This is a genomic window from Paenibacillus sp. FSL H8-0537, assembly GCF_038051995.1.
Lineage (GTDB): Bacteria > Bacillota > Bacilli > Paenibacillales > Paenibacillaceae > Pristimantibacillus.
Genome location: NZ_CP150290.1, coordinates 15,001 through 72,546, shown reverse-complemented (window position 1 = coordinate 72,546; position 57,546 = coordinate 15,001). Strand labels below are relative to the sequence as shown.

Here is a 57,546-nt window from a genome sequence, read left to right as displayed (position 1 = left end):
CCTTCTGCGCCAGCTCTCTGGCGGAATGCTTAAGCCCAAACTGCTCCATTTGCTCCGGGGTCGGGCCGATGAATACGATACCGCGTTCGGCACAGGCACGGGCAAAGTCTGCATTTTCGCTCAAAAATCCATAGCCCGGATGAATCGCCTCCGCACCTGACGCTATCGCCGTCTGAAGAATGAGCTCCGCATTCAAGTAGCTTTCTTTGGCAGGCCCATCCCCGATCCACACCGCCTCATCGGCGTCATCGACATGCCTGCTGTCTTGATCCGCCTGCGTATAGACAGCGACAGATTGAACACCTAGCTTGCGCAGCGTGCGCTCGATTCTCACGGCAATTGCGCCGCGATTTGCGATCAGTACCTTTGCAAACATAGCAACCTCTCCTTCGCATTCATTTATTCGTTCCAGATTAGTGCCTGCACAGATGTTGGGTTATAGGCATTGCAAGGATTGTTCAACTGCGGACAGTTGCTGATGAGCACTGTCACCCTGCCATGCGATTGCATTTCTACGTAGTAGCCAGGCGCGGATACGCCGTCCGCAAACTGCAAGCCGCCCTCGGCTGTTACTGGCACATTCATGAAAAAGTTCACATTAGGCGCCAAATCGCGCTTTGTATAGCCAGCCTCCCGTTTCGCCAGCTGGAGCATGAACGTATCGCGGCAGTTGTGCATATGCAGTTTTTCATGGGCATATCTCACCGTGTTGCTCTGTGCAGAGCAGGAGCCGCCAATCGTATCATGGCGTCCGCATGTATCGGCAACGATCGTTACGAGCGGCTTGCCCGACTCTGCCCGCAGCACCGAGCCTGCCGTTAAATACACATTGGCTTGCCCTGCAATCGTTGCTATGGCGCTATAATGATCTTCCGGCTGATCCGCATCGTAAAATAGTGTATCCGCCGCCTGATTACCTTCGAGATCGACAATTCTGAGCACTTGTCCAGGCAGCAAATCATGCATCCAGCCATCGCCGGCCAAAATGGTTTTACTGTACACAGCTTCCGCCGCCTTACGCGAGCTTTCTACCAAGTTAAATGCTGCCATCACCATCCGCCTCCCCATAAAAGGTTGTATTCCCACGTATTTTCGAACGCACGGCGGTTTTCCGCACGATAATTTACACAATAGTCATGTTCTCGATCTACTGTCTCAGCCGCGAACACTTCTACCCCCACCGGAACCGAAGGATAAATCGTTCTAGCATCAAGCGGATTAGGCGTATTCGACAGCACCAGCAGCACATCCATTTCTGTTCGAAGCGTCACACTAGCACCTGCCAGGCAATGATTTTCGGCATAATGCATATCACCCTGCTCATCGCAGCTGATTTTAGAAAACCAGTTGATGACCGGCATCAAATCCCTGACACCCATGCCGCTTCGCACCAGCTCAACCGCCAAATTTTCCTGCCCGCTTCGCAGCCAGCCATTTCGAAGTGCCTGATAAGTCGTCGCGCCATAGCGCTCATCCGTCAGCTCGCGGCTTGTATAGCCGCCAAGCGGGTCATGCCAGCCAAGTCCATCCTCTACAATACTGACCATCGCACGTCCATTGTCGCTCATCAGCACATTCCCTTTCGTTAGATGTGAGGTATGCTGCGCCTTGAGTGTATCTGGCATATTGTAGCGTTCATTCAAATCTTGAGCGCTGAACAGCATGGCAGACACATTCGCCCCACCTTCAAGGGCGGTTAAACGAACAAGCTTCCCCCGTCCAATAACACCCGACCACTTGCCTCCGGCTTCAATCGTTTTGCTCCATTCTTCACTCATTCCCTCTTTCGCCTCCCCGTGTAAATATAAATAAAAAAAGCCCGGGAGATTTGATCTCCCAGGCTTTTATCCTTCCGTGTTATACAGCGATTCGCGCCAGCATTACTCGCATTCGACTGCATGCCGTCTCTCGGACCAGACTTAGCTATTAACAGATGAGGCGTACCCCATCAGCAGCTAACGGAACCCTAGACAGCGATTTGTTTCCAGTATATTTTGCAACGGAAACCTATATTCATTTGTCATATAACCTAACGTTAAATAGATTATATGACTATTGAATATCATTTGTCAACAATAATGTTAGATAACATAACATAATATAAAGGACACACCGATTTTAGACACCTTAGCATTCCTGCTCTAAGGCATCGAGTAAGCGTCTAACAACTCCTCTTGGTTCAACAAAATGGTTACCTTCTTGATATTCCTATCACTTGAAGCCAACCAATTTTGAACAGCTTCAAATTCAGCTTCAGATGATTGCAAATCAGCCGAGGCCACCCAAAACTGATTATTATCAATCCACTGGTAGTCGACGATAGGCCAAGTCGGCGTGTACATATACACTTCGCCCATCTCCGCACTCTCATAAGGAACGACCTTCATCTGCACCAAATCAACAGCAAACAAAACATGCCTAATAACCTGTCCGCCCTCATTGTAGCCAAATCTCAACAGCAGCTCCATCGTCATTGAACGGCAGCTGCTGTTTGGCTTTGTTTCTTACCTATAATCAGGCTCTTTATCTGCTTCTCTCTATTCCTTAGGCTCACCGGCATTTCCCAGAGGCTCGGCTGGCCGCGGCTTCGGCAGCCTGCCCGAACGACTAAGCGCTTCGCGCAGCAAAAACTCAATATGACCATTGACGCTGCGAAATTCCTCATTAGCCCACTGCTCCAGAGCGCGGTGAATGTCAGGATTCAGTCGGAGCGGAAAAGCTTTCTTTTCTTTTCCCATTATCGACAGCTCCCTACGTGTACAAAGACCCGGTATTAATGACCGGCGTGGCAGAACGATCCGATACGATCGCCACCATCAGATTGTTGACCATCGCCGCACGCCGCTCCACGTCCAGCTCAATTCCACTATCCTCCAATTGCTTCAATGCCGCATCCACCATACCAACCGCGCCTTCAACGATTTTCTGGCGAGCTGCCACAATCGCTGTTGCTTGCTGCCTTTGCAGCATTGCACTAGCAATTTCCGGGGCGTAAGCCAGATGCGTCAGCCGCGTCTCTATTACTTCAACTCCCGCAACAGCAAGCCTGCTTTGCAGCTCCTTGAGCAGCTCTTCTGCCACTTCCTCGGAATTGCCTCTCAGAGACATCGCGTTCTCATCCGTATGCGTATCATATGGGTGCTGTGCCGCCGTGTGGCGAACAGCCGTCTCGCTTTGAATTTCCACGAAACGCTCATAATTGTCGACATCGAAGCTCGCACGGGACGTGTCCGTTACTTTAAACACAACAACCGCCCCAATTTCAATCGGATTGCCGTCGGCATCATTGACCTTCAGCGTATGGCTGTTAAAGTTGCGCACTTTAAGCGATACCTTCTGCTTGTTCGTCAGCGGAAGCGTCATCCACAGCCCTGCTGTTCTTACCGTACCGATATATTTTCCAAAAAAGGTAATGACCTTCGCTTCATTCGGCTGCACAATCGTCAGCGAGGACGAAGCGATAATAAAAACAAGTATCAGCAATCCACCCGCAATAATCGAAAGGAAGTCCGGCTGTACGCCCGATGCGCCAAACACAATCAGAATGATTCCCCCAACAAGCGACAGTACGCCAACCAGCAATGCCAAAAATCCATTTACATGCCAAGCTTTGAACTCTTTCATCTGTCAGAACACCCCTTTAGTATTAATTTGATATATTTATGATATCACTTTTTACATTTATATGCAAACAAGCGCAAATGGCTGAAACCATCCTCTGGCGGCAAAGCTATCGTTTCGCGTTGAAATATAGAGAAAGGATGGGAAAATCATATACTTTCCTATATTTTAAAAAAAGCCCACAGGCCTCAAGGAATTCTTCCTCTCGGACTGCGAGCTTCGTATACAGCAGGCACTGATATTCTTTTTTTCAACTAGGAATCGCAATCTTCGTTTCAGGGGTTCACACCCTGCACAAAGAAATACTTGGCGGACACAGCAGCCGCTATTTCAACAGAATCAAGGCTTATGGCTAGGCAGCGGACTCAGGAGCAGCTAATGCGCTGCCAAAAGCCATCTTGAAGAGGTTATTAGGAAGATAGCGGATCTCCTGTCCGCTTACGTCCCGAAATAGGATCAAAAGCTAAAATAACGGAACCTCCGTCATCAAACCCTATACCCAAGGGAACAATCTGCGGTTCAAAAAGGCAAAAATGCGATCGCTGATCAAGCCCAGCAGCCCAATAACGAAAATACCTACAAAAATCTCCTCCGTATTCAAAAATCGCTGCGCCTTCATGATGGCATATCCAAGCCCGCTGTTGACAGCAACCAGCTCCGCCACAACTAGATACGTCCACGCCCAGCCGAGAATAAGCCGCATCGTATGCATTAATTGCGGTTGGATCGCCGGTATGAGCACCGTCTCGATTGCCTTCCAGCGCCCCGCCCCAAGCGTGAAGGAAGCTTGCAGCAAATCCTGCGACACCCTTCGCGTATTGTCAGCCACCATCAGCACGAGCTGGAAGAAACAGCCGATAAAAATAAGCAATACCTTGGCCCACTCGCCAATCCCCGCCCAAACCATAATAAGCGGAATAAAAGCAACCGCTGGCATGTAGCGGATAAATTCCATCGGAGGCTCTATTAGCGCTTCGCCGAATTTGAACGTTCCAGCCAATATTCCGATAGGAATGCCTAGCGCACATGCCAACAGGAAGCCTGACATAACGCGAAATAAGCTAACGCCAATATGATTCCAATAATCAGAGCTGCCGAGCAGCTCTATAAAGGTCGCAAGCACGACATGCGGCTTCGGCAAAAATACAGGGTTCACAGCCTCCGTATAGCTAAGCAGCGACCACAGCAGCAGAAGGAGCAGAAAAGAGCAGCTAGCCGTAATCATAAACGCCCGGGAGCCAATATCTTTAAAAATCTGTATCCGATGCGGCTTCCGCCGCCGAACTGCCTCCATCGTCATCACTTCCCTGCTGATGTATTTTTGACGAATTGCGCGTCGAACAGTCCGCTCACGTCATCAATGTCACCGACCATATCGAGTCCGCGCAAGAAACCCGCCGTCTGTCCCGCCGTATATTCAAGCGAGGTATATTCATCACGCTTCTCGAAGGCGTGAAGATTATCCGCTTGAGAGAACAGCTTGATGCCATCAAACCCCAACTTGAGATCCTCCGGAGTCGTCTCCGCCTTGGTCGCCAGCAGCTTCAGCACCTCTTCCTGATTCGCCTCATAATACGCAAGCGCATCGAACCAGGCATCCACAACCTTCTGCACTTCAGCGGAACGCTTCTGCACAACCTCTTCACGAAACACAAGCAAATCCGGTATAAGTCCCGGCGTATCTTTAGAGGAGAACAACACCTTGCCCTTTCCTTCCTTCACCGCAATTGTCTGGAACGGCTCCCATAGAACAGAAGCATCAGACTTTCCGGAAATAAAAGCTGGGCCCGCATCATTTACAGTCATATTGACGTAGTTCACATCTTCTTCCTTCATGCCATTTTGCGCCAAGGCAGTCAGCAGCAGCAAATGATCGACAGTACCAAGCTCCGTCGCAACTGTTTTCCCCTTCAAATCCTGTATGGACTGGATTTCCGGTTTGCTGACAATAGCATCGCCGCCGAAGGAGTTATCGTTGACCAGAACCGCTTTAAGCGGAATTCCCTTTGAAAAAGGAGCGAGCGTATCGCTCAGCGTCTGGCTGTTTGCATCTACCCTTCCCGTTGCCAAAGCTTGCAGCGAGTCGCTGTACACCGGGAAAAACTCCAGCTTTACGTTGACTCCGTGCTTTTCAAAAAAACCTTTTTCCTCAGCTACATACCACATATACCAACCCGGCCACGGACTCAGGGCAATTGTAATCGGCTCACCCGCTCCTCCTTCTCCCGCTTTGCCACCTGAACTACCACAACCCACAACAACAAACATCGACACGACAAGCAACCCCAAGAGCCAAACCTTCCACGACTGTCTCATTGTCCCACCCCTTGTCTTTAACGCTCCAACTCCTGAATAACCAGAGATTGGGCTAAGCGTAACAGCTGTCGCCATCCTCTGGCGGCAAAGCTACCGTTTCGCGGGTGAAATATAAGCATGTATAAGCGTGTAACTCATACATTTTTATATTTCTAAAAAAAACAAAAGCCCGGGAGATTGTGATCTCCCAGGCTTTTATCCTTCCGTGTTATACAGCGCTTGCCGCCATCCCTCAATGGATGCGCACTCGCCGTACGCCGTCTCTTGGACCAGACTTGATAAGACGCGAGGCACGCTTGCGACCTGTCAACGGAACCCTAGACAGCTTGTCGTTCCCGATGTGTACAGCCAGCATAGGAACTATATGATCTTTTGTTAGATAACCTTACATTTATCTGTATTATAGTAGGGCGCCCAACACCCTGTCAATACTCATGTCACATTAATTTACGTTATTCTCATCCAAAATGCTTTCTATTATGCAGCAGCTTTCACCGCTGTATCTGCAGGCACTTCCAGTGCACCATAAACTGTGAACCATTTTTGCATAGTCGGGAAATCGCTTGTATACGTCAGAGTCAGCATAAGCAGGATACGAGCATGAGCCGCATTCAAATTGTCTCCTGCTAAAATCCCCTCGCTGCCGCCGTAAATATTGCCCGATCCGGTTCTTGTCGTCGTTACGAAAATAACGCCTTTTTCAATCGCTTTCGTACGCTCTTCTCTCATTGCAGCGGAAATGCCGCCAGCTCCCGTACCCGCTGTAACAATCCCTTTTGCACCGCCGTCTACGAAGCCTTTAATAGCCTCACCGCCAGCACCTTGATACGAATAAGCAATTTCAACCTTCGAGAAGCCCGCCTTCGGCAGCTTGGACAGATCAAATGGCGTCGCCCACTCTGCGTCGGTTTTCAGCGCTCTTGTTGGCACACGGTAAATTTGAATGATCGATTCGTCAATATAGCCGAGTGGACCAAATCCAGGCGATTCGAACGTGTCGAGACGAAGTGCATTTGTTTTCGTCACTTCACGCACAGCATGAATTTCATCATTCAGCATAAGCACCGTGCCGAATTTCTTCGTCTTGCCGCTTGCCGCCAGCTTGATTGCATTGAACAAGTTCGCTGGAGCATCGCTTCCGATTACCGTCCACGGACGCATAGAACCCGTAATGACAACCGGCTTCGAGCTGCGGACCGTAAGGTCGAGGAAATAACCGATCTCTTCCATCGTATCCGTACCCGTCGTAACGACTACACCGTCGTATTTCTTCAACGCTGCATCCACTGTCATCGACAGGCTTGCCAGATCGTCCATCAGATAAGCCGATGAGCCTTTGTTGCCAAATTGCACAGTCTCAACGTCCGCCATCTTATCCAGATTCGGCAGGCTCTTCACCATATCTTTAATTAAAAGCGTACCCGCACGGTACGTTTGAAAGCTTGTCTCATCAGTCGATTGTCCAGCAATTGTACCGCCTGTACCAATAACCAAAATGTTAGGGAGCTTCGATTTTTGAAAGGAAGCAGGCACCTCTGGGAAAGTAATTGCCTGGACAGCAGCCTCAGCGGCTCCTACAGGAGAAATAAATGTTACGAGTGCGATAATGGCAGAAAGCGAAAAAACAGTCATCCTTTTAATAGACAGCATCATCTTGGTTCCCTCCACTTAACTATATTATAATCTCTATTGCGTTATATTATCTCACATATAAAAATAGAACAAGTGACTTTATACCTAGTTGTGTAACAATAACTAACATAGATTTAACAATGGTATAAAGTCTCTATAAAACAAATCTGCGTATCTGCAATCATTGACAAATTAATATTAGTCCTATACAGTACTAATATGAAAACAAAACAATCCAACCGCGAGGTCGCCTTGCATGCGGCCCAACAGCTATTTTTGAGCAAAGGTTATTTGGTTACGAGCATGGATGACATCGTAGCTGCCAGCAAAGTGTCCAAAACGAACATCTATTATTATTTCAAAAGCAAAGAAGAGCTGCTGTCCGCCATTATTGAACGGATGATCAACCAATATGCAAGCTTGTTCGAGCACATTGGCAGGCAAAATGATCTACCTGTACTTGAGCGTCTGGATAAGCTCGCCTGGCTATTGACCGAGCAGGATGCGCACTGCCTTGGCGGCTGCCCATTTCTGACCCTCTATACGCAGGCGCCGCTGGAGAACGGACCGTTCCGCGAGCAGTTCCGCCGCTTTTTCCAAAGCCAGCTTTCCTTTATCGAACAATTGCTGCACGAGGGAATATCGCGCAAAGAGCTCAAGCCCGACTTGCCGGTCGAACCAACCGCCGCACTTATGCTGTCTACGATTGAGGGAGCTTTATTTTTGCAGCATGCCAGCCAGAACCCAAATACAGTTACACATGCGTTTCATGCTTTAGCAGCCTTGCTAAAGTAATTTTTTTAATCATTTTAGTACTAATAAGTACTAATTTTTAGACGGTAATCCCCTTTTAACTTACAAAATGATTTATATAGAAGGAGCAAAATTATGACACATTTATTTGTTACAGGCGGCACAGGATTTATTGGACAACGATTCATACAGGCCCTTGCACAAACCAAGCAGCACGTAACCGTTCTCGTTCGTTCTTTAAGCAAATATGAGCAGCTTTTGGACAAGCTGAACCTTCGGCATAACGAGTTCATTAAGCCGGTATGCGGCGATTTGACACAGCCTTTATTGGGCTTGAGCAAAGAAGATTTGGCGAGGGTGAAAACAGCAGAGGTCATTATTCATGCGGGTGGCCCTATGGATATCAGACTGAGCGACGAACAGGCTAAGCTGGTGTTTTTACAAGCCTCGCAGCATATGGCTGAAATAGCCTCGCTTATTCATGCGGAGACGACGCTGCGCCATTTTATCCACTTGGTCGGCTTTAAAAGCCCGTTCCGCAATGAGGATCTATCGCAGAAAGAGCAGGCCCTTGCAACTTTAAACCATGAGCCGCCTTATGAGCAGGCCAAGTTCCTCGCCGACCTTCACCTGCGGGAGCAAAGCGTCGAACAAGGCTACCCCCTGTCCGTCGTCCACCCCGGCGTCGTCATCGGCGATTCCGCAACAGGAGAGACAGAGCAGCTCGGTGGTCTCGGCGTTCTCGTTGATGCTGCACGCAGAAAACTGATGGCCCTTGTCCCGGGAGGCGAAAAATATTGGCTGCCCCTGTTCCACCTTGATCACGCCGCCGCCTTTCTCGCCGCACTTGCCCAAGAAGAGCAACCTATCAGCCAAACGTATTATTTGTTGCAAGCGAAGGAAGACAACCCTAATATGATGCAGCTTATTACAACGATGGCCAAGGAGCTTCGCGTAGCCAAGCCCGTCGGCTCTCTACCGCTTGGCGTCTTATCCAAAGTGCTCGGAAGCCCACTGGGCGGCAAACTGGGCATTCCCCAGGAATCACTGAGCTTTGTCGTAGACGATTCTTATTCGCTCGAATCCGCCCGATATATTCAACAAAAATATGCGCTGGACTACACGGTGACGCCGTCTGCTTTGCGCCATACAATCGCTGACCTCGATTTTCGCCTCTCGCATTCAGTGACGGCGCATAAGGGCTACAATCAGGGCAAGCTAGGCAATATGACTGCATTGCACAATAACAACAAAAGCGGAAATCCGATTTTGTTCATACCTGGCACCTTTAGCGGAGCGGATTGCCTGATTCCTCTAGCCCATCATTTTCAGAATGCCAACGTCTGGCTCCCTGACCTTCCTGGGCTAGGCAGAAGCCCCTATCACCATAAGTCCAATGTAATTGATGGCCACTTGGAGAGCCTTATAGAAGCCATTGCAGCAATGGATGCTCCCGTTACCTTAATCGGGCATTCTTATGGAGCACTCCTTGCCGCCAAAGTCATGGAGCGTCTGCCAGAACGAATTCAAGCGCTTGGACTGCTGCAGCCCGTTTTTCATCCGGCACCATCCATGTATAAGCAGCGCTGGCTTACGGAAATGGCACTCTCACGCATGAGTGAGGCCGCACTAATCAGGTCGCTGATTAAGCAAAGCTGCTTCGAATCAGAGGCACAAATTCCAGCCGAATATACCCGTTATGTCCAAGATGAGCTGCGCTCACCGCGGGTAAGGAAAACACTTGCCGAGCTATTGCGCGAGTTGACGCATCCGCAAAGCTTTCAGCTAACGCCGGAACAGTGGGATGAGAAGAAGGTTCATATTTTATGGGGAGAACAGGAACGGAACTATCAGCTGCCTGATCGCTACCGCCACTTGCACATGGATAACCTTCCTTACGGGCATCATTTTCCGATCTCCCACCCAGAGCATACTGCCCAGTTGCTGAGGCAATGGCTCGGGAAATAAGCCGACCTACTAAGGTGATGAACAGTCCGGGTGTAATATTCCCTCTATATTTCCGATATAAAGGAAAACAGATTTTTTCAGGAAGGACTACTGATTCATGACCACACGTACGAAAGCGAATCCACTGTTTGTGTCTGCCTTGTTTATTTTAGGGCCTATTTTGGTGATTGCTTGTTTTGCTTGGCATTTAGCCACGGGCTTTATAGGTGTTGGCCTCAGTGATTTCGCCGATGCCCTCATTCATAAAGACTGGGATTCAAAAGCATTTATGATAATGAGCGAATATCGGCTTCCAAGTGCAGTAGCCCTGACATTAGCAGGAGCCGGCCTCGCCGCTTCCGCAGCTATTCTTCAAGGCCTCATGCGTAATCGCTTGGCTGCGCCCACGACTTTTGGTCTCACCGAAATGTCGAGTCTTGCTCTATTTTTAGCTTGGCCGTTTATTTTTAGTGAAGAGGCTTCCACTTCTATTCCCATCGTCACGGCTGCTCTCAGTATCGCCGGCTGTTTGACTGGCTGCATCATCATGTATGGGATGACGCGCTTTCTCAAAATCCCGCCATCCTCGATGCAGTTTATTTTTGCCGGAGCATTCCTTGGAACAGCTGCCCATTTCACTATTTTGCTTGTTCGCCTATACGCCAATGACCGTTACGATATTAGTGCAGTATTAACAGCAGTAAGCGGTGTATACATTACAGGAAAAAGCTCTTACGCCTTAGCTTCACTCATTATTGTCGCCTTGGTCGCTGCTGTAGGGCTATCCTTCTTTATTTCTAAGCATTTTTATGGAGTAAGAGCAGCTGGAGCTGTTGTATATGGCCTATCCGCCGCAGTCGTTATTCTTATGACCGGTCTTGCCGTTTGGCTTGTCGGCCCAGTAGCTTGTATAGGCCTGATAGCATCTGCCCTGCTGAGCAAATGGTGCGGCAATGATTACCGAATCATTATTCCGGGCTCAGCCATTATTGGAGCGATTGTATTATTACTCTTAAGCATTTTAAGCAAATCCTTATCGCCCCTTGGCGATATACCGATTGCCCACACTACCAATGCCGTTGCCATTCCATTATTCATTATTATATTGTGGAAGCATTATCGCAAAATGAAGACGTAGGACACAGACAGGATAGACATCGACAATCATCATAAGAATACAGAAAAAGGCTTACCTCTCTAAAAAGCAGCTTTCACCTTTAGAGAAGTAGGCTTTTCTCTTTTTTCTCTTTTATCCCTTATTATCTGATTTGAGGCGGGGCTGTCAAAATCGAGGTATGAGATGAATCGTGGTATTATACCGTCAAATATTTCTTGATCACGTCGTTGCTCAACTGCGCGAGCGTTCCTTCCCAAGCGATAGCGCCCTTTTCCAAAATATAAAAATAATCGCCTACGCTTTTTACAAAATCGAGGCTCTGCTCAACGAGCAGGATCGCCGTCTGGCCATCCGCCTTAATGGAACGAATGACCTCGCGGATATCATCCACGATGGAGGGCTGAATGCCCTCGCAAGGCTCATCGAGCAGCAGCAGAGAGGGCTGCGAAGCGAGCGCTCTGGCGAAAGCAAGCTGCTGCTGCTGTCCGCCGCTGAGATCGCCGCCGCGCCGCGCATACATTTCCGGCAGCACCGGAAATTTCGCAATGGCAGCGGGCGGGATCATATTCGCCTGTCCACGCCCTCGCCCCTCGCGCGGCGCAGCCTCCAAGCCGATCAAAATATTTTCGTATACCGTGAGCTGTCCGAAAATCTCTCTTCCCTGCGGCACGTATCCCATGCCGCTCTTCGCCCTTCTGCCCGGTGCGCGCTTCGTCAGATCCACGCCTTTATAAGCCACCGTACCCTGCCGCGCTTTCAGCAGCCCCATAATGCTTTTCATCAACGTCGTTTTCCCGACGCCGTTACGACCGAGTAGGCATACAACCTGACCCGGCTCCACCTTTAAGGATACATCGCGCAAAATAATGCTTTCCCCGTACCCGGCCTCAAGCTGTCGAACGGCTAGCATCCGCATCCCGCCTTTTCCCCAAATACACTTCGGCTACCCGATCATCCCGCTGCACATCCTCCATCGTGCCTTCCTTGAGCAGCTTGCCTTCATGCATGACCGTCACCTTGCTCGCAAAGCTGCGCACAAACTCCATATCATGCTCGACGACGACGACGGAGCGTTCCCGGGCAATTTCCTGAAGCAGCTCCCCCGTCTTATCCGTCTCCTTATCGGTCATCCCAGCCACCGGCTCATCGAGCAGCAAAATATCCGGCTCCTGCAGCAGCATCATGCCGATTTCCAGCCACTGCTTCTCGCCATGCGACAGCCCGCCTGCACGGCTATCCTCTTGATCGGACAGCCCGATCATCTCCAGCTGCCGTCTCATCCGCTTCTGTTCTTCTGCCTGCACCCTCGCAAACAGTGTAGCGAACACGCCGCGCCGCTGACGCAGTGCGATCTCCAGATTTTCCAGCACGGTCATGGAGGGGAAAATCGAAGGAGCCTGGAACTTGCGCCCGATGCCCAGCTCGGCAATTTGATGCTCTTTTTTTCGCGTAATATCGATATCGCCATTGAATGTGACCTGCCCCGTTGATGGACGGACTTTGCCGCAAATAACATCCAGCATCGTCGTTTTGCCCGCGCCGTTCGGACCGATCAGGAAGCGCAGCTCCCCTTTTTCCAAGTTGAGGCTCATGCCCTGAATCGCTTTAAAACCGTCAAATTCCACCGTCACGTCATTACATTGCAGGATACTCGATGGTTGGCTCATTTTTCGTCACCCTCCGTTTTTTGCCGAGCTTGATTTTGCCAAGCAGTCCCGTTAGGCCATTCGGCAGGAATACTACAACGATGACAAACATTGCGCCGAGAAAATACGTCCAGCCCTCGGGATAGGAGGTGCTGAATTCGCTTTTTGCCCAATTGAGCAATACAGCGCCCAGCGCCGCTCCAATTAATGTGCCGCGCCCGCCAATGGCCACCCACAGCACCATTTCAATGGAGGGCACGATGCCCATCATGGAAGGCGAAATAATGCCAACATGGAGCACAAACAGCATGCCCGCGATACCCGCAAACGCGGCAGATAAAGTGAAAATAGCCATTTGATACATCGCAGGGTTGTAACCGATGAAGCGCACGCGATTTTCTCCATCGCGAATGGCGCGGAGCACCTTGCCGAAGCGGCTGCCGACGACATAACGGCATGCTACAAAAACCGCAATCAACACCAGCACCGTAACAAAATATAAAATTCGCTTCGTATCAGGGGAGGCGAGCGAAGCGCCTAATATTTTGCCAAACCCCGTTACGCCGTTCGTCCCGCCTGTAAAAGCCTGCTGTCCGACGAGCAGCGTCGTCGTAATAATGACCAATGCCTGCGTCAAAATCGTGAAATATACACCGCGAATGCGATTGCGAAAGGTGAAAAAGCCGAGAAATAGCGCCAGCAGCGCGGGCATGACAATACCCATAGCTACCGCAAAGCCAAAGCTGCTGAATGGCTGCCAGAACAGCGGCAGCTCCTTGAGCCCGCTCCAGCCCATAAAATCCGGCAGCTTCCCGCCGCTTGCCTCCAGCTTCAAGTACATCGCCATCGCATAGGCACCGATCCCGAAGAAAATGCCATGGCCCAGACTAAGAATGCCCGTGTAGCCCCAAATTAAGTCCAGCCCCAGCGCCACAATAGCAAAAGCAAGAAATTTTGCCAGCAGGTTGAGGCGAAAATCACTTAAAAACATCGGCGCCGAGAACAACGCCACGGCCGCAGCTGCATAACCTGCCAAAATCCACAAACGCTGGGGTGATAACCTTCGCTGCTCTATTTTCACACCCATCACCCCTTTCTCTATTAATCAAGCGAGCGTGTGCGCATTGCCACAAACCCGGAAGGACGCCATTGCAGAAATGCCACGATACACAGGAACACCAGCACCTTGCCGAGCGAAGCATTCGTCCAATATTCAAACATTGTATTAAACACGCCGATGCCGAGCGCGCCAAGCACTGTACCAACCAGCTTGCCGACACCCCCAAGCACGACAACCATGAATGCATCAACAATATAATAGGTGCCCAGAGAAGGCCCAATCGGCCCTAACAGCGTTAGAGCACAGCCCGCAATTCCTGCAATGCCTGAGCCAATCGCAAAGGTCATTGCGTCTACGCGACGGGTCGATACGCCAAGGCATGCCGCCATATCGCGATTTTGCATAACGGCACGCATGCGCCTGCCTTCAAGGCTGCGGTAAATATAGAAGTACATGGCGATCAGACAGGCCGCGACCAAGCCGACGATGAACAGCCTTTTGTATGGAAGCACGAGATCGTTCAATATGCGCATGCCGCCATTCAGCCAAGATGGGCTGGTCACCGCCACATTGGGAGCGCCGAAAATGGACCGTGCCAGCTGCTGAAGCACAAGGCCAACGCCCCAGGTTGCAAGCAAGCTGTCAAGCGGCCTGCCATACAGATGGCGAATCAGACTGACTTCAAGCAGAAGTCCAAACAAAAATGCAATCAGGAAGCTCGCTGGAATCGATAGAACAAAGTACCAGTTGAACCAGGAGCCCGGCATATAGGCGTGAAACAGATTTTGCGTCAAATAGGTGGAATAAGCGCCAATCATAATCAGCTCGCCATGGGCCATATTAATGACCTTCATTAAGCCAAATGTAATCGCCAGCCCCAGTGCAATCAGCAGCAATATCGAGCTTACGCTAATGCCATTGAACAGCTGCAAAATAAATACGTCCATCCCGCTCTCCACCTCCTGCGATGGCTTGCGCCATCGCCATTATCCCGCTGCTGCAATAGGTAGGCATTTCATGCCCGCAAGCATTCCGAGAGCATGCGCCTAAGCTTTCTATTCGGATGGCTGAATGCTCGCTGCCCATTCATAGCTTTTCAAATAAGGGTCCGGCTTCACCGCTTCGCCAGAATTCCACAGCTCCTTGAACTGTCCATCCGCTTGAACCTCGCCAATCCTTACCGTTTTGTAAATATGCTGCGTCTCCCCGTCAATGCGTACCTTGCCTTCCGGCGCATCCCAGTCCAGCTCCTTCGCCGCTTCCTTTACTTTGGCAACATCAGTGGAGCCCGCCTTCTCTACGGCCGCCTTCCACAAATACACCGCTGTGTATCCAGCCTCAATAGGGTCAGCCGTCACCCGATCCTCCCCGTATTTCTTCTTATAATTGGCTACAAAAGCCGCATTGGCCGGCGTATCTGTCGTCTGATAGTAGTTCCATGCCGCCAAATGCCCTTCCAGCACATCAACCCCAATGCCGCGGATTTCCTCCTCCGCTACCGATACTGACAATGTCGTCAAATCCTGGGCAGAAATGCCTGCATCCTTCAACTGCTTGAAGAAAGCGACGTTGCTGTCGCCATTCAGCGTATTAAAAACGATGTCCGGCTTCGCTTCTTTGATTTTGCTAATAATGGTACTGTAATCCGTATGTCCAAGCGGCGTATATTCCTCGCCTACCAGCTCGCCGCCCTTAGCCTTGAGCTGCTCTTTAATAATCAGATTAGCCGTGCGCGGAAATACATAATCGGAGCCGAGCAGATACATTTTTTTGCCGCGATTTTCGAGCAGCCAGTCTACAGCCGGCACAATCTGCTGGTTCGTCGTCGCTCCCGTATAGAAAATGTTTGGCGATGCCTCCAGCCCCTCATATTGCACCGGATACCAGAGCAAGCCGTTCAATTCCTCGAATACCGGCTTCATTGCCTTACGGCTTGAGGAGGTCCATCCCCCGAACACCGTCGCCACCTTATCCTCGGAAATCAGCTTGCGGGCTTTCTCGGCAAAGGTCGGCCAATCCGATGCTCCATCTTCCACGACCGGAACAATTTGCTTGCCCAGCACGCCGCCTGCTGCATTAATTTCTTCAATGGCCATCAGCTCTGCATCTCTTACTGACACTTCACTAATCGCCATCGTACCGCTAAGCGAGTGAAGAATACCTACCTTAATGCCATCTGACGACGCAGACCCATCGCTTCCCCCCGCCGTTTCCGAAGGTGTTGTCGAGGCCGTCTCTTTATTTCCCCCGCATGCCGATACAATTAGGCTAATAAACAATACGATAATCCCCGCTTGAATGAAATTTCTGTTTTTCATTTCTCCACTCCCCTAAGTTAAGCATTATTTGTATAAGAGATAGCTAAAACCGAACGTTAAGAGAAATTATGTATAAATCGTTCGTCCAGAGGGAACGTTCGCAGGTTCATTATAGATTGGCATTTTATCTCATGTCAATATATCTAACACAACTTTTTCTTTTTCTGTTTTATTCGACAATAAATTTGTTTTTATGACATATTTATTCAGTTTAAATATGATTCCAATGCCTCATATGCGTTTTGACTCGCTTTCCTCTTCATGTTTAAGTTATTTTATCTAACATACAATTAGACTTCAAAATCGCTTTTACTAAGGATGATGCCTATTGTTCATTCGCAGCTCTTGTTCTCAAGCATAAAAAAACAGCTACACGCTTAGCGCATAGCTGCTATTCCTTGTTTATTGATTCCAACTCTTGTTGGCACATCTACATCTAGCTTTGTCATGCAATGGCCTAAAACGCCACTCCAACATTTTGAACCTGTCTTCACTTTGCAAGTGCGCCCGAGCCTGCTGCTACAGTACCTTGTACAGCCTTATGCTCCAGCTCATTCTGCAGCTCGGCTTTGAGCAGAAATTTCCGCCCCCGCCAGCGAAATAGAGCTAGCGCACCCCGAATGTACTCATCCAAAATCATGCAAGCATAAATGCCGAGCAGCCCCCAGCCAAGCTCGATGCCGACCCAGTAGGCGAGCGCCGTTGCAATGAGCCACATGGAGATTAGCGAGCTCCACATCGTAAACCTTGTGTCACCGACTGCATTTAGCGCATTCCCCATCGCCATATTGACCATTTTTCCTGGCTGCAAAATGAGGTTGAGGCCTAGCAGCGAGACGCCGAGCGCTATAATTTCGCGATTTTCCGTAAATAATCCGAGCAGCTGCTTGCCGAATAGGAAGATAAGCGTGGCATTGACCGTAACGATGGCAAGCCCGATCCACATGGCGCGATACGCTATGCCATACGCTTCTTTCATTCGGCCGGCTCCAAACAAATGAGCAATTTGAATTTGCACCGCCAAAGCAATGGAATACCCCAGCATGAAGCAAAACGATTCCAGTGTATTTAAATACGTCCGAGCCGCCAGCTCGGTCGTGCCGAGCATCGCCAAAAACGTATAAATAAGCAGCTGTGTAAATACCCAGCAGGACATATTGACGCCAAGCGGCCAACCGATTCGCAGCACATCACCAAACAGCTTGCGGCTGAAATTTGCAAGATCTCGAACCCGAATCGTACGTTCAAAAGCATGCATGAACATAACAAACAGCACCGTGACGGCAAGCAAACGACAGATGACCGTCGATATCGCTACCCCTTTCAACCCCCATTCCGGGAAGCCGAAGGCGCCAAAAATAAACGCATAGTTGAGAACGACATGTATAATGTTCATGCCAATGGCTGTATACATCGGTCCCTTCGTATTGCCGGTGTTCCGAATCGCCGTGCTAAGTGCTGCCATCAAGGAAATGAGCACCATGCCCCCGCCTACGATAGAAATATAAGTTTCAGCAAGCGGCATCAAATGCTCCGGCAGCTTAAGGAGCGAAGCGATTTGCCCCGGCATCGTATATAGTACGACGCTCAGCCCAATCCCGATAATGCCGCTCACACTGACCGCCATTATCGCAATCGTTCGGGCCTCCTCGTTTTTGCGTGATCCCAGCTTTTGGGCAATGAGTATGCCTGCCCCGCTGGCCACTGTAATAAACAGCGTCGTGAGCGCCTGAAACAGCTGATTGGAGAATCCTACAACGGCAACCGCCTGATCGGATATCCGGCTTACCATCAGCGTGTCTGCTGCGCCAAGCAAAAATTGTAAAAACAACTCAATAAAAATCGGCCATGCCAGCAGCCACAGCGATAATTTTTTGTTCGTTACTGCCATTTTCCTATCTCCCTCTGGAGCCAGCCTTACTCGCTCATCCGTTGCTCTTATGTCATTCGTCTTCTCAAATTATAGATGCTATACTGAGCATGATGTATCATTTTCAAAACCGAAACTATTAAAATACAAACTTCAAGACAAGGAGGAGGCACGGCCATATGACGATGATTCATTTGACGATTCCCCCGCTTCCCCATTACATTATAGGCGGTCTTTCCATCGCCCCGGCAGGACGAAAGCACCCGAGCAGAAAAAATATTGGCGTGTTCGACCTGCTCGTCGTGAATAAGGGCTGCCTTTATATCGGGGAAGAAGAGCGAGAATATGAGGTGCGTGGTGGTCATGCGCTCATTTTGCGGCCTGATGCCTACCATTACGCGACGAAGGCCTGCCAAGAAACCACGGCTTACTACTGGATACATTTTCAGACGACCGGAGCATGGAGTGTTTCAGAAAGGCTCGCCGATCAACAGCCTGGCGGCAGCAGCCTCGAGCGTATACAAAACAATAACTTTTACACGATGCCAACCTTTACAAAACAACTCCCGCAATTTGCGAGGCTGCTCCAGCCTACGCGTATGGACAGCCTGCTGCGGCAGCTCGTGCAGCTGAATACGAATGATCATATTTCCGGCGTCAAATGGAAGCAGCAGCTCGCTTTTCAAGAAATTATGGAGCAGCTGTCTGCCTCCTTGGAGGTAGCCGGACCTTCTCCCTCCGCGCATTGTGCCGAGCAAGCCGCCTCGTATTTGCGTGAGCACTACCGCGATAACATAACGGCGCAGGAGCTAAGCGAGGCGGTTAACTTCCATTCCGTCTACATTGCCAGATGCATGCAAAAAGAGTTCGGCTGCGCGCCCTTCGATTATTTAATGCGCTTCCGCTTGGAACAGGCGAAGCTGCTTCTGCTTCAAACCGACCTTGCAGTCGCCCGCATTGGCGAGGAGGTCGGCTTCAATCAGCCTGCCTATTTCACCTCCTGCTTCTCGCGCTATGAGGGGCTCTCGCCGCGCCAATACCGCCAGCGCTTCTCGCATGGCTAAACGCGCGCACCAAGCGTACACAGCAAAAATCCCCATGCCCAGCTAGTTAGCTGGACATGGGGATTTTGCTTATTCTATACACTCATCGCATGTGCGATAGGCGTTTATTACTTCGCTGCAGGCGATGCGGACGGTTCTACCGATGCGCTAGGTGAAGCCGATGCAGCCGGCTCTTGCGATGCCGCAGCATCATCAGTTGCTTTCGCATCGTCGCTTGCTGCTGGGGATTGCTCTGCACCTGGTGCAGGAGATTGCTCTGGCAGCGTAATTTTCACTTCTTGATTTTTCATATCTTCGCTCATGAAAGTGCTCATGTGGCTGTAAGCTACAGCACTCTCTACTGCTTCTTTCGTCGTATCATCAAGCTTGTCATACGTCAGCTCATCGCGTTTCTCAACCAGAATGACATGATAGCCGTATTCGGTTTCTACTGGATCGCCGATAACGCCGATTTTTTGCGTCATAGCAGCATTTTTGAAGTTTTCAACCCAGTCGCCTGGCTTTGCATTTGCATATTGGCCGCCAGACTCTTTCGATCCTGGATCATCTGAATAGACCTTAGCAAGAGCCGCCCAGTCGCCGCCTTCATCCAGCTTCGCTTTTACTTCTTTGGCGATTTTCAGCGCTTCTGCTTTCGTGCGCAGTTCCTTCGTTTCTTTCGTTTCCGGATCTGTCTCGGAAGTAGCAACTAGAATATGACGGAGCGTCACAGTCGAATATTTGGCAATATTCGTTTCGAACTCTTTCTTAAGCTCCTCGTCGGTCACTTTGGATTTCATGTGATCTACGACTACCAGCATCAGCTTCATGTAGGTTTTTACATCGCTGTTCGTGATTTTTTTCGCTTCCAGCTGCGTTTTCAGTTCGGCTTGCTGCTCCAGTGCCGCTTCAAAATCCGCAAACTGCTTGTCCGTATCTGTAGCAGCCTGCTTCACCGTTTCTTCGCTTGCTTGAGCCGCCAAAATTTTGTAAGCAATGTACTGCTGCAGCAATTGCTCCTGGAATTGTGGCAGAGCCGTTACGGACTCATAGCCTGGCTGCAAGAAATTAAATACCGCCAAATACTTGTTGAATTCAGCCTCTGTTACTTTGCCATCGCCTTTATAAGTAGCAACAGTCGCTCCTTCGCTTGTACCGCTGAACGCTGTACCGTTTCCTTCTTCTTTCTTCGAGCCGCAAGCCGCCAAAACCGACATGACCAGCACGGCCGCGACTACGAGCAGAGCCATTCTGCGCCATGTCGATTTGCGTGTGTTGTGCAACATTAATAAATCTCCTCTCAAATCATAAAGTTGATTGTATTGTAACAGATATGTGGGCCCTATTGCGAATTTACAGGAAATCAAGGAGCTGTATCCTGCAGCTCCTCCTTCACAATTCGTGCATCAGCGTAACGCTTCAAGAACTGCTCAAGCAGCAGCAGACGCTGATCCATATCCAGTCCTTTGCCTCGAAGGGTAACTACCGGATTGTCCTCCAGCGAGCTGCCTTGGTGGAAGCGATTTTCAAAATGCAGGCACAGCTTGTCGACCTGCTTTCTATCGATCCTCTTCTTCTCGGCGGCAGCATATCGAACGACGAGTTCATCATTGCGCTGGCTAATCTGCTCAATGCCATACATCGCGCCATACACCTTCAATTTTGCCACCGTCATCAGATTATCTACCGCCTGCGGCAGATTGCCGAAACGGTCGATGATTTCCTCGGTCAAATCCTCCGCCTCATCGAAGGAGCGAACGGATGCCACCTTCTTGTAAATCTCAATCTTCTGAATGCTGTCATAAATATAATCGGATGGCAGGTAAGCATCTACGCTGACATCAATGAGCGTACTGACGACTCTACTTTCCTGCACAGGAGCGCCATCGAGCTCCGCCTTGCGCTTGCCAATCTCATCGGCAAGCATTTGCGAGTACAAGTCAAAGCCGACCGACGCAATAAAACCATGCTGCTCTGCGCCCAGCAAGTTGCCGGCACCGCGAATCGCAAGGTCGCGCATCGCGATTTTGAACCCGGAGCCAAGCTCCGTAAACTCCTTAATGGATTGCAGACGTTTCTCTGCGACTTCCGTCAGCACCTTATCGCGCTGGTAGGTGAAATAGGCATATGCGATCCGATTGGAGCGGCCAACCCGTCCCCGCAGCTGATAAAGCTGCGACAGGCCCATTTTATCCGAATCATGGACAATGAGCGTATTGACGTTCGGAATATCAACGCCCGTCTCAATAATGCTCGTGCTGACCAGCACATCGGATTCGCCGTCGAGGAAGTCGAGTATCGTCTTCTCCAGCTCCTGCTCCGACATTTGCCCATGGCCGACCGCTACCTTCGCATCCGGCACCAGCTCTGAAATCAACTCCGCCATTTGGTAGATTCCCTGAACGCGATTGTACAAGTAATAGACTTGGCCGCCACGGGCTAATTCACGCTCAATCGACTCTCTGACAAGCGCAGTGTTGTATTCGACCACATACGTCTGTACTGGGAAACGATTTTCTGGCGGCGTCTCAATAACCGATAAATCGCGAACGCCCAGCATCGACATATGCAGGGTACGCGGAATCGGTGTTGCCGTAAGCGTCAGCACATCGACGTTATTTTTCAGCTTCTTGAGCTTCTCTTTATGCGATACACCAAACCGCTGCTCCTCATCGACAATCAGCAGGCCCAGATCCTTGAACACAATGTCCTGCGACAGCAGCCTGTGCGTGCCAATGACAACATCGACGGTACCGGCTTTGAGGCCCTTCATCGTATCGTTTTGCTCCTTGCGGGAGCGGAAACGACTCAGCACTTGAATATTGAACGGATACCCGGAGAAACGCTCGCGGAACGTCTCATAGTGCTGCTGCGCAAGAATGGTAGTCGGCACGAGAATCGCAACCTGCTTGCCCTCAATAGCCGCCTTAAATGCGGCCCGTACAGCAACCTCCGTCTTGCCGTAGCCCACATCGCCGCATAGCAAACGATCCATTGGCATCGGCTTCTCCATATCCCGTTTGATTTCCTCGATGGCACGCAGCTGATCCCGCGTCTCATCGTAAGGAAACATTTCCTCAAACTCGTTCTGGTAAGCGGTATCCTGTCCAAAGGCGAAGCCCGGCGCCGATTGGCGCTGCGCATACAGCTTGATCAAGTCATCGGCAATGTCCTTAACCGACGACTGCACCTTGCTTTTCGCCCTTGTCCACTCGCTGCCGCCCAGCTTATTGATCTTCGGCTCTTTTTCCTCATTGCCGACATATTTCTGAATCATATCGACTTGTTCAATCGGAACAGAGAGCTTATCTCCGCCTGCGTATACGATGTGCAAATAGTCCTTATGAATGCCCGCAATTTCCAGCGTTCCGATGCCGACATATTTGCCGATGCCATGGTTCTGATGCACGACATAGTCGCCAACCTTCAGCTCGGTATAGCTCTTGATCCGCTCGGCATTGTCTATCTTCTTGTCGATACGGCGCGCCTTGCGCTGCTTCTGGGAGAACATCTCTCCTTCTGTAATGACGACCAGATGCGAAGAGGGCAGCTCGAAACCAGATTGCAGGTTGCCTTCCAGCAGCGTAGGCGGCTCAATATTGTAATCGAACAGCACGCGGCGCATGCGCTCCATGCGTTCCGCATTTCCGGCCAGCATGAGCACGTTAGCCCCAATTTTGCGCCAGCGGTCCATCTCAGCCTTGAGCACATTCATTTGTCCGTGGAAGTTTTGCATCGCCCGGCTCGTCATATTGAGAATATTTTGCGGCTGCGAATGCGGAATTTGCCTTAAAAACAGGGATAAGAACAAGGTAGGAAACCGCTTACCATACAAAACTTCCTCCGACTTGCACGCAAGCTCAAAGCCTGGCAGCGATTTGCCGCTTTGCAGCAAATGGGTCGCCCATTCCGCCTCATCACGCTCCAGCTGCTTCGCCGTTTCGATCAAGCGGGTAGGCTCATCCATAATAAGCAGCGTATCTTCCGCCATATAATCCATAATGGTCTGGCGTTCCGGATACAGCAGGGAAATATATTTATAAATATCGGTGAAATACATATGCTCGCGCAGCTTCTCCAGTTCGCTGCCGATTTCCAAGCGAAGGCGCTCCTTCGCCGTACGATCGGACATTTTGCCAAGCTGCTGCTCCAGCAAGGCCGCCGCATGGCTAGCTGCTGATGCAAAGCGCTCTGCGCTCGCAACAATTTCCTGGCACGGCGGAACCGTATACGTCTGCATATTGCCTTGCGACCGCTGGTCAGCGGCGTCAAATGTCCGAATGGAATCGACATCATCTCCGAACCATTCAATCCGGTAAGCGGAAGCCTCAGTCAACGGGTAAAAATCGACGATTCCCCCGCGTACGCTCATTTCACCACGAGATTCAACGCGGTCTACGCGAATGTAGCCCAGCCCGGTCATTTTTCGCAGGAAGCTGTCAATCGGCAGAACATCGCCTACGCTAATCGTAATTTTCGCCTCTGCCATAACGCCGCGTACAGGCAAGTAGCGCCGCACACCGGAAAATGGCACGACAACAATCCCGCGGAAGCCTTCGGACAGCTTGATCAGCACGTCCATTCGCTGCGCCAGCGTCTCAGGACTAGAGATCGCCGATTCGGCAGCTACCAGCTCATTAGCGGGATAGAGCAGCACAGTATCCGAGGAGAAGCATTCCTGAAGATCCTCCGCAATTTTCTGCGCTGAAAACATATTATGTGTCACGACAAGCATCGGACGGTCTATCTCTTCTTTCACTGCGGCCATTAGCACTTGTCTGGATGAACCAGCAAGCCCTGATACCATTTGCTCGCGCATTCCTGAACGGATTCCGGCTATTATGGACTGCACATCCGGATCAGCCGCAAAAGCCTGTATTAACGCTTTCAATCGTCTCGGCACCCCATTTCTATAAACAGACCCCTTATAAACTCTTAAATTTCAAGCAAAACCGCCCACCTAAAAAGGTGAGCTCTACGCTTTGCATGTATGAATCGCTATCATCGAAAAGAAGCCTCAGCCAGCCGCCAAGGCCTTACATTACTTGTGAGCTCAAGGTGAAACGGCTGTCGCCGTCCTTGGTGGCGCGGCGTGTTTCATTCAATGCCCTTTACAAGCTGCTTTCAAATGACTTACCCTCTACTGCAACGGGCTCGCGATTAAGCTCAGCTCAGGATTCGCCTCTAGCGCTTCCCGGCAATAATCGCAAATCACCTTAACCGTCACGTCTCCGTGCTGGTCATACGTAATTATATCGCTGCGCTCTTCAAGGGTCAAGAAATCGAAACCGAGCTGCTGCTCGGTAATTTCGCCACCGCCTGCAATCGTCCCTATAGCCGTACGGCAGTGTTTGCAAATATAGTTTACAGCCATATGTATGCCTCCTGAAGAATGGTTATACCCTTCAGTATGCCCGGCTTTAGCCTATTTTACGCATGTTCTATAGCAGTATCGGGAAAAAGAGCCAGCACGGCATGAACAGCTTGGCCTTTTTCACCAAATTAGCGATTAAACTTCGCCATCGTCTCCTCGAACGACGCTTTCAGTGAAAACTCCGCTGCATCGCAAGCCTGATCAATCATCGTTTTCAACTGCTCCTGCTCGTTTTTCGGAAAATTGGACAACACGTAGTCGGCGATGTTGCCGCCGGGCTGCGGACGTGTAATCCCCATGCGAATCCGGTCAAACGTCTGCGTGCCTAAATGCGCAATAAGAGATTTAATACCATTATGTCCGCCGGGGCCACCTTGGAAACGAAGACGGATACGCCCAACCTCTGTATCGAGATCATCGTATACGACGAGCCCTTCGGTCACATCGGATTTAAAATAATCGATGAACGAACGCACCGACTCACCAGATAAATTCATATACGTCATCGGCTTGATCAGCACAACCTTCGTACCATTCACATTGCCCTCGCCAATCAGCGCTTTGCATTTACTTTGCGTCACTTGGATGCCCCATCGCCGTGCGAGCTCATCAATAACCATAAATCCAACGTTGTGCCTCGTGCCCTGATATTGCGATCCAGGGTTGCCGAGTCCCACAATCCATTTCATAGCGGTCTTTCACTCCTTGCTGTCTCGATCCTTATCGATTGTTATGTTCTCCATTTTACCTTATTTTCCTTCATTGCGGTCAATATATTGCAGCCCCCTTTCACAAAAAATGTTCCACGTGAAAAAAAGCCTGACCGCCAGCAGGGTCATCCCAGCAGGCCATCAGGCGGCTCATTTCACTATCGTCCCTGTAATCTTAAAGAAACAGACTGAAATTGTTTTTAGTTATCCATTCTATTCGTGTGATATATAAGTTTATAAAATTCACGCGGTCTGGTTCTTTACTTTTTTCACATACTCTATATTTATGAAACCTTGTATACATGGTTAGGTTTTAACGCTATAGGGTACCTGTTTAAAAAATCATCTAAAGTTAGCTCCTCATCAGGAAAGCTCTCCATAACTTTTTGCAAACTTATTCCTTCATACTTATTATTCCCATCATCTACAATGCAAAATATCAAGCTTCCTGATTGTTTTATTAATGTTAATAGCGCTAAGAGTTCTTTCTCATTATTTCTTCTTGCATCTGATGAATAAAAATCACATGCACACTGTCTGTTTATAGAATAATAAACATAATCCTTCATTCTCTCAGGAACGTAAGCTGTAATATCCTCTATATAAATGTTGTACTTCCTGTTGTATTCATGAAAAATATCACTATTGAGCTCATTATCCGTAGCTGCATACATGAAATAACACATAAAATTACCTCCTAAGATATCTGAATAGTCTGTGCAGCTCAAACCTACTTAGACTATTTAGATTTAGTTATAGAAGGAATGTCCTCCTACTCCTACCCCTACTCTAACAAATAATTTTGTTGCAGGTAATGAGGTTTTTTGAGAATTTGTTCGTTATTGGCACCAAGGTGAGCATTGTCATGCTCTGGATTTGAACCAAATGAAATTTGTGCTGCAATTTTTTGAGCAGCTGCACTGTTGACTGACCATACATCATTGCTTGCACCAAGCTATGATGTTGCCGCTGCAACCTATCTCACCACAACAACGTCCATTAAACATAGGGAAAATAATCCCATATCCAACCATACGAGCTACAAGAGAGGAAATGAGCATATGCGGTTATTTCGTACATTACTTATGTTTGCCATCATCACCAGCCTGATTACAGGCACGGTATCTGCCAGCGGTGCGGAAGACACTGGTTCGCAAAAGGAGACGAAACCGACGGCTGAAGCCCGCAATTATTTGTATTTGATTAAAAAGGACGGCAAATACGGCTACATTAATCAAAGCGGGAAAATCGTCATTGAGCCCGTATACGACGGCGGCTCGCGTTCCTTCTCCTTAAAGTCGAATGAACCCGTCCAAGTTACTGACAATAAACAGAAGACGATCATCTATTTTTCGGCTGAAGGAACAAAGCTTTTTGAATGCCCTCAGACGCGCTGCGTCGGCATTATGCAGAATGAGCGTGTCATATACAAGGAGCAAGTTAAGGGAGCAGATGGACAGCTGCACAAGAAGTATGGTTATTTGAATGCCAAGGGTGAAAAAATAACCGAGCCTATTTTTCATAAAGCCCGTGAATTTTCCGAAGGGCTCGCCATCGTAACCATAGGTAAAGGCAGCGGCTATATTAATACGGATGGCAAACTCGTTATTCCTTATCAATTCAGCAGTGCAACCAATTTTTCAGATGGTATGGCTTTAGTGGGCTACTTAAAAAAAAGCAAGGAAGGCGTGACAATCAAATACGGGTTTATTGATCAAACCGGAAAGCTCGTTATTCCTGCGCGCTTCAACTATGCCGATTCATTTACAGAGGGCGCTGCACGCGTGTCTTCTGGAGACACCTACGGCTTTATTAACAAGAGCGGCGAGTTTCTGTTCGAGCCTAATTACACCGCTGCTCAGCCTTTCTCAGAGGGCCTTGCCTACGTTGAACGCAACGGCAAATCCTTTTTCATTAATAAACAAGGAAAAAGAGCAACCATGAACGTAAGTTCCGGTGGCCCTTTCTCAAACGGACTAGCCCCTGTTCAAGCAGGCTCATCCTTTGGCTATATCAATCAGCAAGGTGCTTATGCGATCAAACCGACGGCTGCATATAGCTATGCCGAGCCGTTCCGGGGAGAGCTGGCTGTCGTCGAGCTCCGTGAAAATTCCAAAACGAAAACGCCTGCTATGCATGCTTATATCAATAAGACAGGCGTCATCGTTTGGAACAATATTGAAGACGAAAAATGGCGGAGCTAGCTTTCTTTTTCACCCGGATGACCGTTATGCACAAAATAGTCCTGGGCTTCCATCCACTGGCGCGCCACAAAATCACGGCCTCGGACACGCACGCCCTGCTCGTAGACTTCAATATAATAGCCTTGGCTGCCAGCCTTATGCGCATCCTCATCCGTCCATAAATACGCGACGGATGCCGCGTTGAACATGGTCGCGATCTCGCCTTGCCCATCAAACACCGTATGCGGCGCACCCAGTTCCCAGTGGGTGTGCCCGGTGAACAAAATCACCTGCGGCCAGCCGGCCAGCACCTCACGCAGCTCTTCGTCCTGATTCACGCCGTACCACTCCTGCTCCTCCAGCGATCCGGCAACGGTATTTTTCAGCGGCTGATGAAGAAATAGGAATACGGGACGCGAATCCCCGCGATGCTCCTCCAGCTTCTCTCCAAGCCATGCCAGCTGCGTGCTGGATAGCTCCGCATTTTTAGGAGTCTGTGTCTCCGACCCGAGAAAAATAAAATGGCTGCCCGCGATCCAGCGATCATAATAAACACTGTCCATTCCCGTAAAATGCTTGAAGCTTCCAAGCTCCTGCCCTTGCTCCCAATCCTTCCACGTATCATGGTTGCCAATCGTATAAAGCACAGGCGGAAGCTTGCCGTTCTGCTTCACACGCTCGACTATCGCTGAAAACTGTACATATTCCGCTTCTTCCCCATGATCCGTAATATCGCCAGCATGCATAATACCAGCGCTGCCCGAAGCTGCCGCCCGTTCCTGAATATCCATAAGCGCGCGCTCGAATTGCTGATTATGCACATGATTCGGGTCAACCGTTACATGCGTATCCGTAATGACTTGAAAAAACATCAGCGGCTCGCCGAGGTTAGGCGCCGTATCCTTTTCACACCACAAACTAACCTTCTTCATTATTAAAACTCCCTTTGCTGCATTGCTTCCTTAACCTTAGCTGCTTCGCTGCTCTAGCTCCATTAATTTCCTCTAACCGCCGCGCCATGCGCGCTAATGCTCATATTCAGTCCGACAACCCCGATGACGATGACTCCGACCCATAGCAGAGCCGAAAGCGGGATTCGCTCGCCGAACCAAATATAGCCGGCCCCTGTAATGAGCGTAATGCCTACACCTGACCATACCGCATACGCAACGCTTACATGCATATAACGCAGGGCAAAGTTCAGGCAGGTAAAGCTGCTTCCATAAAAAATAAACATAGCAATCGACGGCACCACGCGCGTAAAGCTCGCCGATAGTTTCATCGATATTGTTCCCGACAACTCCAGCACAATCGCCAGTGCCAGCCATAGATAGCCCACTATTTACTCACCCTTCAGTATGAGCTTCCTCCACAACAAGCTGCGAATAGGAAGCAATGATGACATCCGCCGAGGGAAGCACGCTCGCGGCCTGATTCGCTATACCGATACATAATGCCGCCCCTGCTGCCTGCCCCATTCTCATATCGCCATCGGTATCGCCAATAATAGCGATCGACGAAGGGACAACACCAAGCTCCTGGCAAGCCAGCTCCAGCATATCGGGAAACGGCTTGCTGCGCGGCACGAGATCCGCTCCTATAACGACGGAGAAATAGGGCAGCAGCCCCATCCACTCCAAATGCTCTCGCGCCGCTTCGGTATCATCAGCCGTGACGATGCCGAGCTTCAGCCCTGCCTTTTTGCACTGTTCAATAAAAGGGACAACGCCCGTAAGCGGGATGGCAGATTTTCGTCTTTTCAGCTCCAAATCAGCCTCTTCCTTGCTTTCCCTCACTAGCTGCATCGATTCTCCCCAAGACAAGCCGAGCTTATAGCCTTGCAAGGCTGCAATGGCATACAAGTCATTCATCGTCCCCATCGCAAGCGGACCGTTGCGGTCATACGCGCATACATTCCCAGCCGCATCAAGGCTGGTACCCCAGAGGGAGGGGAACATCCCTTTGGACAGCAGCAAGCCTTTAGCCGCAAGGCGCGCCGTATAACGACTCGCCAGCAGCTCGCTCCAATTCCCCCACATCGAGACAAAATCAATAATCGTTCCATCTTTATCAAAAAGAATGGCTTCAACGTCACAAGGCTTGCCGTCGTCAACCTTAAGGCTAGCAACTGTATGCTGCTTCCCTTGCGCTTTTTCCTGATTTCGCTGCTGTTCCTGACTTCGCTGTTGTTCCTGCTCTATGCCATCTTCCCTTCCAGCTAGACGAGCTACACGATCCATCATCGCTTATTTGCCCTTCAACGCTTTATCCAGCTCACGCTGCGCGGTTTCCTTAGCCTGCTTCAGCGCCTTCTCTGCCGAAATATTCTCGATTTGCACCTGATCAGCCGCAACAGTCAGCGCATCGCTGATTTTGCCGCCTGTCGGGTCAAGGAATGGCTTCGAGCCGTGCGACGCTTGCTGCAAAGGGACTTTAATTTGTGGATTTGTTTCGCTGAATGCCTTGAAAGCTGGATCATCTTGTGCAGATAAACGTACCGCAATGTAACCTGTGTTCATCGACCACGATGCCGTATTTTCGCTTCCCGTGAAGAACGACAGCCATTTAAAGGCCGCTTCCTTCTGCTCATCCTTCGCTTTTGCAGGAACGCCCGCCATAATTGCCCGAGCGACTGGCTTGCCTTCGCCTACGCCTTCCCAGCCCGGCTGCTGCATAGCGCCAACGATGCTGAAATCCAGATCGCCTTGGTCACCGCTTGAACCCGTATAGCCTGCCGCTTGGCCTTTCATTACATCATCAATCGTTTTATACCAGTACTCCCAGCCTTGTCCACCGGAGTGAATCGCCATCGTTTTATCTTCATGCAGCCATTTGCGGAATAAATCCCATGTCTCAATCCATTCCGGCGAATCGAATACAACCGTCTTTCCGTCATCGCTCAAAATTTTGCCGCCCTTGCTGAGCGTCGCATCAATCATATTGTCTGCGCCCCACATCGGTTCCCAGCCATAGAAGGTCGTTTTGCCGCCTTCCTTCACCGCCATTTTCTCAGCCGCTGCCGCAAGGTCCTCCCACGTTTTGATATCCTCCGGCTTGATGCCCGCTTTCTCGAAAGTGTCCAAGCGATAATACATGAGCTGAGTCGTACCATACATCGGCATAAAATACTGCTTGCCTGCTACTTGTCCTTGCTCTAGAAACGTTTGGATAAAATCCTCTTTCTTAAAATCTGGCGCAGCGGCGATATAGTCATCCAGCGGCTCAAAATACCCTTTAGCCGCCCAATCCACATTGGAGGCCAGCACCGCAGCGGGAGGCTGTCCAGCCGCAATAGCTGCCTGAAGCTTTTGCTCCGTTTCATTGTAATCCGCTTGAACTACACCTTTGACGATGACCTCGCTTTGCGATTCATTGAATTTCTTAATAATGGCTTCTACATTTTCGCCCAGCTTGCCGCCAAGGCCATACCAAAACTCAATTTGCACCGGCGCTTTCGGCGCCTCCGAGGCTGCTGCCGATTGCTGAGGCGTACTGCTGCTGCCCGCTCCACCCGTCTGCGTGCCTGCCGTCTGTCCACATGCGCTAAGCGTCACCATTGCAAGTGTGAGCGACATCGTGCTCACCCATTTCATTTTTTTCAACATGGTCCATTCCTCCACTTTTTATTATTTTAATTGCTTAAAGCTACCCCTTAATGCCAGAAGATAAGTTAACACTCTGCATAATCGTCCGCTGGGCGAACAGAAACAGCAGCAAGAGCGGAATAATCGTGAAAGAGCTTGCCGCCATAATGAGCGGCCATTTCAGCCCGTAAGCACCCCCTTCCACGAAAAAGCTGCGCAGTCCCGCCGACACGAGCTGGAGATCGGGATTTTTCGTAATAAGCATCGGCCAAAAATAATTGTTGTACTGCGAGATGAACGTAATGAGCGCAAGCACTACGAACGAGGCACGGGTCAGCGGCACCATAATCGTCCATAAAATTCGGCTGTGCGAAGCCCCATCGATTTGCCCGGCCTCCACCATCTCATGCGACACTTGCAGAAAGGCCTGTCTGATGAGAAAGATCGAGAAGACGCTGACCGCGTTTGATATAATCAGGCCCGCATATGAATCCAGCAAATAGAGCTTGGATAAAATCATATAGCTGGGCAAATACACCGCTGTGCTTGGAATCATGTAACCGAGCATAATAATGCTGGTCAAAAAACCTTTTAACCGAAATCTCATATGGGTCAAAGCGTAAGCCATCATCGCTGAATTAATAATTTGCAAAAGGACAATGGCGCCCGCAACCATTACGCTGTTGGCAATGTATTGACCGAAGGGTGCTGCAAGCCACGCCTCCACATAATTGCTCCATAACGGCACCTCCGGCCATAATGTCGGTGGAAACTGCCAAATCTCATCGTTTGTCTTCAGCGCGCTTGTCATCATCCAATAGAATGGAAATGCCATTGCGAGCGCAATAGCCAGCAAGCTAATATGCCGCAGCGCCAGCCCTGCTTGGTAAACAGCCTTCATAACTCCAAATTCCTCCCTATTAGCTAGTTGTAATGCACCATTTTGCGGCTGACCGTGAAGGATAGAACGGACAATAGAACGCAAATGACGATCATAACGATAGAAATCGACGACGCTTCGCCAACCTGGAATGATTCGAAGGCCGATTGGTAATACAGATACAGCAGCGTCCGAGTCGAGCCTGATGGACCGCCCTGCGTCAATACATTAATGGAATCGTAAGCCTGCAGCGCCTCGATCGTCTGCACAACGAACAGGAAGAACGTTGTTGGCGAGATAAGCGGCAGCGTTACGTGCAGAAATTTTTGAACAGCCCCTGCTCCATCCAGCCCTGCCGCCTCCAGCATATCCGTCGGTACACTTCGCAGCGCTACAATGTAGAAGATCATCGCCCATCCAACCGATTTCCAGATGCCTACCAGCAGCACCCCGACCAATGCCCATTTGGGGTCTTGCAGCCAGCCAATTGCCGGAAGCCCAATCGCCCCTAGAATCGTATTGCCAAGCCCCACCTTAGGCTCTAATATCCATGACCAGACGATTGACACGGCCACCGTTGGCGTTACCCAGGGCGCAAATACCAGCGTCCGATACAGAGCGGAGCCCTTAAGCGAGCGCCCCAGCAGCAGCGCCAGCCCCAGCCCGCCTGCCATAATAGGCAGCACACTGCCGAGACAGAATAGAAGCGTCACCCTCAGCGACTGGTAGAAGGCGGGATTTTGCAGCAAATATACATAATTGTCCAAGCCGACGAACAGCTTATCCGGACTCATAAAGTCCCATTCCACAAAGCTCAAATAAAAGACATACACCAGCGGCGCCAGCCAGAAGACCGTAATCGGAATCATTGCCGGCAGCGTAAACAGCACTGCTTTTAACTCGTTCAACCATCCTGTCCGTTTCAACACCTAAACTCTCCATTCAATAAAAATTTAATTAATGACCCATTTAGCCGTTTTACCGAAATAAAAATCTATGAATTCAATATTTATTGTATACTCATTATGTCGTAGAACTATTAACGCATCGTCATCACCAGCTTAATTTCTTGTAAAGATACAAATATAAAGCTGGATTTTTAAGAGTTCGCTATAATATGGACAAGAGGCAGACGGGAGAAATGGAGGATGGTTATGCCAGACCATACGGAGGAGCAGGAAACGCAGCGGCTGGCCTTGCGCCAAACGATGATTGACGCAATCGCGCAAACGATGAATTTATACGGGGCGAACTATTCGTTCGGACAATTATATGGCATTATGTTTTTCGAGGATAAGCCGATGACGCTCGATGAGATGAAGGCGCATATGAATATGAGCAAAAGCAACATGAGCTACGCTGTGCGCTCGTTAATGTCATCGCAAATGATTATGAAGCTGCCAGAGAAGCGGGAGCGGCAGGATCTGTATCAGGCGGAGACCGATTTTTTCAAAACGTTCCAAAACTTTTTCACCTCAAAGCTTCAGCACGAAGTGGATGTCATGACAGAAGCGGCCGAATCGACTATTCCGCTGCTCAGCGAGCTGATTCTGGACATGAAGACGAGCGAGGAGGAGCGTATGCGCTGCCTGGAGGATTTGCAGAAGCTGCGGCATGCTGTGCAATATTACGCTTGGCTCCAGCAATTCGTGGACCAGCTCAAGGCGGGAGCCTTTTTTGAAAAAGGTAACTGAGCATGCCCTACGTCTCAATGTTGGCGTCGCGAGGCGCTGCCATCCATTGCATTGACGCTTGAGGGCAACTACCTTAACGGACAAACAAAAAGCGGCCCCATGCAAATGCATGGAGCCGCTAGCCGCTTTTATCGTGTGGCAACGTTTCTTCAATACCTATATAATAATGATCCAGCAGAAGCTGCCGGTCGCGCTTGTCCTACCCGTTACGAGCTAGGAGCTGCGAGCCTGCAGGCTACGAGCTGCTGCCAACCTCTTTCGCATCCTCGGAGCGTACCTCGTGAGCAAACGACTCGGCTGCCGATTCCGCTGCTTCCTCTTCGGAAATTTCCTTCTGAGGAGCCAGCACGGTCACAACGACCTGCTCGGGATCGGACTTCACTTCTACACCGCTCGGCACCTCGATATCGCTGACGAGCAGGTTGCTGCCCATCTCCAAATCCGCCACGTTCAGCTCAATGGAATCCGGAATGCTGCCCGGCAAGCACTGCACCTCAAGCTCATGGAGCATCACCTGCAAAATGCCGCCTTCCTTCACCCCGTTCGCTTCACCCAGGAAGTCGATACGAACCTGCGTCTTCACTTCTTCATTCATGTTAATTTGATGAAAATCCACATGCAGCACTTGGCGCGATACCGGATCACGCTGTACATCCGTTATCATAACCGGCTTTTTGCCATGGGATGGAATATTCAGTTCCAGTACGGCCTTTGGATGCGAACGGAGCAAAGCCAGCAATTCTTTCTCTTCAAGCAAAACAGATGTAGATTGGGACAGCTGTTTGCCATATACGACGGCTGGCACTTTGCCCCGCTGTCTCAGGGAGCGCAGCTCACCGTTTGTAAGAGCAGTTCTTGTTTCGGCATTCATCGAGTTAGACATCATGGAAACCTCCTAGAAAAGTGATATTCCATATAGCTTTACCCTATTTAGCCAAAAAATAAACAAACCTGAACGGTGCTTCCTTTTTTAGGGCAGCTTTTGAGGCAGCTTTCGCGTCGCCGTGATATACAATCAACCCTTCTTGCTCTTATCCTTCTTCGCTTTCGCACGATTACGAATCTTCTCGGCGTAGCCTTCCTTGTTCTCCTGACGGGCACGCGCAACCGCTAGATCGCCTGCTGGCACATCCTTTGTAATCGTCGAGCCAGCAACGACAAAAGCGCCGTCGCCAATCTTCACAGGAGCAATTAAATTAACGTTGCTGCCGACAAACGCGCCATCGCCGATTTCCGTCACCGACTTATTGAAGCCGTCGTAATTGACCGTTATCGCGCCGCAGCCGATGTTCACGTCTTTACCGACTACTGCATCGCCCACATAGCTCAAATGCGATACCTTGCTGCCGTCGCCAAGCGTAGCATTTTTCAGCTCGACAAAATCGCCGATTTTGCAGTCTTCGCCCAGCTTGGAGCCGGGACGCAAATTCGCGTATGGCCCAACCGAGCTTTTATTGCCGACTTCTGATTCGGCGATAACCGAATATTTAACGCTAACGCCGTCTCCGATGACCGAATCCTGAATATCCGCATTTGGCCCAATGATGCAATCCTCGCCAATAACCGTAGAACCGCGCAGCACTGTGCCTGAGTATATAACCGTGTCGGCACCAATTTGCACATCTGCTTCTATATAAGTTGATGCTGTATCAATAATCGTAACGCCTTCAATTAAATGCTTGCGGTTAATGCGCGCCCGCATCAAGCCTTCCGCTTCAGCAAGCGCTACACGGTCATTAATGCCGATCGCTTCCGCCGTATCCTCTGTGCAATAGCCTTGAACGGACTCGCCCGCCTGGCGGAATATGCCAATGACATCGGTCAAATAAAACTCGCCTTGGGCATTATTGCTTGTTACCTTGGCTAGCGCCTCGAACAGCTTGCGGTTATCAAACACATACGTACCCGTATTAATTTCCTTCGTCGCTGCTTCCTCTGGCGTGCAATCCTTCTGCTCGACGATTCTCTCAACCTCGCCGCTCTCGCCGCGAATGATCCGGCCATAGCCTGTCGGATCAACGAAAGAAGCCGTCAGCACCGTTGCCGCCGCTCCGCTCGACTGCTGCAAAGCCAGCATCGCCTGAATCGTCTCTGCACGCACCAGCGGCGTATCGCCGCAAATAACGATCGTTTTGCCGTCTTCTGCGCCAATCAGCGCTTCAGCTTGACGCACCGCATGGCCCGTACCTAGCTGCTGTTCCTGCAGCACATATTCCGCCTGCTCGCCCAAATAAGCTTTAACCGTCTCTGCGCCATGGCCAACGATGACAACCGTCCGCTCGCTAGCCGCCTGTTTTACCGTATCCAGCACATGGCCTACCATCGGTTTGCCACATACGTGATGAAGCACTTTATATCGTTTGGATTTCATCCGCTTGCCTTGACCTGCTGCAAGCACAATCGCCATTACTTTCAATTGCTATTCCTCCCAAGTTAAAAGTCTAGTGAGCACAAGCGCCTGCAACATGAAAACCGCTTTTCTCTACCAGGCTCTGAATCTTTGTTGTCCTATTATATATATGGCCTGCCGCATCCATCTATCTACAAGAATATATCCCATCTTGGGCAAAAAGAAAAGGGAGCCCCCTTGGCCCCCTTATCTCCTCATGCAGATACTGATTTTTGCCCTTTAACGAAGCTGCTATTAAGCACCCTCTTCAATGGCCACTTCTTCTTCCGTTGCAGCGCGCTCGTACTCAGCGAGTACGGCAGCTTGAATTTTCTCCCGAGTGGTCGAAGAAATCGGATGAGCGATATCTCGGAATTCTCCATCGGGGGTACGCTTGCTCGGCATTGCAACAAACATTCCATTGTTTCCGTCGATTACACGGATATCGTGAACGACGAATTCGTTGTCAATCGTGATGGAAGCAATAGCCTTCATGCGACCTTCCGAATTGACACGGCGGAGTCTTACATCAGTAATTTGCACTTGTGTTCACCACCTTTGCCTATCTGGGACTTGGTGTAATATTCCACATTTTTGTGCCAATTCCTTCTCCTATTTTGGAAAAAACATGCATATTTTTAAAAAAATTTTCTATTTGAATTTTATCTGACGCTATTCGACAGGAATCGCTGCAATCACTTCAATTTCGACAAGGACATCCTTCGGAAGCCTTGCTACTTCTACTGCGGAACGTGCTGGTTTGTGGTCGCCAAAGTAAGAAGCATACACTTCATTCATCGCCACAAACTGGTTCATGTCCTTCATAAAGACAGTTGCCTTCACTACATTTTGCAGTGTTGCTCCTGCTTCGGCAAGCACAGCCTCCAGGTTGCGGAATACTTGGTTCGCCTGCACCGTAATATCGCCCGTCACAAGCTCGCCAGCTGCGTTAAGCGGAATTTGCCCCGATGTAAAAAGAAGTCCTCCAAGCTGAATCGCTTGTGAATAAGGTCCGATAGCGGCAGGCGCCTTATCTGTTGCAATAACCTTCGGTTCTAAATGCTGTGACATCATTTATTCCAACCCTTCTTTAGTAATAATCGTTATTCTGTGCGAAAATAATTGCCTGGTATGACTGTCGTCTGCTTGGTCTTCAAATCTACGGCCGTCAGCTTCGCTAACGACACATAATCTTCAAGCAGTCGTTCTTCGAGCTCCACCTCGCCCGATTCTACAAAGACGCCAACGCCGGCAACGGTCGCCTTGAATTCAAAGAGCAGATCCATCATCCCTTGAATGGTGCCGCCTGCTTTCATGAAGTCATCAATAATAAGCACGCGGGACTGCTCCTTAAGTGCCCGCCTAGCAAGCGACATCGTCTGAATGCGTTTATTAGAGCCAGAGACGTAATTGATGCTAACCGCAGAGCCTTCCGTCACCTTATTATCTCGGCGTACGATAACGACGGGCAGATTCAGGCAGGCAGCCGTTGCGTAAGCGAGCGGGATGCCCTTCGTCTCTACCGTCATAATGACATCAATTTTCCTCGCGGCAAAAGCGGTCGCAAACATGCGGCCGATATCAGCCAGCAGCTCAGGCTGGCCAAGCATATCCGTCATATACAAATAACCGCCAGGGAGCACCCGTTCAGGCTGCTCCAGCTGACGGCAAATATTATTCATAATGTCGCGTGCATCAGAGGCATGCATCTTCGGTGCGAACTTTACGCCGCCTGCGGCGCCCGCAAGGGTGTTAAGCTCGCCAATGCCCTCTTCTTCAAATACTTCTTTAATGATCGCCAGATCCTCGCTAATCGATGATTTGGCTGACTGATAGCGGTCCGCAAAAGCTGTTAGCGAGATTAACGTATGTGGGCGACTTAGCAGGTATTGCGTCATCTCTACCAGTCTTGCGCTGCGTTTTAACTTTTTCAAGGAATTCTCCCCCTGCTAAAATCCGAATATTATAATGTTAATATAACATTTTTATACGGATTTAATCAAGGAAAACGTCACTTTTATGTTAGCATTCTTACCACGTAAACTTCCTTGCAAAAACCGCGCAGCCCATTATAAATACGCGGAAGCTTACCTTCTTTCGATACTAGCCCGAATACCGTCGGCCCGCTGCCTGACATTAACACGCCATCCGCTCCGAGACGAATCATGCTTTCCTTGAGCTGGCGCACCTCCGGATATAGATCAAGCGTTACCGATTCCAGCACATTGCCAAGTCCCCCACACACATCGGCGAAGGAACCGCGCTGAATAGCTGACACCATGTCGGCAGCAGACGGATGCTGGTCAATGCCCGCTACTCGAAACTTGCCATACACGTCTGCAGTGGAAACATTGATTGGGGGCTTCGCAAGGACGACCCAGCACTGCGGCGGACTTTCGATCGGCTCCAGACGCTCGCCGCGTCCGGTAGCGATGGCAGTCCCGCCGGTTACGCAGAACGGAACGTCGGAGCCAAGCTCCGCTCCAAGCGTGCACAGCTCTTGCTCAGGGATGTTCAGCTGCCACAGCCTGTTCAGCCCTCTAAGGGCTGCTGCCGCGTCGCTGCTGCCGCCAGCAAGGCCAGCGGCAACCGGAATCTTTTTGTCCAAATGAATATATACACCTTTACGCACATCATAGCGGTCTTTAATAAGCCGCGCTGCCTGAAACGCCAGGTTCTTCTCATCTAAAGGTATGTAGCCGGCCTGGCTCGATATGATAATCGTGTCGCGCGGCAGCTCCTGCATTTCGAGACGGTCTGCAAGGTCTACCATCGTCATGATCATCTCGACCTCGTGGAAGCCATCTTCACGCTTGCGAAGCACATCGAGCAACAAATTGATTTTAGCCGGAGCTTTTTCATAAATTTTCATCCTAAGCTCTCCCGTTCCTATCATTAACTTATCCAATATTATAGCAAACGGGCAGAAGAAAAGCTAAGAGTCCTGCCGCTCATATACAGAGCGGCGACTCTTAGCCGATTATTGCCGTTTTTGCGTTGCATTCCAGGTGCCCAGTTAAGGGCGATTGATTCCATTTGCCGCGGCTTGCTCCGCCATCTGGATCGCCCGCTTGACCATATTGCCAGCATCTTTGGCGCGAATGCCGCCCCAGCCTTCTTTTTGCACCGTATCATAAAAACCTAGATCCTTTGCCAGCTCATACTTCAATTCCTCGGACATTACACTGCGTCTTCTACGGCTCATGCGTGAGGTCCTCCCATGCTGCTGAATTGGTTATGCCCCCTTAGTATGCGACAACCCAGCCGCCCTATACGCTTGACCACCAACCGACCGCTTCCAGCTTGGAAAATGAAAAAAAACGCGAAGAACTGTCGTCTCCGCGTTTAGTATAGCCTACCGGCATCTATAGATCTGATGTTATGTCTGGGTAATTCGGACTTGACCTTCATCATTGCATACGGTCACTTCCACCGACTCCGTCAGTATATCCGCATAACTGTAGGAAACACGCTTGAATGACTGCGATTCCTGATCCAGTTTAACAATGAAAACAGAAGGGTAGGTTTCTTCCAACACACCGGTGCGCTCAACGGTCTTACGACGACCGCCATTTGCTCGCAGACGAATCTTGGAGCCCACATGAGCTTCCAAATTGCGTTTTATATCCAGTAGGGCATTTTTTGCCATTGTCCACTACCACCTCTTTCCTTGTCCATTATAACAAAATGGAGAGGGGTTGTCAAACAAAGCAAAATATTATATCAGTCAACTTATTTAATTGTCAACGGTGTTTTCATCCATTTTTATCATTCCATGAATAATTTATCGAAAAATTATAAAATCAATGGAGCCGAGAACGGTTGCGAGTCTCAACTGCACTCGGCCATTTGTTAAGAAATGCTTTGCAAGGATGACTCTGCTGCCTTAATTTTAGGCTTTGGCAAGCCAATGCGGTACCTTCCCAGCGTCTCAATGCCGCCTACGCCATCAATACCGCTGATCGTGCCATGAATGACATCTGCCAGGTTAATGGTATCGCGTATGGACGTATAGCTTGCTTTGATTGCAATGTATACCGGGTCTAACGCATGAATCAAAATTCTCCCGGGCGAGCTTGCGAAGTTCGAGCCGGCTTGCAGCAGCGCTTCAAAATGCGACTGGCACGCTCCTGCAATGACGACAAGGCCGTCGCGATTCTTCTCGTAATCCCGCGCTACGCGGACCGCGTTATAGAAGCTCTGCGAGTTTTTATAGCTGCTCAGGCTGTGTAGATCTGCTTCCAGCCTTGTTTTCAGCACGCCGTCATGCCCCGTAATGACCACAATGTCCGGCTTCACTTGAGGCAGCAGCCGATAAAGCAAATCAGCCATTTGTGACTCATGCGCATGCACGCCATGCGCCGGTACGTTCATCGTCTGGTACAGCTGCATGCTTTTACGCAAATAATTGCCGTCACCGTCCAAATGCAGCACTTTGCCGGGCACCTCGAAGAAAGGCTGGCTTTGTGGCATCGCATGCCGAATATCCGCCTTCACCTGAACGGCCATTTGCTCATGCTGCTGACGTATGCGGCTGAGCGAGTCATTTACTTTCACTCGGACCAGCTGCGTAGCTTTTTCTTTCTTTGGATCGCGAACAACCGATAAATCAGGAATCGGTGCATCCGCAAGCAATCGGTAATCCGTGCCTTTCAACAGGGCATGATCCGTTCGAACAGCTTCTACGCGGAATAGCACGTCACCGCCATACGATTTGCGGACGACCAGCTCCCCTTGCTCCATAGGTAAATCACCTCTTCGTCTATCCTATGGGCAAATGGCGTGTAGTGTGCGGAAAAATCAAACGGGCGCCCCGGAGCTATTGCCCGGCGGCGCCCATCTTTATTTAGCCTCTCCAGCCCACTTCCAAAAATGCGCGGCTGATCTTGGCGAATTCCTCCAGCGACAGTGTTTCACCCCGCCGCGCAGGATCGATCGCAAGCCCCTGCAGGAGCGTTGTCAGCGCCTCCCGCTGTTCTTTGCCCACAAGCGCCGTCAAATTGTTGTAGAGCGTCTTGCGGCGCTGTGCGAAGCTGGCCTGCACAATGCGGAAGAAATGTGCCTCATCGGGCACATCAACAGCCGGCTTGTCCCGCAGCGCAAGCTTAATAACCGCCGAGTCTACGTTCGGCTGAGGTATGAACACCGTATGAGGAACTGTACAGACGAGCTTAGGCTCGCAATAATACTGTACAGCCACGCTCAGGCTGCCATATTCCTTTCCGCCCGGCTTCGCTGCCATCCGCTGTGCGACTTCCTTCTGGATCATGACGACGATATTTTCCAGCGGCAGGCGCTCCTCCAGCAGCTTCATCAGAATCGGTGTCGTCACGTAATAAGGCAGGTTCGCCACGACGCTAACGCCCGTTACGCCGCTGAAACGCTCTTCGAACAGCTGCTTCAGGTCTAGCTTGAGCACATCGCCGTGCACAATGCCCACATTCGCCTCGTTTTCGAAAATATCATGCAAAATCGGAATGAGCCGATTGTCGATTTCAACAGCGGTTACGGTACCCGCAACTGCCGCAAGGCGCTGCGTCAACGCTCCAATACCAGGGCCGATCTCAAGTGCCCCTTTTGTCTCGTCAAGCTCAGCTGCACTGACTATATTGTTTAATATATTTTGGTCAATGAGAAAGTTTTGTCCTAAGCTCTTTTTAAAGGAAAACCCGTACTTTGCTATTATTTCCTTCGTCCGTTTAGGCGTGGCTACCTCTGCGGTCTTAACCGCGCTTTTATTCAACCCTTGTTGCTCCGTCATACGCCCTCATCACCCCTGTTCCTGTTGTTCCATGGCTTGCAGCGCCTTCTCAAACTCCTCGCGCGTAATGCAAAAGCTTGTGCAGCGCTTATAGAACTGCTTCCCGTTAGCGTAGCCGATGCCCAGCAGCTTGCCCATAACCAGCCGCCGCTTCGCCGCTTCCTCATGCACGATTAAGCCAGCCGCCATCAAATCATCCCAAGTAATGGCCCCCACGCTTGCAGCCGTTTCTGTCCGCAGCTCCGAGAGCGCCTGCCTGATTGCATCAGGAGCCGCATTCTCAATGCCGATATCCCCTTTATAGGAGGCCAGCTCCTGCGGTAAAAAAGCATGCTTGCAGCCCGGCACGCGCTGAGCGACGATTTTGCGAATACGCTCTCCTGCATGGTCCGGATCTGTAAATATAATAACGCCACGGCGCTCCTGTGCCAGCGCAATGCGCCGCAGCACATCCTCGCCAATGGCCGATCCATTCGTCTCTATCGTATCGGCTTCAACGGCCCGCTTAATCGCCACCGTATCCTCTTTGCCTTCTACTACAATCATTTCCTTGATCACATCGAACAATCCTTTCGCAAAGGGAAACTTATACATGCATATATTTCAAAAGAATGGGCGATTGCTGCAACAACAACCCGCTCATTCGCGTCTGTTTTATTATACCCCCAATTAGCTATTCAAGCGAATCTTACGCAAACAAAAAGAAGAGGCAAGGCCTCTTCCGTAACCTGTCATATTTAGCTTATGATTGCGATAAACTAGAGCACAATCCATAAAGAACTGATGCTAATTAGCTAAGAGATGGCTTATTAGGACCAATCACATAGACGGTAAAACCTTTTTTCTTCCCGAATTGATTAGCTTGCTTTTCACTGTCAAAATACACATCGATCTTACTGCCCTTGATCGCACTTCCGGTATCTTCAGCGCGGCGGAAACCAATACCTTCGATGTACACCCACCAACCGAGTGGAATGACATCCGGGTCCACGGCAATCGTCCGTCCTTCCGATACTTTAGCACCTGAAGCCGTAATACCGTAATCCGGGTGGCCTTCGCTCTTGCCCGTCGAAGCTAAGCCAGCTGAATAAGCCGTCAAGGTGACGTTGCTAAGCACCTTTTTGGATGTGAGCGTGGTGCCGTCTACCGTTACATTGTTGCTGGTTGTCGCTGTGGACAGCACAGTAACCTTAGGCTCCGGCTTTTTCGTACCGATTGCAACGACCTGATTAACCGCAGCCGATTCGACTACCTTGTCTACCACTTTCTTGGAGACTAGCACGCCATCTTCGAACTGCTTCTCAATTTTGATCGTTACGACGCCTTCTTTGCCCGTCTGCACAACCTTCTCCTTGCCTACTTCCAGGTTCGGATCTTCCTTCTTCACAATGGTGAACGGTGTTGTGCTGGACGACTTGCCAAGCTTCGTATCGACGCGAATGACCGTTACGGTCATATCCGCGCTGACGCCCGAGCCAAGCGAAGGTAATACTTTATCATCATCTTCAACAGGAATATTTAATTTCTTTATCGCTGCCTGCACGGTTTTCTCTGTCGTGTACACCGTTGATGTCTTGCCATCAGCTTTTACAAGTAGCGGTACCGCATGCTTAATTTCAAAGCGGTCCCCTTCCTTTACTGCCGTATTCAGAGGTACAGATACCTCGTCATGCGGGCCAATTGTAATAGCTTGTTCATCCAGTAGGCGTTGCAGGACCCATTGCTTCGTTGAAACAACAGTTTCTTGTCCATTCACTACTACGGATACGCTTTTGTCAGCCGATCCGTACAACAACACCAAAAACATGAAAGTCATAGCGATTGAGATCGTAGTACTCAAAAGAATCAAACGCAAGTTTTCACGCTTCCATCGCAATGCGAAAGACATGCTGGATGATCGTTTCCCATGGGTCTCACTTGCTTGAATAATGCCCACTTCATCGGTCCTCCTTCATAGCCCCGCCGTCGAATTACGCATGATACCATTGACGCGACTATAGTATATTGGCGTGCTTATAGCACGCTCCAGTATATTTCCTCTGCAACCTCCTAGATTTACCCTATGACGACGGTTTACCCAATATTCAAAAATAAAAAGAAAGCCCGTCGACAGAGGATCTGTATCGTGGCTTCCCGGGAACGTCGAATAGACTATTCAGGAATGGTGGATGCACGAGGTTGATCACTCTCTATAAACGCTTACGAGGTTAGCTGTCGGGTTCGGGCAAGAGAGCTGCCCTATCGTCGGAAGAATGCTCATGGCAATCCCCGCCAAATTCACCCCTAGAAGAAATTCAAGTGCGCGTGCAATGTGATCCGCAATTTCCTCACAGCATCGTGCCTGGTTCCCCCGCTCTCCAAAGTTCGAAGATTAAGCGCAAACTGGAAATCCAATACAAAAATTTAAAGCTCTGAAATGAATCATACCTTCATCGGAGCCTAATTGTAAAGATCAGATAAAAACCGATTTAAGCGAAATTTTAGGATATTTACGGAAAAGAGAGTCTATTTCAGCATGAAAAATTAGTTTTATCGCCGGAAAGGTCACTTATTCTCGCTTTTATAGCCGTTTTTACTCAATTCCAAAACATTTTTTACCGTTTTCGGTCGTCAAATTGGCGATTTCGGCCACTGATTTTCCTAATATTTCTGCTGCCGCTTCCGCAACGAGCGACACATAAGACGTCTCATTTCGTTTCCCACGGAATGGATGTGGGGTCAAATATGGAGCATCCGTTTCGATCAAAATTCGGTCACTCGGAACCATCGCAAGCACCTCTTTTGGCACCCTTGCATTTTTGAATGTAAGCGGTCCACCGAACGAAATATAGAAGTTCATATCTAGGCATTTTTGAGCCGTTTCTGGACTCCCGGAAAAACAATGCATAATGCCTCCGACTTCAGATGCATTTTCCTCCTTCAGTAGCTTGACAACATCCTCATGAGCATCGCGATTATGAATAATAATTGGTTTTTTCAGCTTTTTGGCTAATCGAATTTGCTCGCGAAATACACGGTGTTGTACGTCCTTAGGGGACGTATCCCAATGGTAATCCAGTCCGATTTCGCCAATGGCTACCACTTTGGGATTAGAACACAGATCCTCAATCCAATTAAGATCCTCTGGCAGCATATCTATGCTGTCAACGGGATGCCAGCCGACCGCGGCGTATATAAAATCATATTTTTCTGCAAGTGCAAGCGTAGTTGGAATCGTTTCCCTATTAAAACCAATATTGACCATTAAATCCACCCCTGCTGCACGCGCTCTTTCGATAACGGCTTCGCGGTCTTCGTCAAAATGCGGGGAGTCCAAATGCGTGTGTGTGTCGAATAAAGAAATCATAGCTCAGCAAACTCCTTCTATATTATAGTTTAAGGTGAAGCGGTCGAAAGCCGTCCGAGAAATATAGAGAAAGTATGGCAAAATCATATACTTTCCTATATTTTAAATAACTTTCGTACTTTATCGCTTAATTGATCAGCGGAAGCGCGCAGCTTCTCTTCCGGATAATACAAATGGGACTGGCCCTGATGAAGCCCAGTGATGGAACGAATGATGTCGGATTTCGTGGAAATTTCACTGACAGCCTCATACCCGTCCATTAACAAAATCGGTGTCTTTTCCTCTTTTCCGCCTTTTTTCGTATCAGGCTGATACACATCATATGGTTGATCAAATGGAAAATCAATTTCCATATGGTAATCCGGATTCAATCCGATCGCTGCAAATTGTTGTCTTACTTCATTAAAGAGGCTAATATCCGGTTTATCCAGCATAATGTATTTATATAGGCGACGCGTCAGAAAACGATCACATAGCTCTGCGAGCAGCTCATCGCCTTCGTCGCCCCATTCTGTAAAGGCCGTCTGCAAATAGGCCTCATCCAGCTTCAAATATTGTTTAACTGCAATTGTCCCGTCAAGCAGCCGTTTCAGCGGCTCCGGCATCCAGCCAAAAGCATAGCCACCCTCATAAAGCTCCTTCGCTCTACGAAATATTTGTCTAAGGATGATTTCCGAGCTTCTCGTCACCGGATGAAAATAAATTTGCCAATACATTTGATAGCGGGACATCAAATAATGCTCTACGGCGTGCATGCCGCTTTCTTTAACAACGATCTTTCCATCTATAGGACGGAGCACGCGCAAAATCCGCTCCAGGTCAAAGTTGCCGTAATTAACGCCTGTAAAATAGGCATCCCTCAATAAATAGTCCATACGGTCCGCATCAAGCTGGCTGGAAATCAACCCGCTGACAATTGGATTTGGATAAGTCTTATTAATAACAGCAGTTACATGTTCAGGAAAGTCGTCTGCTACATTTCGTAGTACACGATTGACCTCGGTATCCTCGAGCAGAATGCTGCAGGTCCACTGCTCGTGATGGGTATCGAATACTTGCTCCAACGAATGGGAAAATGGCCCGTGACCAACGTCATGCAGCAGAGCAGCGCAAAGCGCCAACAGCCGCTCCTCCTGCGGCCAGCCGGGAAAACCATTGCGCTCGAATTGTGAAATAATTTTTCTAGTGATTTCATACACGCCAAGGGAATGGGAGAATCGGCTGTGTTCAGCGCCATGAAAAGTGAGATAAGAGGTTCCAAGCTGCCGTATACGCCGTAATCTTTGAAACTCCTTCGTGTTGATTAAATCCCATATTGTCTGATCCTGAACATAAATATATTTATGAACGGGGTCCTTAAACACCTTTTCCTCCGATAGCTGTCGGTTCATTCAACAAATCAACTCCTTTTGTTCTCTGGTTCGACATAAAAAAGTAAAAAATATGTCGAAGAATGTCGCAAAACAGTTTCCAAAATGTCGAAGCTGTTGTATTCTATAGTAAGAGTAATATGACCTTACTATATAGTCAAATTCCCTTAGTAGCTGCATTTTTCTTCAATAATTTCAGTTGACTATTATGGGAAACGTTGGTATTATAGTAGACATAAAAAGAGAAACTATGTCGAAAAGTGACGAATACACTTTTTGATGAGAGGGGAAACAAATTATTATGATGAAGTCCACAGGTATTGTCCGTAAGGTTGATGAATTAGGTCGCGTTGTTATTCCTATCGAGCTTCGCCGTACGCTTGGTATCGGAGAGAAAGATGCACTAGAGATTTATGTAGACGGCGAGCGCATTATGTTGAAGAAATACGAGCCAGCTTGTATCTTCTGTGGTAACGCTGAGAACGTATCTTACTTCAAAGGAAAAATTGTTTGTCACATTTGTTTATCAGAAATGCCTTCACCTGTGACAAAATAAAAAAAATAGGTTATAATAACCTTATTCAACTAGTTAATTCTAACCTTTTAATACTCCTTATTGCCTTCCTGCGCTAGAACCCGGCCAGGAAGGTCTTTTTTTCTCTATTTTTTGTTTTTCTAGCGGTTTACTTCATTATAAACATCACGTTTTGATAGACCACGATCTGTAGCCGCCTTTTTAATCGCATCCTTACGTCCAAGCTCTGCTTCATAATGCTGCACATGCTCTTCCATGCTCAGCTCCGCCCACCAAGCGGCAGCAAGTTCCCCCGTATTCTCATCCGAGTTACTTCCTTCTATTATAAGACAGTACTCCCCTAAAGGCGGATTTTCCTCAATCCAAGCGATACATTCCGTTACTGTCCCACGCACCATTTCTTCAAAACGTTTCGTCAGCTCCCGCACCATCGCGATGCGGCGATCTCCCAGATGCTCCAGTATGGCCTCCAGTGTCTTTCGTAAGCGATGCGGCGACTCATACAGCATCAAGGTGCCTTCCTGTGCATGAAGCTGAAGCAGCCACTTCGCAAGCGACCGTTTCTCGCGCGGCGGAAATCCCGCAAACATAAAACGCTCCGTTGGCAAGCCGGATACAATTAAAGCCGACAAGGCCGCATTTGCACCAGGAATCGGAACGACAAAAATACCCTGCTCCACCGCCTCGGCTACTAAATCCGCACCGGGATCGGAGACAGCAGGCAGCCCCGCGTCGCTTACAAGAGCAATGGATTGGCCCTCTTGCAGTAATCTTATAAGCTCAGTGCCACTCGCTTGCTTATTATGTTCATGATAGCTGACAAGGCGTGTCGCAATTTCAAAATGGGAAAGAAGCTTACGTGTCTGTCTCGTATCCTCGGCAGCTATAAGATCAACTTCTTTCAACGTGCGAATCGCGCGAAAGGTCATATCCTCTAAGTTTCCGATTGGTGTTCCGACTAAATATAACGTCCCGGCACCATTTTGCTGTGGCCCGCTAAAGCTTTTTTGTACAAACATTGTTGAGCCCTCCTTCTAGCATTCCACTAGGCTAAGTATCATATACCATAATCGGCGGCAGCAGCCTCAGCTCTGGTCTTCCATCACGCATAGCCTCAATAAGCACCATATTCGCTTCGCCATTTTTATTCGGATGAATGAACTGTACCCGCTTCGGCTCCAGCTTATACTTGCGCATCGTCTCAATAATTTCTACAAAGCGTGATGGGCGGTGAACCATAGCGACCTTTCCAGCTGGACGCACAAGTCTTGAGCATGCTTCAACAATATCCTGCAAGGTGCCATGCACCTCGTGCCTGGCAATCGCATAATGCTCATTTTCATTAGAGTCGCCTGCTTCAGCCGACATATAAGGTGGGTTTACCGTCACCGCATCATAAGTTCCATAAATCGCTTTATTCGCTGCAAAATGTCGCAAATCAGCTTCTACAATATTAATTTGCTGCTCCAGCCCATTCAGGCTAACGCTCCGCCTAGCCATATCTGCAAGTCTAGGCTGAATTTCCACCGCATCAATTTGCGCTTTCGTCCGCCCTGTCAGTAACAATGGAATGACTCCATTCCCTGTACAAAGGTCAATAATCTTTCCTTTCTTCGGAATGCTTGCGAAGTTGGAAAGCAGTACTGCATCAGTTGAAAAGCTGAATACTTCCCTGCTCTGGATAATTCGCAGTCCGGTATCCATCATTAAATCGTCCAATCGTTCATTGGCTTCCAGCTTGATTTGATCTTCCACGACTTTCCCACTGCTCCCTTGACATAAAGATACCGTCCTCTTAGCAAGGACGGCATAGTGTTGACCGATTGCATTATTTATTTAAGAAGGATAAGCAGAAGAGACAATCTCCTTCTGTCCGCAAATGCCCATAATAGACATTGCAGATATGAAAGCCTTCATGGTAAAGTCTGGCCAAATTATCATGCCCTTCTCCTACGGAATATGCAGCTGCATCTTCCGCAGAGGTGAACAGATCGGCTGCTTCTGCCTGCTGCTCTACCTTTGTGCTCGTCCCCATCGTCTTGCCCGCAGCTGATTTTGAAGCTCCTGCTGCCTTGACTGGCAAAGGCTCCTCCACTTGTGGCGGAACAGTTTCCCGTTTCAAAATTTTGCGCAGCTGATGGTTTTCCATGCTTAACCGCTTATTCTCTTCAAGCAGTTCCTTCACTCGCAGCTTCAGATCCCCAACTTGGCGATGAAACTCGCCCATTTGGCTATCAAGCTGATCCATTTGAACAAAAATCTCTTTTTTCTCCAAGTTCCCACCCCAGAGCTTCAAGCATCGTCTTGCACCTTAGCTGTAAGCATTGCGCTTGGTCGTTTGGACATGCTATGAATTGTTCTTAATGCTGTCATTTCAAAATGACATCGTCTAACGGAAGTTCCTTCGGTTTCCCCGAAACTTCAAACAAGTGCACGTACACGGTTTTGGAACCAACATTGATTCCCGTTACCTTGCCTTCACCAAGCGAAGTGATAACGATTTTACCGATGGCTGGAAGCTCTTCTCTCGAGCTTTCATAATTGTCATGCTCGTATTTCAAGCAGCACATCAAGCGGCCGCATAAACCAGAGATCTTTGTCGGATTGAGCGACAAATTCTGATCCTTCGCCATCTTGATTGAGACTGGCTCGAAATCGCCCAGCCATGAGGAGCAGCATAATATCCGCCCACATGGTCCAATGCCGCCAAGCATCTTCGCCTCGTCGCGAACCCCGATTTGCCGCAGCTCGATCCGGGTACGAAATACGCTAGCCAAGTCTTTCACAAGCTCGCGAAAATCCACCCTGCCCTCAGCTGTAAAATAAAAAATGATCTTGTTGCGATCGAACGTAAATTCGACATCAACCAGCTTCATCTTCAGCTGATGGTCTTTTATTTTGTCTGAACAGGTTGAGAATGCAGCTTGAGCAGCAGAACGATTCTCTTCTACCACCTTCGCATCCACGTCGCTGGCGATTCGTATAACGCGCTTTAACGGAAGGACAACATCCGATTCACCGACTTGCTTTTGTCCAACCACTACTTTGCCATACTCGATCCCCCTGGCCGTCTCAACAATGACATGCTGGTCCTTGTCAACGGGATGCAGGGCTGGATCAAAGTAATAAATCTTACCCGCTTTCTTAAAGCGGACACCCACGACATTATACAAGGATTTAGCCCTCCTGTAAGTTTACCATTAATTGCTCTAATGCGAGTTGAGCAGATACATTCGACCGAATACGCTTGCTTGCTTCGAGTGTGTGCTCCATGCAAGTGACCCAGCCTTCAACTGGCCGGCTGAATGCATGCTTGCTTATCCATTCCAACTGATCTATATATACAATATCTTCTTGCCTTCCGGCCTGAAATTTAATCATGTCCTTAAACCATAATACAAACAGAGATAACAGCAGCTGTGGATCTTCACCAATATCCTTCTTAATGAACTGCTGCTGGACGGTAATCATTGCCGCGGTGAATCGGGTCAGACTGTCCTTCCCTAATTGTATCACTACGTTTCGGATTTCTGCAAACTGATTCTGCTGGATGATTTCCCTAGCACCGTCCAATCCTGAGCTCAGCTGTACAGCTGCGCGGGCAAGAATGGAGGGCAGTCCTTCATTTGTTAACGTTTGAAGCATCTCGGCGGAAGACATTGGGAGGAACGGCACCCACTGTGTGCGCGAACGAATGGTCGGCAGAACAGCTTGTCCATTATCGGTTATTAATATCGCTACAACAGGGGATAGCGGCTCCTCCAAAAATTTCAGTAGGCTGTTTGCCGCTTGAAGCGTCATCGTCTCTACTCGCTCAATCATGTATACTTTTCGTTTCGCCCCGCTGCCCCGCAGTCCAAGCTCCCGCTGCAGCTCACGAATTTGATCAATCTTAATCGACTGACCTTCCGGAGCGATCCGAATCATATCCTGCTGATTGTTATTATCGAACTTGCGGCATTCCAAGCAGTGGCCACAGGCATCATCTCCACCGCTTGTACAGAATAATGCTTTAGCGAAAGCTTCCACCATCGCCAGTCTGCCACTGCCCTTCGGTCCATAAAATAAATAAGCATGCGATACTTTACCGCTTTGCAGCGCATGCTGTAAAATACGCTTCGCTTTCCATTGACCGGTTAGCTGCTCCATGCTCATAAGCTCAAATATTCCTTCCTCGATCGTAGCCTTCCCGACCTAAAACAATAAATTAATCAGCATGCCACGCACTTCACCAATTCGGGCTAGCAATTCAATACGCCCTTCTTCGGTCTCCAGCAGCTCCTCAGCCATGTTAACGAGCTCTGCATCAATCTCGTCAAGCAGCTTATAGCGCTTCGTGCGGCCTCGGCGGTCAAAGCCTCTCAGCTCTTTAAGCCCGATACCGCGCCTAACGGTGTCCTCCAGAAATTTCTTTACCATCTGGCGGTACAGCTTTAATTCGCGCACCGTCATCACTCTGGATAAATGATCGCCCTGCCTATGAATGTCCTGCAGCTTCTGCTGCAACTGCTCTTGTGTCCGCTGTGCTTCCTGCTGAACCATAACATCGCCGAAGCTCTTCATCTGCGGCTGCTTGGAAGCTAGGTCGTTATTCGCGCGATTTGCCCCAAGCGGACGAAAGCCTTGATCAATTTTCATCCGTTATCACGTCCAATCAGAAATGTTCAAAGCGTTCAACCGGAACGACGAATACAGCAGCACCACCAACTTGTACTTCTACCGGGAAAGGAATATAAGAATCCGTTGAGCCGCCGATTGGCGATACAGGCGTAACTAGTTGATCGCGCACTTTGCAGTTGGTTTTAATCACTTGAAACACTTCATGTACGCGCTCGTCTTCAATACCAATCATAAATGTTGTATTGCCAGCGCGCAGGAAACCGCCAGTACTTGCCAGCTTCGTTGCCCGAAATCCTTCTGTCACAAGCGCATTCGACAAGCGGTTGCTATCCTTATCCTGAATAATCGCAATGACTAATTTCATCCTGATTCCTCCCATTATTTGTTGTCGTTTAAACGTAAACTGTTAACTCTGCTTTATCCAAAAAATGCTAGATCCGGCTCTCTATTGCGGTCAAAACATCGTTGAGCACAATATCCGGCTCCTGATTCGCATCGACTCGGACTATTCGTTCAGGAAACTTCTTCAGCAATATAAAATAACCTTCCCTTACTCGCTCATGAAAAGCGATTTCCTCCAAATCAAGCCGATTAATCTCACGCTCATCCGATTGTCCAATACGGGCAAGACCTACATCTGGCGTCACATCCATGTAAATCGTGAGCTGCGGCATCGCACCTTCAATTGCAAACTGGTTAATCGACCATACCTCTTCCATGCCAAGTCCGCGCGCATGTCCCTGATAGGCTAGGCTGCTGTCCACGAAACGGTCGCAAATAACAAGCTTGCCTGCTGTAAGTGCTGGCATGACCTTCTCTACAAGATGCTGTCGCCTTGAAGCCGCATACAAGAGTGCTTCTGTCCTAGCATCCATTGCGGTATGATTCCGATCCAGTATGACCGATCGGATCTTCTCCGCAATAGGAATGCCTCCCGGCTCACGAGTGGTCAACACTGCTATGCCCTGCTGCTGCATCTTATGCGCAAGCTGTTCAATCAGTGTCGTTTTCCCCGCTCCTTCGCCGCCTTCTATTGTAATGAAAATACCCTTATTCAACGGTTCGTAACTCCTAATCTATGAAACTGAATTTTTCAGCGAAATGCTTACTTCCATTTTAACAAAGCGACTTTCCCTTGTATACGAGCTTTTGCCGCTTAATCATATTTATTCCACGATTGCAATGGATTGCATGGCTGGATCTACCGCTCCTTGGAACTTCGCTCCACTGCTTGCAAGCTCCTTTATATAGCCCAGTATTTCCACAGTCAGCCGTTCTCCGGGATATACAATTGGTATGCCTGGCGGATAAGGAACGACCATCTCTGCCGCCTTACAATTTACCGCATCTTCCAGCTTTACTCTTACCACGAACCCAATACTTGCTCTCGAGAAGGTAATAGGCTCTACCGATTTTGGTAAAAACAGAGGGCTCCCAGCTCTTGCAGGCGGTTGTTCAGCTATTACCCGTCCTTTAGAAGCGATAATCATCTCTATCGCCTGACAGGCATGAATAAGACGATCCACGTCCACGAACTGAATGGCTATCCCCAGCAAAAGAACGACATGGCGCGTATCCGCCATTTCTGCCCAGCACGCCTGCTGTTCCAGCAGCTTCAATATTTCAAAACCACTTAACGTACCCGTTCGATCCCATACTATAATTCGCAATGGATCTAATTGATTGTAAGCAGGCGATACTGCTAACCTATCCGCATTCGGTGTTAATATCTCAATTGCCGCACAGCTCTTTTCTATTCCCATACGCAAATATGCCGCAGCAGCTAGAGCATCTTCAAACCATTCAGCTCCTGCTGCCTCTATCATTGCACGGGAAATATCGAGCGAGGCCATTATTGGAAAAGAAGGGCTTGAGCTTTGGATCGTAGCTAAAGCTTCCCGTACTGCAAATCGGTTAATAAGCTCCCCCTGCACATGTAGCATCGCTCCCATTGTAAGTGCAGTGAGCGTTTTATGAGTGGACTGCACGACGGCATCAGCACCGGCCGCAATCGCTGAGCCTGGCAGCTCAGGATGCAGGCCGTAATGGGCACCATGTGCTTCATCGACAAGCAGCAGCATGCCGCCCTGATGAATCGCTTCAGCATAAGGCTGGAGGTTCACGCTCATCCCATAGTAATTCGGATTATTGAGAAATACAGCTTTCGCCTGCGGGTATAAGTCCATCGTTATCTTTACCTGTGCTAGGGAAGGCTGCGTCGCAATTCCTGTTGATTCATCGATTTGCGGCATTATAAATACCGCCCTGGCACCCGCCAGCTTCAAGCCGTTAATGACTGACTTATGCACGTTGCGCTGTACAAGAATATAATCCCCAGGCTCACATACAGCCAGCAGCATAGCTAGATTTCCAGAGGTGCTCCCTCCCACGAGAAAAAAGCTTTCCTCCGCGCCAAAGCAGCGTGCTGCCAAGCTTTGCGCTTCGGCAATGGCTCCCTCTGGATGATGCAAATCATCCGTAGCGGACAGTTCTGTCACATCCAGCTTCATAATCGCTGCAAAAGTCTCTTTCATTTCTTTTATAAAAACGGGCTCCAGCCCTTCGCCTTCCAACTCTGGCTTATCCACTCTAAATGCCTGGCCGTAGCGATGCCCAGGTACGTGGAAACTAACCGGCTGCGAATCTGTATGTTTAAGCAGCATTTCATATAATGGAGCATGTACATGTTGCATCAAAGATAGCCGTTCCTTTCACTATAAACTTAAATCTATTTTAAAGGATTTGAACATGCTTATATTTCAAGAAAAAAAGAGCGAATTCTCTAGTTAGAGTTCGCTCAAGCGTTTTTTTCAATGAAGATTTGCTTCATCTGATGGATAAAGAACGGATATTTAGCATCTTTAACATCGGTTTGCACCATTTCAATTTCGCATGATTGGCATATAAATTCAGTAACGATGCGAATTCCTTCACCTTCGGCTTTATGCTCACCGCATATAATACAATGAAGCTGATGATTTTCAAGCATTTGAATCCCGCCTTTCATCCCAACTCTATAGCTACTATTATGGCATATATTCTAGCTTTTTAAACTTGTTTCATAGCCCATTTCAAATATTTATATATCGTATGCCGCGAGAGCCCAGATGGTGAATACAAAATTACCCGTATGCTATCGCGGGAAGACTCTAATTAACCGATATATATAGGACAGGCTTGAACGTTATGGAGGGATGTTAGAAAGATGCGTCAATCATTATCTGAGCAGCAAGCTGCAACGATTTATCAATACCAGCTCGTTAAACGCAAAATCGTTAGGCCAGAGCTTGTCCAAAGCCATATCCTTATTGCGGTTATATTCGTGGCTTTTCAGCTTATTATGTATGGAAGAGATGGACTTTTCAGCTGGTTGTTCGGCTTTGCAGTCATTCAGGTCATTCATCTCATTATCTTGCTGCTAACCTTTATTCGAGTGGATGAGGCAGCTGATCGCCGCTGGGTCTGGGGTATCACGCCACCTTGGTTCGGCTTTAAGCCTGCCAACGATATTAAGCTTCAGCTTTTTCGCCGCGTACATCGCCAGTTGTTCTGGATAGGACTTTGCGGGACAGGCATCTTATATCCATGGATTTCGGAATCGCTCATGATCAGCATCATCTGTTGGCATCTGTGGCTCATCGTTCCACGCCTCCTATTATCCGTTACCTTCCGCAAGCAAAAAAAAGAAGGCATTCTCCGTCTAGGAAAATACGAAGCCTCGTACTACCACCGTTAACTTGCTACTTCATAGCTGCATTATATTTATTATCATTAAAAAGAAGCTGTTCCTCAGCCAGAAATGGAGGATCAGCTTCTTTTTATGTATATTAAACCTCAAATTCATAAGGTTTTGTTAAAAAACGAAACAAAAAGCCTGCCGCAAACTGCGACAGGCTTCTCGTGCTTGGCGACGTCCTACTCTCCCAGGACCCTGCGGTCCAAGTACCATCGGCGCTGGAGGGCTTAACGGTCGTGTTCGGGATGGGAACGCGTGGTTCCCCTCCGCCATCGCCACCAAACGGATTGCGTACGGGTATTGCTACCCTCAAAACTGGATGCGAAAGACAAAGTTTAAAACATTTAGCGTGTTGTTTAGGATAAGCCCTCGACCGATTAGTATTCGTCAGCTGCACGCATTGCTGCGCTTCCACCCCGAACCTATCAACCTCGTCGTCTTCAAGGGGTCTTACTAAATTGGGAAATCTCATCTTGAGGGGGGCTTCGCGCTTAGATGCTTTCAGCGCTTATCCCGTCCGTACTTGGCTACCCAGCGGTGCTCCTGGCGGAACAACTGGTACACCAGCGGTACGTCCATCCCGGTCCTCTCGTACTAAGGACAGCTCCTCTCAAATTTCCTGCGCCCGCGACAGATAGGGACCGAACTGTCTCACGACGTTCTGAACCCAGCTCGCGTACCGCTTTAATGGGCGAACAGCCCAACCCTTGGGACCTACTTCAGCCCCAGGATGCGATGAGCCGACATCGAGGTGCCAAACCTCCCCGTCGATGTGGACTCTTGGGGGAGATAAGCCTGTTATCCCCAGGGTAGCTTTTATCCGTTGAGCGATGGCCCTTCCATTCGGTACCACCGGATCACTAAGCCCGACTTTCGTCCCTGCTCGACTTGTAGGTCTCGCAGTCAAGCTCCCTTATGCCTTTGCACTCTCCGAATGATTTCCAACCATTCTGAGGGAACCTTTGGGCGCCTCCGTTACATTTTAGGAGGCGACCGCCCCAGTCAAACTGTCCACCTGACACGGTCCCCGAACCAGTTTCATGGTCCTAGGTTAGAACTCCGATACGATCAGGGTGGTATCCCAACGTCGCCTTCACACAAGCTGGCGCTCATGCTTCAATGGCTCCCACCTATCCTGTACAGATCGTACCAAAGTTCAATATCAAGTTACAGTAAAGCTCCATGGGGTCTTTCCGTCTTGTCGCGGGTAACCTGCATCTTCACAGGTATTAAAATTTCACCGGATCTCTCGTTGAGACAGCGCCCAAGTCGTTACGCCATTCGTGCGGGTCAGAATTTACCTGACAAGGAATTTCGCTACCTTAGGACCGTTATAGTTACGGCCGCCGTTTACTGGGGCTTCGGTTCACAGCTTCGGATTGCTCCTAACCGCTCCCCTTAACCTTCCAGCACCGGGCAGGCGTCAGCCCGTATACTTCGCCTTACGGCTTCGCACAGACCTGTGTTTTTGCTAAACAGTCGCTTGGGCCTTTTCACTGCGACCCCCTCGGGCTATTCACCCTACCGAGGTACCCCTTCTCCCGAAGTTACGGGGTCATTTTGCCGAGTTCCTTAACGAGAGTTCTTCCGCGCGCCTTAGCATGCTCTGCTCGCCTACCTGTGTCGGTTTGCGGTACGGGCACCTTCACCTGGCTAGAGACTTTTCTCGGCAGCCGGAGTGCATGACCTTCGCTACTATAATTTTCGCTCCCCATCACAGCCCAGCCTTCACGATGAGCGGATTTGCCTACTCATCAGCCTCACTGCTTGGACGGACTATTCCATCAGTCCGCGTCACTGCCCTTCTGCGTCATCCCATTGCTCATAACGGTTTACGGTGGTACAGGAATTTGAACCTGTTGTCCTTCCACTACGCCTTTCGGCCTCGCGTTAGGTCCCGACTTACCCTGAGTGGACGAGCCTTCCTCAGGAACCCTTAGGCTTTCGGCGGACAAGATTCTCACTTGTCTTTTCGTTACTCATACCGGCATTCTCACTTGAATACAGTCCAGCACTCCTTACGGTATACCTTCAACCTATA

At 49.2% G+C, this 57,546-nt stretch carries 58 protein-coding genes, 2 rRNA genes and 2 riboswitches (2 of these 62 cut by a window edge); of the genes, 8 read left to right on the top strand and 52 right to left on the bottom strand.

Annotated features, from left to right (window positions below; genetic code table 11):
* The 9 genes from uca to MHB80_RS00320 all read right to left on the bottom strand — a co-directional run.
* A protein-coding gene (uca, locus tag MHB80_RS00360; RefSeq protein ID WP_341280339.1) for an urea carboxylase crosses the window boundary here: on the bottom strand, positions 1–376 show its start. It extends 3,374 nt beyond the left edge of the window; 376 of the gene's 3,750 nt are visible here — the first part of the coding sequence; its start codon is at positions 374–376; its stop codon lies off the left edge, out of view.
* Between the two features lie 23 nt (positions 377–399).
* The gene (locus tag MHB80_RS00355; protein WP_341280338.1) at positions 400–1,050 is read right to left on the bottom strand and encodes an urea amidolyase associated protein UAAP2; all 651 of its coding nucleotides are present in this window, start codon (positions 1,048–1,050) and stop codon (positions 400–402) included.
* A complete protein-coding gene (locus MHB80_RS00350; protein ID WP_341280337.1) occupies positions 1,050–1,778 on the bottom strand; it encodes an urea amidolyase associated protein UAAP1 in 729 nt (242 codons plus the stop codon). Before MHB80_RS00350 ends, MHB80_RS00355 begins: the two co-directional genes overlap by 1 nt.
* Before the next feature lie 53 nt (positions 1,779–1,831).
* A riboswitch (guanidine-I (ykkC/yxkD leader) is annotated at positions 1,832–1,981 on the bottom strand.
* Positions 1,982–2,141: 160 nt separating this feature from the next.
* The gene (locus MHB80_RS00345) at positions 2,142–2,474 is read right to left on the bottom strand and encodes a hypothetical protein (protein WP_341280336.1); all 333 of its coding nucleotides are present in this window, start codon (positions 2,472–2,474) and stop codon (positions 2,142–2,144) included.
* 63 nt (positions 2,475–2,537) lie between these two features.
* Entirely contained in the window at positions 2,538–2,738 is a 201-nt protein-coding gene (locus tag MHB80_RS00340; RefSeq protein WP_341280335.1) for a hypothetical protein, read from the bottom strand.
* 13 nt (positions 2,739–2,751) lie between these two features.
* Positions 2,752–3,624, bottom strand: coding sequence for an SPFH domain-containing protein (locus MHB80_RS00335; protein ID WP_341280334.1), 873 nt, complete (start codon positions 3,622–3,624; stop codon positions 2,752–2,754).
* Positions 3,625–4,114: 490 nt separating this feature from the next.
* Entirely contained in the window at positions 4,115–4,915 is an 801-nt protein-coding gene (locus tag MHB80_RS00330) for an ABC transporter permease (RefSeq protein WP_341280333.1), read from the bottom strand.
* A gap of 5 nt (positions 4,916–4,920) precedes the next feature.
* A complete protein-coding gene (locus tag MHB80_RS00325; protein ID WP_341280332.1) occupies positions 4,921–5,937 on the bottom strand; it encodes an ABC transporter substrate-binding protein in 1,017 nt (338 codons plus the stop codon).
* A 477-nt stretch (positions 5,938–6,414) separates the two neighbouring features.
* Complete coding sequence (locus MHB80_RS00320) at positions 6,415–7,590, bottom strand: asparaginase (protein ID WP_341280331.1); 1,176 nt, start codon at positions 7,588–7,590, stop codon at positions 6,415–6,417.
* A 198-nt stretch (positions 7,591–7,788) separates the two neighbouring features.
* On the opposite strand from MHB80_RS00320, the gene MHB80_RS00315 reads away from it, so the two are divergent.
* The 3 genes from MHB80_RS00315 (at position 7,789) to MHB80_RS00305 (ending at position 11,407) form a co-directional block, all read left to right on the top strand.
* Positions 7,789–8,364: a TetR/AcrR family transcriptional regulator gene (locus MHB80_RS00315; RefSeq protein WP_341280330.1), complete on the top strand. Its 576-nt coding sequence runs from the start codon at positions 7,789–7,791 to the stop codon at positions 8,362–8,364.
* Positions 8,365–8,457: 93 nt separating this feature from the next.
* Positions 8,458–10,290 (top strand): alpha/beta fold hydrolase, encoded by a 1,833-nt coding sequence (locus MHB80_RS00310; RefSeq protein ID WP_341280329.1) that lies wholly within the window; start codon positions 8,458–8,460, stop codon positions 10,288–10,290.
* A gap of 97 nt (positions 10,291–10,387) precedes the next feature.
* Entirely contained in the window at positions 10,388–11,407 is a 1,020-nt protein-coding gene (locus tag MHB80_RS00305; protein ID WP_341280328.1) for an iron chelate uptake ABC transporter family permease subunit, read from the top strand.
* A gap of 175 nt (positions 11,408–11,582) precedes the next feature.
* Here MHB80_RS00305 and urtE read toward each other — a convergent pair whose 3' ends face one another.
* From urtE to MHB80_RS00275, 6 genes are all read right to left on the bottom strand, one after another.
* The gene (gene urtE / locus MHB80_RS00300) at positions 11,583–12,296 is read right to left on the bottom strand and encodes an urea ABC transporter ATP-binding subunit UrtE (RefSeq protein WP_341280327.1); all 714 of its coding nucleotides are present in this window, start codon (positions 12,294–12,296) and stop codon (positions 11,583–11,585) included.
* Positions 12,274–13,053 (bottom strand): urea ABC transporter ATP-binding protein UrtD, encoded by a 780-nt coding sequence (urtD, locus tag MHB80_RS00295; RefSeq protein ID WP_341280326.1) that lies wholly within the window; start codon positions 13,051–13,053, stop codon positions 12,274–12,276. Before urtD ends, urtE begins: the two co-directional genes overlap by 23 nt.
* Positions 13,022–14,107, bottom strand: a complete 1,086-nt coding sequence (gene urtC, locus MHB80_RS00290; RefSeq protein ID WP_341282812.1) for an urea ABC transporter permease subunit UrtC — start codon at positions 14,105–14,107, stop codon at positions 13,022–13,024. Before urtC ends, urtD begins: the two co-directional genes overlap by 32 nt.
* A gap of 26 nt (positions 14,108–14,133) precedes the next feature.
* Entirely contained in the window at positions 14,134–15,039 is a 906-nt protein-coding gene (gene urtB, locus MHB80_RS00285) for an urea ABC transporter permease subunit UrtB (RefSeq protein WP_341280325.1), read from the bottom strand.
* 108 nt (positions 15,040–15,147) lie between these two features.
* The gene (gene urtA / locus MHB80_RS00280) at positions 15,148–16,410 is read right to left on the bottom strand and encodes an urea ABC transporter substrate-binding protein (RefSeq protein WP_341280324.1); all 1,263 of its coding nucleotides are present in this window, start codon (positions 16,408–16,410) and stop codon (positions 15,148–15,150) included.
* Between the two features lie 490 nt (positions 16,411–16,900).
* A complete protein-coding gene (locus MHB80_RS00275; RefSeq protein ID WP_341280323.1) occupies positions 16,901–18,301 on the bottom strand; it encodes an MATE family efflux transporter in 1,401 nt (466 codons plus the stop codon).
* Between the two features lie 158 nt (positions 18,302–18,459).
* On the opposite strand from MHB80_RS00275, the gene MHB80_RS00270 reads away from it, so the two are divergent.
* On the top strand, positions 18,460–19,344 hold the full coding sequence (locus MHB80_RS00270; RefSeq protein WP_341280322.1) for an AraC family transcriptional regulator: 885 nt from the start codon (positions 18,460–18,462) through the stop codon (positions 19,342–19,344).
* A gap of 107 nt (positions 19,345–19,451) precedes the next feature.
* Here the strand turns inward: MHB80_RS00270 and MHB80_RS00265 are convergent, their stop codons facing one another.
* From MHB80_RS00265 to MHB80_RS00245, 5 genes are all read right to left on the bottom strand, one after another.
* A complete protein-coding gene (locus tag MHB80_RS00265; protein ID WP_341280321.1) occupies positions 19,452–20,609 on the bottom strand; it encodes a peptidylprolyl isomerase in 1,158 nt (385 codons plus the stop codon).
* A gap of 77 nt (positions 20,610–20,686) precedes the next feature.
* Positions 20,687–24,214, bottom strand: coding sequence for a transcription-repair coupling factor (gene mfd, locus MHB80_RS00260; protein ID WP_341280320.1), 3,528 nt, complete (start codon positions 24,212–24,214; stop codon positions 20,687–20,689).
* A gap of 249 nt (positions 24,215–24,463) precedes the next feature.
* Complete coding sequence (locus tag MHB80_RS00255; protein WP_341280319.1) at positions 24,464–24,697, bottom strand: anti-sigma-F factor Fin family protein; 234 nt, start codon at positions 24,695–24,697, stop codon at positions 24,464–24,466.
* 128 nt (positions 24,698–24,825) lie between these two features.
* Complete coding sequence (pth, locus tag MHB80_RS00250) at positions 24,826–25,386, bottom strand: aminoacyl-tRNA hydrolase (protein ID WP_341280318.1); 561 nt, start codon at positions 25,384–25,386, stop codon at positions 24,826–24,828.
* 305 nt (positions 25,387–25,691) lie between these two features.
* Positions 25,692–26,093 carry a hypothetical protein gene (locus tag MHB80_RS00245; protein WP_341280317.1) on the bottom strand — a complete coding sequence of 134 codons (402 nt, stop codon included), beginning with the start codon at positions 26,091–26,093 and terminating at the stop codon, positions 25,692–25,694.
* 237 nt (positions 26,094–26,330) lie between these two features.
* On the opposite strand from MHB80_RS00245, the gene MHB80_RS00240 reads away from it, so the two are divergent.
* Positions 26,331–27,611 (top strand): WG repeat-containing protein, encoded by a 1,281-nt coding sequence (locus MHB80_RS00240; protein ID WP_341280316.1) that lies wholly within the window; start codon positions 26,331–26,333, stop codon positions 27,609–27,611.
* Here MHB80_RS00240 and MHB80_RS00235 read toward each other — a convergent pair.
* The 6 genes from MHB80_RS00235 to MHB80_RS00210 form a co-directional block, all read right to left on the bottom strand.
* Positions 27,608–28,522, bottom strand: coding sequence for a metallophosphoesterase (locus MHB80_RS00235; RefSeq protein ID WP_341280315.1), 915 nt, complete (start codon positions 28,520–28,522; stop codon positions 27,608–27,610). The two genes, MHB80_RS00240 and MHB80_RS00235, sit on opposite strands and share 4 nt — an antisense overlap.
* Before the next feature lie 62 nt (positions 28,523–28,584).
* Positions 28,585–28,929 (bottom strand): multidrug efflux SMR transporter, encoded by a 345-nt coding sequence (locus tag MHB80_RS00230; protein WP_341280314.1) that lies wholly within the window; start codon positions 28,927–28,929, stop codon positions 28,585–28,587.
* A gap of 7 nt (positions 28,930–28,936) precedes the next feature.
* Positions 28,937–29,833 carry an HAD family hydrolase gene (locus tag MHB80_RS00225; protein WP_341280313.1) on the bottom strand — a complete coding sequence of 299 codons (897 nt, stop codon included), beginning with the start codon at positions 29,831–29,833 and terminating at the stop codon, positions 28,937–28,939.
* A gap of 3 nt (positions 29,834–29,836) precedes the next feature.
* Positions 29,837–31,195, bottom strand: a complete 1,359-nt coding sequence (locus MHB80_RS00220; RefSeq protein WP_341280312.1) for an ABC transporter substrate-binding protein — start codon at positions 31,193–31,195, stop codon at positions 29,837–29,839.
* 40 nt (positions 31,196–31,235) lie between these two features.
* Positions 31,236–32,075 carry a carbohydrate ABC transporter permease gene (locus tag MHB80_RS00215; protein ID WP_341280311.1) on the bottom strand — a complete coding sequence of 280 codons (840 nt, stop codon included), beginning with the start codon at positions 32,073–32,075 and terminating at the stop codon, positions 31,236–31,238.
* Between the two features lie 23 nt (positions 32,076–32,098).
* On the bottom strand, positions 32,099–32,923 hold the full coding sequence (locus tag MHB80_RS00210; RefSeq protein WP_341282811.1) for a sugar ABC transporter permease: 825 nt from the start codon (positions 32,921–32,923) through the stop codon (positions 32,099–32,101).
* 285 nt (positions 32,924–33,208) lie between these two features.
* Between MHB80_RS00210 and MHB80_RS00205 the strand changes: the two genes are divergently transcribed.
* Positions 33,209–33,748: a transcriptional regulator gene (locus MHB80_RS00205; protein WP_341280310.1), complete on the top strand. Its 540-nt coding sequence runs from the start codon at positions 33,209–33,211 to the stop codon at positions 33,746–33,748.
* 235 nt (positions 33,749–33,983) lie between these two features.
* Here MHB80_RS00205 and MHB80_RS00200 read toward each other — a convergent pair whose 3' ends face one another.
* The 14 genes from MHB80_RS00200 to MHB80_RS00135 all read right to left on the bottom strand — a co-directional run bounded on the left by MHB80_RS00200 (position 33,984) and on the right by MHB80_RS00135 (position 46,635).
* Positions 33,984–34,634 carry a 50S ribosomal protein L25 gene (locus MHB80_RS00200; protein WP_341280309.1) on the bottom strand — a complete coding sequence of 217 codons (651 nt, stop codon included), beginning with the start codon at positions 34,632–34,634 and terminating at the stop codon, positions 33,984–33,986.
* A 129-nt stretch (positions 34,635–34,763) separates the two neighbouring features.
* Entirely contained in the window at positions 34,764–36,164 is a 1,401-nt protein-coding gene (gene glmU / locus MHB80_RS00195; RefSeq protein WP_341280308.1) for a bifunctional UDP-N-acetylglucosamine diphosphorylase/glucosamine-1-phosphate N-acetyltransferase GlmU, read from the bottom strand.
* 228 nt (positions 36,165–36,392) lie between these two features.
* Positions 36,393–36,680 (bottom strand): septation regulator SpoVG, encoded by a 288-nt coding sequence (gene spoVG / locus MHB80_RS00190; RefSeq protein ID WP_020620824.1) that lies wholly within the window; start codon positions 36,678–36,680, stop codon positions 36,393–36,395.
* 129 nt (positions 36,681–36,809) lie between these two features.
* Positions 36,810–37,208, bottom strand: coding sequence for a RidA family protein (locus tag MHB80_RS00185; protein WP_099521529.1), 399 nt, complete (start codon positions 37,206–37,208; stop codon positions 36,810–36,812).
* Positions 37,209–37,240: 32 nt separating this feature from the next.
* A complete protein-coding gene (gene purR, locus MHB80_RS00180) occupies positions 37,241–38,071 on the bottom strand; it encodes a pur operon repressor (protein WP_341280307.1) in 831 nt (276 codons plus the stop codon).
* Between the two features lie 83 nt (positions 38,072–38,154).
* On the bottom strand, positions 38,155–39,009 hold the full coding sequence (gene ispE, locus MHB80_RS00175) for a 4-(cytidine 5'-diphospho)-2-C-methyl-D-erythritol kinase (protein ID WP_338553799.1): 855 nt from the start codon (positions 39,007–39,009) through the stop codon (positions 38,155–38,157).
* Between the two features lie 144 nt (positions 39,010–39,153).
* Positions 39,154–39,342, bottom strand: coding sequence for a small, acid-soluble spore protein, alpha/beta type (locus tag MHB80_RS00170; protein WP_056034932.1), 189 nt, complete (start codon positions 39,340–39,342; stop codon positions 39,154–39,156).
* A 174-nt stretch (positions 39,343–39,516) separates the two neighbouring features.
* Complete coding sequence (locus MHB80_RS00165; RefSeq protein WP_056034935.1) at positions 39,517–39,786, bottom strand: Veg family protein; 270 nt, start codon at positions 39,784–39,786, stop codon at positions 39,517–39,519.
* A 203-nt stretch (positions 39,787–39,989) separates the two neighbouring features.
* A complete protein-coding gene (gene yabG / locus MHB80_RS00160; protein WP_341280306.1) occupies positions 39,990–40,880 on the bottom strand; it encodes a sporulation peptidase YabG in 891 nt (296 codons plus the stop codon).
* 103 nt (positions 40,881–40,983) lie between these two features.
* Positions 40,984–41,898, bottom strand: a complete 915-nt coding sequence (rsmA, locus tag MHB80_RS00155) for a 16S rRNA (adenine(1518)-N(6)/adenine(1519)-N(6))-dimethyltransferase RsmA (RefSeq protein ID WP_341280305.1) — start codon at positions 41,896–41,898, stop codon at positions 40,984–40,986.
* Positions 41,899–41,907: 9 nt separating this feature from the next.
* Positions 41,908–42,456 carry a ribonuclease M5 gene (rnmV, locus tag MHB80_RS00150; RefSeq protein ID WP_341280304.1) on the bottom strand — a complete coding sequence of 183 codons (549 nt, stop codon included), beginning with the start codon at positions 42,454–42,456 and terminating at the stop codon, positions 41,908–41,910.
* Between the two features lie 232 nt (positions 42,457–42,688).
* Positions 42,689–43,834 (bottom strand): ubiquitin-like domain-containing protein, encoded by a 1,146-nt coding sequence (locus MHB80_RS00145; protein WP_341280303.1) that lies wholly within the window; start codon positions 43,832–43,834, stop codon positions 42,689–42,691.
* Positions 43,835–44,078: 244 nt separating this feature from the next.
* Positions 44,079–44,286: riboswitch (cyclic di-AMP (ydaO/yuaA leader) on the bottom strand.
* A gap of 184 nt (positions 44,287–44,470) precedes the next feature.
* Entirely contained in the window at positions 44,471–45,244 is a 774-nt protein-coding gene (locus tag MHB80_RS00140) for a TatD family hydrolase (RefSeq protein ID WP_341280302.1), read from the bottom strand.
* 95 nt (positions 45,245–45,339) lie between these two features.
* The gene (locus MHB80_RS00135; protein ID WP_341280301.1) at positions 45,340–46,635 is read right to left on the bottom strand and encodes an HD domain-containing protein; all 1,296 of its coding nucleotides are present in this window, start codon (positions 46,633–46,635) and stop codon (positions 45,340–45,342) included.
* Positions 46,636–46,915: 280 nt separating this feature from the next.
* Between MHB80_RS00135 and MHB80_RS00130 the strand changes: the two genes are divergently transcribed.
* Positions 46,916–47,170: an AbrB/MazE/SpoVT family DNA-binding domain-containing protein gene (locus MHB80_RS00130; RefSeq protein WP_012772023.1), complete on the top strand. Its 255-nt coding sequence runs from the start codon at positions 46,916–46,918 to the stop codon at positions 47,168–47,170.
* Between the two features lie 119 nt (positions 47,171–47,289).
* Here MHB80_RS00130 and rsmI read toward each other — a convergent pair whose 3' ends face one another.
* The 10 genes from rsmI to MHB80_RS00080 form a co-directional block, all read right to left on the bottom strand.
* On the bottom strand, positions 47,290–48,168 hold the full coding sequence (gene rsmI, locus MHB80_RS00125; RefSeq protein WP_341280300.1) for a 16S rRNA (cytidine(1402)-2'-O)-methyltransferase: 879 nt from the start codon (positions 48,166–48,168) through the stop codon (positions 47,290–47,292).
* A 31-nt stretch (positions 48,169–48,199) separates the two neighbouring features.
* Positions 48,200–48,856 carry a tRNA1(Val) (adenine(37)-N6)-methyltransferase gene (locus MHB80_RS00120; protein WP_341282810.1) on the bottom strand — a complete coding sequence of 219 codons (657 nt, stop codon included), beginning with the start codon at positions 48,854–48,856 and terminating at the stop codon, positions 48,200–48,202.
* A gap of 121 nt (positions 48,857–48,977) precedes the next feature.
* Positions 48,978–49,424 (bottom strand): DNA replication initiation control protein YabA, encoded by a 447-nt coding sequence (locus MHB80_RS00115; RefSeq protein ID WP_341280299.1) that lies wholly within the window; start codon positions 49,422–49,424, stop codon positions 48,978–48,980.
* Between the two features lie 94 nt (positions 49,425–49,518).
* Entirely contained in the window at positions 49,519–50,322 is an 804-nt protein-coding gene (locus tag MHB80_RS00110) for a stage 0 sporulation family protein (protein WP_046234497.1), read from the bottom strand.
* Positions 50,323–50,326: 4 nt separating this feature from the next.
* Entirely contained in the window at positions 50,327–51,304 is a 978-nt protein-coding gene (gene holB / locus MHB80_RS00105) for a DNA polymerase III subunit delta' (RefSeq protein WP_341280298.1), read from the bottom strand.
* Between the two features lie 39 nt (positions 51,305–51,343).
* Complete coding sequence (locus MHB80_RS00100) at positions 51,344–51,787, bottom strand: YaaR family protein (RefSeq protein WP_341280297.1); 444 nt, start codon at positions 51,785–51,787, stop codon at positions 51,344–51,346.
* A 16-nt stretch (positions 51,788–51,803) separates the two neighbouring features.
* Positions 51,804–52,133, bottom strand: coding sequence for a cyclic-di-AMP receptor (locus tag MHB80_RS00095; protein WP_099517854.1), 330 nt, complete (start codon positions 52,131–52,133; stop codon positions 51,804–51,806).
* A gap of 67 nt (positions 52,134–52,200) precedes the next feature.
* Positions 52,201–52,827 carry a dTMP kinase gene (gene tmk, locus MHB80_RS00090; protein WP_341280296.1) on the bottom strand — a complete coding sequence of 209 codons (627 nt, stop codon included), beginning with the start codon at positions 52,825–52,827 and terminating at the stop codon, positions 52,201–52,203.
* Between the two features lie 108 nt (positions 52,828–52,935).
* A complete protein-coding gene (locus MHB80_RS00085) occupies positions 52,936–54,462 on the bottom strand; it encodes an aminotransferase class I/II-fold pyridoxal phosphate-dependent enzyme (protein ID WP_341282809.1) in 1,527 nt (508 codons plus the stop codon).
* 104 nt (positions 54,463–54,566) lie between these two features.
* On the bottom strand, positions 54,567–54,758 hold the full coding sequence (locus tag MHB80_RS00080; protein WP_081418785.1) for a sigma factor G inhibitor Gin: 192 nt from the start codon (positions 54,756–54,758) through the stop codon (positions 54,567–54,569).
* Positions 54,759–54,974: 216 nt separating this feature from the next.
* Between MHB80_RS00080 and MHB80_RS00075 the strand changes: the two genes are divergently transcribed.
* Positions 54,975–55,505, top strand: a complete 531-nt coding sequence (locus tag MHB80_RS00075; RefSeq protein WP_341280295.1) for a transposase — start codon at positions 54,975–54,977, stop codon at positions 55,503–55,505.
* Between the two features lie 166 nt (positions 55,506–55,671).
* Here the strand turns inward: MHB80_RS00075 and rrf are convergent.
* Together rrf and MHB80_RS00065 are read right to left on the bottom strand one after the other, a co-directional pair.
* Positions 55,672–55,788, bottom strand: a 5S ribosomal RNA gene (rrf, locus tag MHB80_RS00070).
* A gap of 74 nt (positions 55,789–55,862) precedes the next feature.
* Positions 55,863–57,546, bottom strand: a 23S ribosomal RNA gene (locus MHB80_RS00065); it runs 1,251 nt beyond the window's last position.

Excerpts from the sequence above, each read along its gene's own strand:
- MHB80_RS00355 (WP_341280338.1), bottom strand. The coding sequence starts at position 1,050 with ATGGCAGCATTTAACTTGGTAGAAAGCTCGCGTAAGGCGGCGGAAGCT.
- MHB80_RS00350 (WP_341280337.1), bottom strand. The coding sequence starts at position 1,778 with ATGAGTGAAGAATGGAGCAAAACGATTGAAGCCGGAGGCAAGTGGTCG.
- MHB80_RS00345 (WP_341280336.1), bottom strand. The coding sequence starts at position 2,474 with ATGACGATGGAGCTGCTGTTGAGATTTGGCTACAATGAGGGCGGACAG.
- MHB80_RS00340 (WP_341280335.1), bottom strand. The coding sequence starts at position 2,738 with ATGGGAAAAGAAAAGAAAGCTTTTCCGCTCCGACTGAATCCTGACATT.
- MHB80_RS00335 (WP_341280334.1), bottom strand. The coding sequence starts at position 3,624 with ATGAAAGAGTTCAAAGCTTGGCATGTAAATGGATTTTTGGCATTGCTG.
- MHB80_RS00330 (WP_341280333.1), bottom strand. The coding sequence starts at position 4,915 with ATGGAGGCAGTTCGGCGGCGGAAGCCGCATCGGATACAGATTTTTAAA.
- MHB80_RS00325 (WP_341280332.1), bottom strand. The coding sequence starts at position 5,937 with ATGAGACAGTCGTGGAAGGTTTGGCTCTTGGGGTTGCTTGTCGTGTCG.
- MHB80_RS00320 (WP_341280331.1), bottom strand. The coding sequence starts at position 7,590 with ATGATGCTGTCTATTAAAAGGATGACTGTTTTTTCGCTTTCTGCCATT.
- MHB80_RS00315 (WP_341280330.1), top strand. The coding sequence starts at position 7,789 with ATGAAAACAAAACAATCCAACCGCGAGGTCGCCTTGCATGCGGCCCAA.
- MHB80_RS00310 (WP_341280329.1), top strand. The coding sequence starts at position 8,458 with ATGACACATTTATTTGTTACAGGCGGCACAGGATTTATTGGACAACGA.
- MHB80_RS00305 (WP_341280328.1), top strand. The coding sequence starts at position 10,388 with ATGACCACACGTACGAAAGCGAATCCACTGTTTGTGTCTGCCTTGTTT.
- urtE (WP_341280327.1), bottom strand. The coding sequence starts at position 12,296 with ATGCTAGCCGTTCGACAGCTTGAGGCCGGGTACGGGGAAAGCATTATT.
- urtD (WP_341280326.1), bottom strand. The coding sequence starts at position 13,053 with ATGAGCCAACCATCGAGTATCCTGCAATGTAATGACGTGACGGTGGAA.
- urtB (WP_341280325.1), bottom strand. The coding sequence starts at position 15,039 with ATGGACGTATTTATTTTGCAGCTGTTCAATGGCATTAGCGTAAGCTCG.
- urtA (WP_341280324.1), bottom strand. The coding sequence starts at position 16,410 with ATGAAAAACAGAAATTTCATTCAAGCGGGGATTATCGTATTGTTTATT.
- MHB80_RS00275 (WP_341280323.1), bottom strand. The coding sequence starts at position 18,301 with ATGGCAGTAACGAACAAAAAATTATCGCTGTGGCTGCTGGCATGGCCG.
- MHB80_RS00270 (WP_341280322.1), top strand. The coding sequence starts at position 18,460 with ATGACGATGATTCATTTGACGATTCCCCCGCTTCCCCATTACATTATA.
- MHB80_RS00265 (WP_341280321.1), bottom strand. The coding sequence starts at position 20,609 with ATGTTGCACAACACACGCAAATCGACATGGCGCAGAATGGCTCTGCTC.
- MHB80_RS00255 (WP_341280319.1), bottom strand. The coding sequence starts at position 24,697 with ATGGCTGTAAACTATATTTGCAAACACTGCCGTACGGCTATAGGGACG.
- pth (WP_341280318.1), bottom strand. The coding sequence starts at position 25,386 with ATGAAATGGATTGTGGGACTCGGCAACCCTGGATCGCAATATCAGGGC.
- MHB80_RS00245 (WP_341280317.1), bottom strand. The coding sequence starts at position 26,093 with ATGTGTTATTTCATGTATGCAGCTACGGATAATGAGCTCAATAGTGAT.
- MHB80_RS00235 (WP_341280315.1), bottom strand. The coding sequence starts at position 28,522 with ATGAAGAAGGTTAGTTTGTGGTGTGAAAAGGATACGGCGCCTAACCTC.
- MHB80_RS00225 (WP_341280313.1), bottom strand. The coding sequence starts at position 29,833 with ATGATGGATCGTGTAGCTCGTCTAGCTGGAAGGGAAGATGGCATAGAG.
- MHB80_RS00220 (WP_341280312.1), bottom strand. The coding sequence starts at position 31,195 with ATGTTGAAAAAAATGAAATGGGTGAGCACGATGTCGCTCACACTTGCA.
- MHB80_RS00215 (WP_341280311.1), bottom strand. The coding sequence starts at position 32,075 with ATGAAGGCTGTTTACCAAGCAGGGCTGGCGCTGCGGCATATTAGCTTG.
- MHB80_RS00210 (WP_341282811.1), bottom strand. The coding sequence starts at position 32,923 with ATGATTCCGATTACGGTCTTCTGGCTGGCGCCGCTGGTGTATGTCTTT.
- MHB80_RS00205 (WP_341280310.1), top strand. The coding sequence starts at position 33,209 with ATGCCAGACCATACGGAGGAGCAGGAAACGCAGCGGCTGGCCTTGCGC.
- MHB80_RS00200 (WP_341280309.1), bottom strand. The coding sequence starts at position 34,634 with ATGATGTCTAACTCGATGAATGCCGAAACAAGAACTGCTCTTACAAAC.
- MHB80_RS00185 (WP_099521529.1), bottom strand. The coding sequence starts at position 37,208 with ATGTCACAGCATTTAGAACCGAAGGTTATTGCAACAGATAAGGCGCCT.
- ispE (WP_338553799.1), bottom strand. The coding sequence starts at position 39,009 with ATGAAAATTTATGAAAAAGCTCCGGCTAAAATCAATTTGTTGCTCGAT.
- MHB80_RS00170 (WP_056034932.1), bottom strand. The coding sequence starts at position 39,342 with ATGAGCCGTAGAAGACGCAGTGTAATGTCCGAGGAATTGAAGTATGAG.
- MHB80_RS00165 (WP_056034935.1), bottom strand. The coding sequence starts at position 39,786 with ATGGCAAAAAATGCCCTACTGGATATAAAACGCAATTTGGAAGCTCAT.
- yabG (WP_341280306.1), bottom strand. The coding sequence starts at position 40,880 with ATGGAGCAAGGGGAGCTGGTCGTCCGCAAATCGTATGGCGGTGACGTG.
- rsmA (WP_341280305.1), bottom strand. The coding sequence starts at position 41,898 with ATGACGGAGCAACAAGGGTTGAATAAAAGCGCGGTTAAGACCGCAGAG.
- MHB80_RS00140 (WP_341280302.1), bottom strand. The coding sequence starts at position 45,244 with ATGATTTCTTTATTCGACACACACACGCATTTGGACTCCCCGCATTTT.
- MHB80_RS00135 (WP_341280301.1), bottom strand. The coding sequence starts at position 46,635 with ATGAACCGACAGCTATCGGAGGAAAAGGTGTTTAAGGACCCCGTTCAT.
- MHB80_RS00130 (WP_012772023.1), top strand. The coding sequence starts at position 46,916 with ATGATGAAGTCCACAGGTATTGTCCGTAAGGTTGATGAATTAGGTCGC.
- rsmI (WP_341280300.1), bottom strand. The coding sequence starts at position 48,168 with ATGTTTGTACAAAAAAGCTTTAGCGGGCCACAGCAAAATGGTGCCGGG.
- MHB80_RS00120 (WP_341282810.1), bottom strand. The coding sequence starts at position 48,856 with ATGATGGATACCGGACTGCGAATTATCCAGAGCAGGGAAGTATTCAGC.
- holB (WP_341280298.1), bottom strand. The coding sequence starts at position 51,304 with ATGAGCATGGAGCAGCTAACCGGTCAATGGAAAGCGAAGCGTATTTTA.
- MHB80_RS00100 (WP_341280297.1), bottom strand. The coding sequence starts at position 51,787 with ATGAAAATTGATCAAGGCTTTCGTCCGCTTGGGGCAAATCGCGCGAAT.
- MHB80_RS00095 (WP_099517854.1), bottom strand. The coding sequence starts at position 52,133 with ATGAAATTAGTCATTGCGATTATTCAGGATAAGGATAGCAACCGCTTG.
- MHB80_RS00085 (WP_341282809.1), bottom strand. The coding sequence starts at position 54,462 with ATGCAACATGTACATGCTCCATTATATGAAATGCTGCTTAAACATACA.
- MHB80_RS00080 (WP_081418785.1), bottom strand. The coding sequence starts at position 54,758 with ATGCTTGAAAATCATCAGCTTCATTGTATTATATGCGGTGAGCATAAA.
- MHB80_RS00075 (WP_341280295.1), top strand. The coding sequence starts at position 54,975 with ATGCGTCAATCATTATCTGAGCAGCAAGCTGCAACGATTTATCAATAC.